At 60.1% G+C, this 44,041-nt stretch carries 42 protein-coding genes and 1 pseudogene; 37 read left to right on the top strand and 6 right to left on the bottom strand.

Features of this window, described 5'->3' with window-relative positions; genetic code table 11:
- The 34 genes and pseudogenes from SO156_RS37295 to SO156_RS37460 all read left to right on the top strand — a co-directional run.
- Positions 1 to 274 (top strand): S26 family signal peptidase (locus tag SO156_RS37295; protein WP_498538275.1); only part of this gene is annotated, 274 nt, incomplete at its 5' end.
- Between the two features lie 361 nt (positions 275 to 635).
- Complete coding sequence (locus SO156_RS37300) at positions 636 to 1,175, top strand: lytic transglycosylase domain-containing protein (RefSeq protein ID WP_498538311.1); 540 nt, start codon at positions 636 to 638, stop codon at positions 1,173 to 1,175.
- 246 nt (positions 1,176 to 1,421) lie between these two features.
- Positions 1,422 to 3,173: a relaxase/mobilization nuclease domain-containing protein gene (locus tag SO156_RS37305; RefSeq protein WP_498538276.1), complete on the top strand. Its 1,752-nt coding sequence runs from the start codon at positions 1,422 to 1,424 to the stop codon at positions 3,171 to 3,173.
- A 111-nt stretch (positions 3,174 to 3,284) separates the two neighbouring features.
- Positions 3,285 to 5,285 carry a conjugal transfer protein TraG gene (locus tag SO156_RS37310; RefSeq protein WP_498538277.1) on the top strand — a complete coding sequence of 667 codons (2,001 nt, stop codon included), beginning with the start codon at positions 3,285 to 3,287 and terminating at the stop codon, positions 5,283 to 5,285.
- A 9-nt stretch (positions 5,286 to 5,294) separates the two neighbouring features.
- Positions 5,295 to 5,732: a CopG family transcriptional regulator gene (locus tag SO156_RS37315; RefSeq protein WP_498538278.1), complete on the top strand. Its 438-nt coding sequence runs from the start codon at positions 5,295 to 5,297 to the stop codon at positions 5,730 to 5,732.
- Between the two features lie 191 nt (positions 5,733 to 5,923).
- Positions 5,924 to 6,577, top strand: a complete 654-nt coding sequence (locus SO156_RS37320) for a ribbon-helix-helix domain-containing protein (protein WP_498538279.1) — start codon at positions 5,924 to 5,926, stop codon at positions 6,575 to 6,577.
- 97 nt (positions 6,578 to 6,674) lie between these two features.
- The gene (locus SO156_RS37325) at positions 6,675 to 7,982 is read left to right on the top strand and encodes an MFS transporter (protein WP_498538280.1); all 1,308 of its coding nucleotides are present in this window, start codon (positions 6,675 to 6,677) and stop codon (positions 7,980 to 7,982) included.
- 652 nt (positions 7,983 to 8,634) lie between these two features.
- Complete coding sequence (locus SO156_RS37330) at positions 8,635 to 9,687, top strand: NAD(P)-dependent alcohol dehydrogenase (protein WP_498538281.1); 1,053 nt, start codon at positions 8,635 to 8,637, stop codon at positions 9,685 to 9,687.
- A gap of 1,855 nt (positions 9,688 to 11,542) precedes the next feature.
- Entirely contained in the window at positions 11,543 to 13,213 is a 1,671-nt protein-coding gene (locus SO156_RS37335; protein WP_254107656.1) for an aromatic/alkene/methane monooxygenase hydroxylase/oxygenase subunit alpha, read from the top strand.
- Between the two features lie 83 nt (positions 13,214 to 13,296).
- Positions 13,297 to 14,337 (top strand): 2Fe-2S iron-sulfur cluster-binding protein, encoded by a 1,041-nt coding sequence (locus SO156_RS37340; RefSeq protein WP_498538282.1) that lies wholly within the window; start codon positions 13,297 to 13,299, stop codon positions 14,335 to 14,337.
- 68 nt (positions 14,338 to 14,405) lie between these two features.
- Positions 14,406 to 15,476 (top strand): aromatic/alkene monooxygenase hydroxylase subunit beta, encoded by a 1,071-nt coding sequence (locus SO156_RS37345; protein ID WP_498538283.1) that lies wholly within the window; start codon positions 14,406 to 14,408, stop codon positions 15,474 to 15,476.
- 6 nt (positions 15,477 to 15,482) lie between these two features.
- A complete protein-coding gene (locus tag SO156_RS37350; RefSeq protein ID WP_027550986.1) occupies positions 15,483 to 15,854 on the top strand; it encodes an MmoB/DmpM family protein in 372 nt (123 codons plus the stop codon).
- Positions 15,855 to 15,973: 119 nt separating this feature from the next.
- On the top strand, positions 15,974 to 16,996 hold the full coding sequence (locus SO156_RS37355; protein WP_498538284.1) for an amidohydrolase family protein: 1,023 nt from the start codon (positions 15,974 to 15,976) through the stop codon (positions 16,994 to 16,996).
- A gap of 5 nt (positions 16,997 to 17,001) precedes the next feature.
- Positions 17,002 to 17,838: a metal-sulfur cluster assembly factor gene (locus tag SO156_RS37360; protein WP_498538285.1), complete on the top strand. Its 837-nt coding sequence runs from the start codon at positions 17,002 to 17,004 to the stop codon at positions 17,836 to 17,838.
- Between the two features lie 85 nt (positions 17,839 to 17,923).
- Positions 17,924 to 19,555, top strand: coding sequence for a molecular chaperone GroEL (locus tag SO156_RS37365; protein WP_498538286.1), 1,632 nt, complete (start codon positions 17,924 to 17,926; stop codon positions 19,553 to 19,555).
- Positions 19,556 to 19,703: 148 nt separating this feature from the next.
- Complete coding sequence (locus SO156_RS37370) at positions 19,704 to 20,384, top strand: MIP family channel protein (protein ID WP_498538287.1); 681 nt, start codon at positions 19,704 to 19,706, stop codon at positions 20,382 to 20,384.
- 133 nt (positions 20,385 to 20,517) lie between these two features.
- Complete coding sequence (locus SO156_RS37375; RefSeq protein WP_498538288.1) at positions 20,518 to 21,012, top strand: hypothetical protein; 495 nt, start codon at positions 20,518 to 20,520, stop codon at positions 21,010 to 21,012.
- A gap of 118 nt (positions 21,013 to 21,130) precedes the next feature.
- Complete coding sequence (locus SO156_RS37380) at positions 21,131 to 23,179, top strand: sigma-54-dependent Fis family transcriptional regulator (protein WP_498538289.1); 2,049 nt, start codon at positions 21,131 to 21,133, stop codon at positions 23,177 to 23,179.
- 14 nt (positions 23,180 to 23,193) lie between these two features.
- The gene (locus SO156_RS37385) at positions 23,194 to 23,640 is read left to right on the top strand and encodes a hypothetical protein (protein ID WP_498538290.1); all 447 of its coding nucleotides are present in this window, start codon (positions 23,194 to 23,196) and stop codon (positions 23,638 to 23,640) included.
- Positions 23,637 to 23,945: a hypothetical protein gene (locus SO156_RS37390; RefSeq protein ID WP_498538291.1), complete on the top strand. Its 309-nt coding sequence runs from the start codon at positions 23,637 to 23,639 to the stop codon at positions 23,943 to 23,945. Before SO156_RS37385 ends, SO156_RS37390 begins: the two co-directional genes overlap by 4 nt.
- A 23-nt stretch (positions 23,946 to 23,968) precedes the next feature.
- Positions 23,969 to 25,084, top strand: coding sequence for a WD40 repeat domain-containing protein (locus SO156_RS37395; protein WP_498538292.1), 1,116 nt, complete (start codon positions 23,969 to 23,971; stop codon positions 25,082 to 25,084).
- 53 nt (positions 25,085 to 25,137) lie between these two features.
- Positions 25,138 to 25,320: a hypothetical protein gene (locus SO156_RS37400; protein ID WP_458195036.1), complete on the top strand. Its 183-nt coding sequence runs from the start codon at positions 25,138 to 25,140 to the stop codon at positions 25,318 to 25,320.
- 37 nt (positions 25,321 to 25,357) lie between these two features.
- Positions 25,358 to 25,540, top strand: a pseudogene (locus SO156_RS37405) (LrgB family protein); the annotation flags it as partial.
- A 513-nt stretch (positions 25,541 to 26,053) separates the two neighbouring features.
- Positions 26,054 to 26,974, top strand: a complete 921-nt coding sequence (trbB, locus tag SO156_RS37410; protein ID WP_498538293.1) for a P-type conjugative transfer ATPase TrbB — start codon at positions 26,054 to 26,056, stop codon at positions 26,972 to 26,974.
- The gene (locus SO156_RS37415) at positions 26,971 to 27,297 is read left to right on the top strand and encodes a TrbC/VirB2 family type IV secretion system protein (protein WP_498538294.1); all 327 of its coding nucleotides are present in this window, start codon (positions 26,971 to 26,973) and stop codon (positions 27,295 to 27,297) included. The genes trbB and SO156_RS37415 overlap by 4 nt, the downstream gene beginning before the upstream one ends.
- Complete coding sequence (locus SO156_RS37420) at positions 27,297 to 27,560, top strand: VirB3 family type IV secretion system protein (RefSeq protein ID WP_498538295.1); 264 nt, start codon at positions 27,297 to 27,299, stop codon at positions 27,558 to 27,560. The genes SO156_RS37415 and SO156_RS37420 overlap by 1 nt, the downstream gene beginning before the upstream one ends.
- A gap of 8 nt (positions 27,561 to 27,568) precedes the next feature.
- Entirely contained in the window at positions 27,569 to 30,010 is a 2,442-nt protein-coding gene (trbE, locus tag SO156_RS37425; protein WP_498538296.1) for a conjugal transfer protein TrbE, read from the top strand.
- Positions 30,007 to 30,741: a P-type conjugative transfer protein TrbJ gene (trbJ, locus tag SO156_RS37430; RefSeq protein ID WP_498538297.1), complete on the top strand. Its 735-nt coding sequence runs from the start codon at positions 30,007 to 30,009 to the stop codon at positions 30,739 to 30,741. Before trbE ends, trbJ begins: the two co-directional genes overlap by 4 nt.
- The gene (trbK-alt, locus tag SO156_RS37435) at positions 30,741 to 31,124 is read left to right on the top strand and encodes a putative entry exclusion protein TrbK-alt (RefSeq protein ID WP_498538298.1); all 384 of its coding nucleotides are present in this window, start codon (positions 30,741 to 30,743) and stop codon (positions 31,122 to 31,124) included. Before trbJ ends, trbK-alt begins: the two co-directional genes overlap by 1 nt.
- Positions 31,121 to 32,338, top strand: coding sequence for a P-type conjugative transfer protein TrbL (gene trbL, locus SO156_RS37440; RefSeq protein WP_498538299.1), 1,218 nt, complete (start codon positions 31,121 to 31,123; stop codon positions 32,336 to 32,338). The genes trbK-alt and trbL overlap by 4 nt, the downstream gene beginning before the upstream one ends.
- Before the next feature lie 50 nt (positions 32,339 to 32,388).
- Entirely contained in the window at positions 32,389 to 33,069 is a 681-nt protein-coding gene (gene trbF / locus SO156_RS37445; protein WP_498538300.1) for a conjugal transfer protein TrbF, read from the top strand.
- Between the two features lie 29 nt (positions 33,070 to 33,098).
- A complete protein-coding gene (gene trbG, locus SO156_RS37450; protein ID WP_498538312.1) occupies positions 33,099 to 34,040 on the top strand; it encodes a P-type conjugative transfer protein TrbG in 942 nt (313 codons plus the stop codon).
- On the top strand, positions 34,037 to 35,233 hold the full coding sequence (locus SO156_RS37455; RefSeq protein ID WP_498538301.1) for a TraB/TrbI/VirB10 family type IV secretion system protein: 1,197 nt from the start codon (positions 34,037 to 34,039) through the stop codon (positions 35,231 to 35,233). Before trbG ends, SO156_RS37455 begins: the two co-directional genes overlap by 4 nt.
- 4 nt (positions 35,234 to 35,237) lie before the next feature.
- Positions 35,238 to 35,459 (top strand): DUF2274 domain-containing protein, encoded by a 222-nt coding sequence (locus SO156_RS37460; RefSeq protein WP_498538302.1) that lies wholly within the window; start codon positions 35,238 to 35,240, stop codon positions 35,457 to 35,459.
- Between the two features lie 153 nt (positions 35,460 to 35,612).
- On the opposite strand, the gene SO156_RS37465 is transcribed toward SO156_RS37460, so the two are convergent.
- On the bottom strand, positions 35,613 to 36,386 hold the full coding sequence (locus tag SO156_RS37465; protein ID WP_498538303.1) for a Crp/Fnr family transcriptional regulator: 774 nt from the start codon (positions 36,384 to 36,386) through the stop codon (positions 35,613 to 35,615).
- Between the two features lie 198 nt (positions 36,387 to 36,584).
- Here SO156_RS37465 and SO156_RS37470 point away from each other — a divergent pair, with 198 nt between their 5' ends.
- Both SO156_RS37470 and SO156_RS37475 read left to right on the top strand, forming a co-directional pair.
- Positions 36,585 to 37,130: a LabA-like NYN domain-containing protein gene (locus SO156_RS37470; RefSeq protein WP_498538313.1), complete on the top strand. Its 546-nt coding sequence runs from the start codon at positions 36,585 to 36,587 to the stop codon at positions 37,128 to 37,130.
- 254 nt (positions 37,131 to 37,384) lie between these two features.
- A complete protein-coding gene (locus SO156_RS37475) occupies positions 37,385 to 37,537 on the top strand; it encodes a hypothetical protein (RefSeq protein ID WP_498538304.1) in 153 nt (50 codons plus the stop codon).
- Positions 37,538 to 37,732: 195 nt separating this feature from the next.
- Here the strand turns inward: SO156_RS37475 and SO156_RS37480 are convergent, their stop codons facing one another.
- On the bottom strand, positions 37,733 to 37,945 hold the full coding sequence (locus SO156_RS37480; protein ID WP_498538305.1) for a DUF6894 family protein: 213 nt from the start codon (positions 37,943 to 37,945) through the stop codon (positions 37,733 to 37,735).
- Between the two features lie 122 nt (positions 37,946 to 38,067).
- Here SO156_RS37480 and SO156_RS37485 point away from each other — a divergent pair, with 122 nt between their 5' ends.
- On the top strand, positions 38,068 to 39,021 hold the full coding sequence (locus tag SO156_RS37485) for an AraC-like ligand-binding domain-containing protein (RefSeq protein ID WP_498538306.1): 954 nt from the start codon (positions 38,068 to 38,070) through the stop codon (positions 39,019 to 39,021).
- Between the two features lie 737 nt (positions 39,022 to 39,758).
- On the opposite strand, the gene SO156_RS37490 is transcribed toward SO156_RS37485, so the two are convergent.
- The 4 genes from SO156_RS37490 to SO156_RS37505 all read right to left on the bottom strand — a co-directional run.
- A complete protein-coding gene (locus tag SO156_RS37490) occupies positions 39,759 to 40,292 on the bottom strand; it encodes a cytochrome b (protein ID WP_498538307.1) in 534 nt (177 codons plus the stop codon).
- 201 nt (positions 40,293 to 40,493) lie between these two features.
- The gene (locus SO156_RS37495) at positions 40,494 to 41,471 is read right to left on the bottom strand and encodes a LysR family transcriptional regulator (RefSeq protein ID WP_498538308.1); all 978 of its coding nucleotides are present in this window, start codon (positions 41,469 to 41,471) and stop codon (positions 40,494 to 40,496) included.
- A gap of 1,298 nt (positions 41,472 to 42,769) precedes the next feature.
- Entirely contained in the window at positions 42,770 to 42,925 is a 156-nt protein-coding gene (locus SO156_RS37500) for a transposase (protein ID WP_498538309.1), read from the bottom strand.
- A 153-nt stretch (positions 42,926 to 43,078) separates the two neighbouring features.
- A partial coding sequence (locus tag SO156_RS37505) for a sensor histidine kinase (protein WP_498538310.1) occupies positions 43,079 to 44,041 on the bottom strand: 963 nt, incomplete at its 5' end.

The raw sequence follows: 44,041 nt of genomic DNA on the forward strand, positions 1-44,041 counted from the left end.
CATGCTCAAGCGAATCCTCGCATTGCCCGGGCAGACCGTCTGTAGGAGCGGGCTCACTATCACGGTCGATAGCATAGACATGGGGCAGGCCCGCGAGCGCGATGGCCGCCATCGGCCACTACCAAGCTGGCAGGGATGCCGCGTGATCGACGCCGGTGAAATTTTCGTTATGAACTGGCAGTCGCCGGATTCTCTAGACGGTCGGTATTTCGGGTCCATTCCAGCATCTGCGGTCATTGGCCAGGCGCTTCCGATCTGGACCAAGGAGGAGTGAGCATGCCGATCTCGCTTCGTCCAGCTGCACCTCATCTGTTTAGCCGCTCCCGGCACCCTTCTTCCATCCCGGCCAATTCCTTGAACCCAGCGCACTTGGCTGGGCTTCAGAGCGGCGGCGAGGCCGACGTTTCTGTACGATGTGCCGGATAGCCGCGACAGCAGCAAAACGACTTCGGTCGCTCACGGTTGTCGTCGGCCTTACGGCCGCGTTGCCGACAGTCGAATTGCTCTCACCGGCAACAGCCGAAAGCCCACCGGCTGCGCCTTCACCGGCGATCCTGCGGATCGTCCCTTACGCGCCATTTGTGACCGAGGCGTCCCGCCGGTTTACGATCCCGGAACGCTGGATCCTTACCGTGATGAGGGTCGAAAGTGGCGGCAACGCGCGAGCAGTATCGTCTCGAGGTGCGCTTGGCTTGATGCAAATCATGCCTGCGACCTGGGTCGAACTGAGCGTCCGCTACGAGCTCGGAATCGATCCCTTCGATCTCCGCGACAATATTCTGGCAGGGACCGCGTACCTGCGTGAGATGCTCGACCGGTTCGGATCGGAAGGGTTTCTTGCTGCCTATAATGCAGGTCCCGGCCGATACGAACAGCTCCTGGCAACGGGCCATCGCCTGCCCGAGGAGACGTTGACCTACGTCCGAACAATTGAATCTGAGATCGGCATCACACGCCGAAGACCCCTGACTTCGTCAGGCGCACGCTCTCCTTCTCGGTTGCAAGATGTCGTCGCCGTACGGCCGCCGACGAGCTCTTCCGTCGGCGGTGCTTCGGCGGCGATCGCTCACCAAATTGGTCGGTCTAGCGATCTACCCGACATGGATACGTCCGCGTTGATACCTCGTGCAACGGGTCTGTTTGTGCAGTCCTCACGTTCGGGATCGTCACGATGATTGCAATCGTACTCCGTCGGATGCTGTCGAGTGTTTTCGTACGTTCGGAAGTCATAGGGAGGGAGCAGGGGATAGCCGACCGGGGATGGCAAGGGAAAAGGCCGGCCTGCGGTCCTGCCTATGTGGTTGGTTGGGCGGGGGATTTTGTAAGGCGGGTAATGTCTCCTGCCGGCGCTTTCCGCAATTCCTCGAACACAATCAATGCCTCGTGCGCCATACACCTGCGCAGGAGCAAGGTTCTCAGCCGTGACGTCACGTGACGACGACCTACGGATCCACCCCGGTCGCATCCACCACGGCAACCGTGGGGCCAAGCGCCCGAAGAGCTTTGTCGGGGAGGTGATGCGGTCCGCAAAGAGGGCGGGTCACGTCGGCAACAGTTTCCGGTCAAGCCAGGCTCACAGCCGTTCCCAATTTGGGCGCGGCCGCCGCGCGGCAGTCTCGATCCGCCTGCGCTCGAATGCCCGGCGGGTCGTGACAAAAGCACGCGTCGTACGTCACAAGGGCTCGCGCTTTCGATCGGCACCCCTGCCCAAGCACCTGGCCTATCTCAAGCGCGATGGCGTGACGCGTGACGGCGAAGACGCGCGCATGTTTGACACGAACTCTGATGCGGCAGACGAGCGCGCCTTCGCCGTACGTTGCGAAGAGGATCGTCATCACTTCCGCTTCATCGTCTCGCCCGAGGATGGCGCCGCGCTGGGGGACCTCAAGACGTTCACGCGCGAGCTGATGCGTGACGTCGAGAAGGATCTCGGAACCAGGCTCGATTGGGTCGCGGTAGATCATTGGAATACGGACAATCCGCATGTCCACATCCTCATCCGTGGGCGTGCTGATGACGGTCAGGACCTCGTGATCAGCCGCGAGTATATCAGCCGCGGCCTCCGGGATCGGGCGGCGGACCGCGTCACTCTCGAGCTTGGGCCCCGCAGCGAGCACGAGATTCGCGTAAGTCTGGGGCGGGAGGTTGATGCGGAGCGCTGGACCAGCCTCGACCGTGCGCTGCGGGACATCTCCGACGCGAATGGGGGCGTGGCAGATCTCAGGCGGAGCCTGGATGTGGAGGATCCCGAACTGCGCAGCCTGCTGCTCGGCAGGGCCGCCAAGCTCGAACGCCTTGGCTTGGCAGAGCCGGCAGGTCCCGCCTGTTGGACCCTGAAGCCCGGCCTTGACCAGGCGCTTCGCCAGATCGGAATGCGCGGCGACATCATCAAGACGATGCACCAAGCCCTCAGTGGGACCGGTCGCGAGCCGGACGTCAGCACCTTTGCCTTGCATGGCGAAGAACCAGCCGATCCGATTCTGGGGCGCCTCGTTCAACGTGGTCTCGACGATGAGCTCACAGGGTCCGCTTACGCGATCATTGCCGGTATCGATGGTCGCACGCACCACCTGCGCTTTGCAGACATTGAGATGACCGGCGATGGGTCGGCCGGCGCCATCGTCGAGGCGCGCGCTTACGATGACACGAACGGGCGCCGGCGCGTGTCGCTCGCCATCCGGTCGGACCTGACTATCCACGAACAGGTCACCGCGAAGGGCAGCACATGGCTCGACCGCCAGCTCCTCGCCAAAGATCCGCCGCTCAGCCGTAGCGGTTTTGGTGCCGAGGTGCGGGATGCAATGGAGGCCCGTGCCGATCACCTCATCGAGCAGGGCCTAGCCCGCCGGCAGGGGCAGCGCGTGCTATTCGCGCGCGACTTGCTTGCGACGTTGCGGCGGCGCGAGCTGCAGGACGCGACGACCAAGCTTGCGGCTGGAACGGGGCTTGACCACAGCTTGGCTGCTGAGGGCGATGCTATCTCCGGCATCTACAGGCAACGAGTGACGCTCGCCTCGGGTCGCTTTGCCATGATCGATGACGGGCTCGGTTTCCAACTTGTGCCATGGCGACCAGCCTTGGAGCAGCATCTTGGAAGGCAGGTGACAGGCCTCATGATGCCAGGCGGCAGGATCGATTGGGATTTTGGTCGCAAGCGCGGACTGGGCCTCTAGCGACATCGACAAGATCCTGATCCGTCCGATTTCTGCGCGGGGACCGCACAACGTACCCTTATGGGCGTCTTGTCCTTGATGTCGCGCGGGTAGCCCTGCTGCATCTTGGCCATGTCGACAACCAAAGTGCTTTGGGGCCAGATCACGCTCGTCCTTGCTATCGTGCTCATCACCACCTGGGCAGCGACGCAATGGGTTGCCTGGAGGCTGGGATTTCAGCCGCGACTCGGACCGCCCTGGTTTGAACTCGGCATGCCCATCTACCTTCCGCCCGCCTTCTTCTGGTGGTGGTACGCATACGATGCCTACGCCCCCAAAATCTTTGTCGAGGGGGCCTGCGTCGCGGCGTCGGGCGGGGTGATCTCGATCATCGTCGCCTTCGGAATGTCGATCTGGCGGGCGCAGGAAGCGCAGACCGCGGCCACCTATGGCTCCGCCCGGTGGGCACTGAAGAACGAAATCCGTAGCGCGCAGCTCTTGGGCCCAGACGGTGTCGTGCTCGGTCGCTTTGAGCGCAACTACCTTCGACACGACGGCCCCGAGCACGTGCTCTGCTTCGCGCCGACGCGGTCGGGTAAGGGCGTCGGTCTCGTGGTGCCGACGCTCCTGACATGGCCGGGCAGTTGCATCGTCCACGACATCAAGGGGGAGAACTGGCATTTGACATCCGGCTTCCGCGCCCGCCATGGAAAGGTCGTGCTGTTCGACCCCACCAACCGCAACTCGGCGACCTACAATCCCCTCCTGGAGGTACGCCGCGGGGAGTGGGAAGTTCGGGACGTCCAGAACATCGCCGACGTGCTGGTTGATCCGGAAGGTGCCTTGGAACGGCGTAGTCACTGGGAGAAGACCAGTCATTCCCTGCTGGTCGGCGCGATCCTGCACATCCTATACGCCGAGCAGGACAAGACCTTGGCTGGCGTCGCAAAATTCCTGTCGGATCCCAAGCGCCCGATCGAGGCGACCTTGCGCGCGATGATGTCGACGGCTCATCTCGGCGATGGCGGCGTTCACCCGGTTATCGCCTCTGCGGCGCGCGAGCTTCTGAACAAGAGCGAGAACGAACGCTCTGGCGTGCTCTCAACTGCGATGTCGTTCCTTGGGCTCTACCGTGATCCAGTCGTGGCGCAAGTCACGCGCCACAGCGACTGGCGGATCCGCGATCTGGTGGAGGCAAACCAGGCGACAACCCTTTACCTCGTCGTCCCACCATCCGACATCAGCCGGACCAAGCCGCTGGTGCGGCTGATCCTCAACCAGATCGGTCGACGCTTGACGGAGGATTTGAACGCCAAGGGGCGTCGGCATCGTGTGCTGCTTATGCTCGACGAGTTTCCCGCCCTGGGCAGGCTGGACTTCTTCGAGTCGGCGCTCGCGTTCATGGCGGGCTACGGGCTCAAGAGTTTCTTGATCGCCCAGTCACTCAATCAAATCGAGAAGGCCTATGGCCCGAACAATTCGATTCTCGACAACTGCCATGTCCGCGTGTCCTTCGCCAGCAACGACGAACGGACCGCGCGCCGCGTGTCGGAGGCGCTGGGAACAGCGACCGAATTGCGCGCCATGAAGAACTATGCTGGCCATAGGTTAAGCCCGTGGCTTGGTCACCTCATGGTGTCGCGGCAGGAGACAGCCCGTCCGCTTTTGACGCCCGGCGAGGTGATGCAGCTACCACCGGACGATGAGTTGATCCTGGTCTCGGGATGTCCGCCGATTCGTGCGAAGAAGGCGCGCTACTACGAAGACCCACAATTCCGCGAGCGAGTACTTCCGCCGGCTCCGTCCGGAACAGTTGATAAGCCCGTCCGATCACCCGACGACGACTGGAGCAAGCTGCCCCTGCCGGGTACCTCGCGCGACGGTCAGAAGCCACTTATTCACGGAAAGGATGGCAAATCCGCGGACGATCCGGCCAATGGCGGCATTAGGCTAGAGCCCGAGCTTCCTGAGCATGAAGACGTGGCGCCAGATCGGACGCCCGCGACGACCGAGTTCGAATTCACCGATGAGGATTCCGATGATGACATCCAGCGTGCAGGCGAACTGCGCCACGCGGCAACGAGCATAGCCCGTCAGGCGGCGATGGATCCTGATGATAGCCTTGATCTCTAGGGTGAGGCGATGCGGAGCAAGCATACATTTCGCCTACGTCCCGAACTCGCCAGCCAGCTCGCGGACTATGCCAACCGGAAGCGAGTGCCACAGGCGCTCGTCGTCGAATCGGCGCTGTCATCATTCCTGTCCCCGGACGGCTCCGAGCGCATGGAAGCGGCCCTCGGCCGGCGGTTGGACCGGCTCACCCGCCAGGTCGAGCGCCTCGAGCGCCATGTGACGATTTCGAACGAAGCGCTGGCGTTGTTCGTTCGCTTCTGGCTGACGGCGACGCCGCCCCTGCCGGATACCGCACAACCTGCTGCACAGGCCAAGGGGCGTGAACGCTACGAGGGGTTCATCGAAGCCTTGGGCCGGCGGCTCGCCCGAGGCCAGAGCCTCGCGCAGGAGATCACCTTGGACGTCGAGCCGCGTGTTCCGTCTACTGAAAAACCTGATCCCGGCTGAGCGGCCCGCCATTTCTTTCTTATCCTACGCCAGACTGCGGCATCGACGCCTGTGCGGTTGAAGCAATCGCAGGACTGTTCCTTCTGTGCCCGGCCGCCGTTGAGGCGGCTCATTCGTTCGATCGGATCTCGCCTCGCTGATTGCGAGCGCGAGCTGCACCGATCGATCTAGTTGCACGAGGAGGGGAGATTATGACGGTCGAAGTCGAACGCGACGGACAGGTCAGCCTGAGCTTGGATCAAACTGAGGCGAATATCTCCCCGATCCCGCCTCGAACCAGAAAGGTCAGCGTTCAGCTCTCCGAGACGATTTTCGAGCGCTTGGAAGCTGCAACCGGCCAGGCGGGGGCCGGGAAGAGCATGGTCGTGCAGGCCGCTCTCGAACGTTTCCTGAATCCAGCTCCGCCGACGGAAGAAATGGTGCACGAAGCCTTCCATAGGATCGGCGATCAGATTGAACGCCTGGAGAGCGAACTTGCGATCATCGCCGAGACGGTCGCGTTGCACGCCCGCTATCACGTCACGGTGACGCCGCCGATGCCGCCCTCGCAACAGCGCGACGCGTGTGTGCTGGGCTATCAGCGGTTCAAGGCCCTGGCCGAGCAGGTTGATCGGCGTGTGCGCTCGGGCCGGCCGCTGATGCGGGAGACGATCGCCAGTCTCAGTATGACCGAGCGCGACGTCCCTCCGCCTGAGCGCGATGGGGAAACCGTGTCCGGTCGTTCAGAAGATCAGGCCGACATCCTCCAGGACGCCGCTCCAGACGTGGAATCCAAGCAGACGGCTGCCGTCCAGGAGGACGGCAGCAACCGCAACTTTCGAAATTTACCAAACGCGTTCTGCTGAGCCGACCGGAAGGAGGGCAGGCCAGGTCCCGCTCGTCCCATCTGCCGCACCCACAATCCCCGAGGCAAGTGCCGCGGGGCGACTTCCAGTATCGCGGTTGATACTCGGCGTTTTTTTGCCGTTTGCGGCAGGCTACTATCTCTCCTATCTGTTCCGAACGATCAATACGCTGATTTCTGAACCTCTATCGGTGGACCTTGGTCTGAATGCCGGCAGTCTCGGGCTGCTGACATCAGTGTATTTTCTGATTTTCGGGGCCGCCCAAATTCCTATCGGAATCTTGTTGGATCGTTTTGGTCCACGCCGGGTTCAGAGCGCCTTGTTGCTGGCGGCGGCCCTAGGGGCCGCTCTGTTCGGCGCTTCGAGCGGATTCTTGTCGCTCTTGCTCGCCCGCGCAATGATTGGGCTCGGCGTCGCGGCCGCATTGATGGCTGGGCTGAAAGCGATCGTTCTCTGGTTTCCCAGAGAACGGGTCGCGCTGATGAACGGCTATATGATTATGCTGGGTGCTTTAGGTGCGGTGACGGCAACCCGACCTGCCGAATGGTTGCTGAACTCGATGGGGTGGCGCGGAATATTTGAGGTTTTGGCGACTACAACGCTCGCAGCCGCCCTCCTGATCTTTCTAGCGGTCCCGGAGAGCACGATTGCACAGCAAGCGCGGCCGGCGGGACTTCGGCTCGAAGCGATCTTTACGAATCGCCGTTTCTGGCGAATTGCACCTCTTTCGGCGAGCTGCGTTGGGGCTGCCTGGTCGTTGCAGGCGTTGTGGGCCGCGCCCTGGCTCAGGGATGTCGAGGGACTGAACCGCGAAACCTTGGTGACCCAATTGCTCGTCATGGCGATTGGCGTATGTGCCGGCGCCTTGCTGCTGGGCACGATTGCCGACCGGTTGCGAAGACATGGTATCGGTTCGGAAACGCTGCTCGCAGTGATGGCGCTACTGTTCGTCTTGGCTGAGCTCACGCTGATCCTGCGTCTACCGCTCCCGTCGATGCTGCCATGGTCAGTGGTTGCCGTCTGCGGCGCCGCCACTGTCCTCAGCTACGCGACGATCGCAGAATACTTTCCAACCGAACTCGCGGCTCGCGCCAACGGAAGCCTAAACGTCTTGCATTTCGGGTGGGCCTTCGCGGTTCAGTGTGGAACTGGACTCATACTCGAGCAATGGCCCGTTCAAGATCGGCACTATCCACTGATAGCCTACCAAGTTGCCTTCGGGTTGAGCGTTGCCGTACAGGTCGCGTCGCTGGCTTGGTTTGGCGTTTCCTGGGTTCGAGAATTAAGTGGCAGGACCGTCAGATCCCTCTTGCATCACCGCTCGCGACAAGGTGCTTCGTTTGAAGTAACCGCTCCGCCTAGCGATATCCCGATCATGGAGGCGCACGAAGACACGGAATGGTAACGTCTGTCGCTTCTATGAGGGCACAGGTCTTGAAATCGGAGGCCTTGTAGGTGCAGCGATAGGCGCCACCATCGGCTTATCGCTCGGATTCGGCACAACACAAGGCGTTGTTTTTGCGATCAGTAGAGCGGTCGCAGATAAGGCCGACGACAATGACGGCGGAGACACGATTTGCAACCTGATCTTGCACAAGCACGGTATCGCTCGGCCACGGCACGAGGAAAGATGGCGCTTGCGCCGTCGATGAAAACGGCGGAACGGGGCTCCTCCAAACCGCGAAATCTAAGTGATTGTCTTGAATCAACTTCTTAAGGGGGTGGGGAGGGAGTTCGTTTGTAGCTACGGTGACAAGCTGCGGATGACACTCCAACTACGGCAGCTCCTGGCGCGCAAGCAGACCAGAGAGCACTCCTGGGTTGTTTGGGGGTAGGACAGGGAAGGGACGACCCGGCAAGATGCCCGGGCAGAGCTTGTTCCGAAATCTTCGGCCGTTCGGAGATCTGGACCATGCGCCAAGCTGCTACATCGACGCGCGGCTTGCCGATTGTTGGAACGGTCGTTTGCGCTGCAATAACAAATTCACTGGCACGAAAAATGCTGAGCCGCCTCGGCGATGGCGAGCGCGAAGTTCGCCGGGCAGACGGAGGAGAACATGAGAGCCCAAGTATTGAGAGCGTATGACGAAAAGCTGTCCAACGATCGGTGGGTCAGCGAGGAAAAAGTGCCGGATCCCAAGTTAACCAAATCGACGGACGTCATCGTCCGTATCGGCGGCGCTGGCGTATGTAGGACTGACCTTCATATTATTGAAGGCGTCTGGAAGCCGCATATGGATCCAACCGGCGATAAACTGCTACCCATCATCATGGGACACGAAAATGCGGGCTGGATCGAAGAGGTTGGCAAGGAAGTTGAGGGCCTGAAGAAAGGTGACCCGGTTATCGTTCATCCGAAGATCACCGGCGGCACGTGTCTCGCCTGTCGCCGTGGCTTCGACATGCATGGTCCCGGCACGTTTCCGGGTCTCGATTGCAACGGCGGCTACGCAGAATTCTTATGCACCTCGGAACGAAATATCGTGCCGCTGCCGCGGACACTTGCTCCGAAGGATGTAGCGCCCTACGCGGATGCGGGCCTTACGGCCTATCGCGCAATCAAGAAGGCCACGCGTCACCTTTTGCCAGGCGAATTCTGCGTCGTTATCGGAGCGGGTGGGTTAGGCCACATCGGAATCCAATGCCTCAAGGCAATGTGTGCTGCCGACGTTATCGTGGTCGACAAGTCCGAAGCGTCGCTGAAATTGGCCGAAAAGTCCGGCGCCGATCATCTGGTGAAAGCTGACGGCAATGAAGTGGCAGCAGTGCTGGCTCTGACTGCCGGAAACGGCGCGGAAGCGGTGATCGATTTCGTCGGCGAGAAGGGCACGACATCCAAAGGCCTGGCGATGACCCGTCCGATGGGCAGCTATTACGTCGTTGGCTATGGTGAGGACATCCGTGTTCCGACCGTCGACATGGTGATTGCCGAGAAAAACATCATCGGAAATCTGGTCGGCACATGGGCCGAGCTAACGGAGTTGATGGCCCTCGCGGATCGAGGTTTGGTTGAACTCGCCACGGCCGAGTATCGCCTGGCGGATGCGAACAAGGCGTTGCACGATCTCAACGCCGGCAAGATTCATGGACGCGCTGTTTTAATTCCTTGATTCAGAAACCACGTCATCCATCGCGAGAATGCACTTCTCGCGGTGGATTTGACGGCCCTCCGTCTGTCCAGGTGACCGCACACAGACTGCTCATGTTGCGGCGCAAACGCTACGAGTGCTGGACGGGTACCCCGCGCGGTTCGCACAAAGTCTCATTTTGCGTCGTCGTCGCAATTTGCAACGCGACCGGTCTCAGGGCGACACCCGCAATCATCCAATGTCGCCCAGCTCTGTCTTCTGCTGCTCAGAAGACGATCCGAAAGAAGCCCTCGAACGATCTGGCACGGCCGTTGCACACCTCCTTGCAGGTACTCGCCGGCGAAGCGCACCGATACGGCCAAGAACGAGCCGCTTCGCCTTGAGGCGCACTTCAGAGGCAAACTCTTGCGCCTGGCGTCCGTATCCGCCGCGAGACATTGCAAGCCAACGCCATCGCTGACGCCGCACTTCGCGTGTGGTCGCGGTGCTATGTGGAAGCTCGGAGAATTATTCGCGCGATATCGACAGGAGGCCAGAATGGGCAAGAGCTCCAAGAATCCTCACCACGGTTCAGCGGGTTGCTGCGCCGTCTGCGGCGGAAAGTTTGGGCTTATTCGTTACTACTGCTGGCGCACGGCGCTCTGCTCCAGGAAGTGCGTCGCCCGGTTCAGAGTGCGCAGGGAGGCCGACCATAGATGGCTCCGCTGGTTGCGAGCCGCTTAGGTGTTCAACGATGACATAGTGGCATTGTAATGCTTCGCATTGGGAGGCGCCACATAAGGTTCATTCTGGTGAACGGCAAAACGCCATGTCCAAAAACGTTCTGCATGCTTTGCTGTGAGCCAATACATGCAAGCTATCTGAAAGAATTCAGTACCGGATTGCCCTTTTGCGATTATGATTGTTACGCCCTCTATTCCGGCCGCTGGATGTCGAGGGTTGGGCAATCAACGCACTCAGCCGGCGTGGAAGACTATCGCTAGTTCGAGCGGGCGACCAAGGAACCAGCTCGCAACGCGCGGCCGCCGGCATGAGCGAAAGAATGCCGATTGCAAAGTGCGGCCAAGTGATCAATCTAGAGGAGCGCCGAACCATTGGCCCCCGTAGGAGAAGCGCTGCCACGCCGTCGTTTCAATCTCAATGAGATGCACCAGGTCAAGAGCGCGTCATCCAACATTTAGTCTGCTGGTGATCCAGGGAAGTGCTGTCGAACCGGTTTCGATCTGCACCTATCGCCGACAAGTGCTTGCTGGCCGGATGAGAGAGGACCTTTAGAAAGTCTGTCTCTGGTCCTCTCAATGCGCCATCGATCAACAGCGAACAAAGTAATTTCGGCATCCAGGCGACCGATCGATATTGCGGCGCAAACATTGCGGTGCAAAATAGGCGCCCATACGCGTCACTGAGATTCTCATTTTGCAATTCGTGTCGCAAATTGCATCTCAGTTAGTCGCGACCCAGGCATTGTGGCCCCTCGGCGTTCGCTCATTTCCCCACTTACCCAATCAGAAATTACTCGGCGGGCCCCCAAAGACGCGCTGGCACGCCCATTGCAAAGCTCTTGGCACAACAACGCCGACTGCTCCGTCTGGGGCGAGCCGCGAAAAGAACGAGGGAAGGGGATGCTCAGCTGAAGGCGCGCTTTCATGCGGGATGGGACAATTGCGATCGGGGGCCGCTGGGTCCGAAGATCGTCCCTGATCATCGCTGGAGGGCTCCACAGTCATCCTAAGACCCTTGCCGATATCAAACGTCCGGTCGTGCGAACGGCCGCGAGGTGGCCCGTAACGCACGGGTAAGCACTGCCCGGCCCGTCGAGGTCCTGGGCAGGCGGAATATCGAAGTGGTCTCTGACCCGATCAGGAGGATAGACTAGATGTCTGGAACTTTAACACTCAACAAGATCACCGCTCAGCGCGGCATTTCCGTCGGCGAAGCTGCAAAGAAGATTGCGGATCTCGGGTGGAATCCGTCCTACGTGCAGGAAGCGATGACCTTCCCCACGGACTACAAAATCACGAAGGCGCCGAAGGATCCGATGAAGCAAGTCCTTCGCTCCTACTTCCCGATGCAGGAAGAAAAGGACAACCGCGTGTACGGCGCGCTCGATGCTGCTTTGCGCGGCGACATGTTCCGCAACGTCGAGCCGCGCTGGGTCGAGTGGATGAAGCTCTTCCTGGCGATCATCCCGTTCCCTGAGATCTCCGCTGCGCGGTCCATGGCCATGGTCGGGCGCCTTGCCCCGGGTGAAGATCTGCGCACCGGCTTCACAATGCAGATGGTTGACGAGTTCCGCCACTCGACAATCCAGATGAACCTGAAGAAATGGTACATGGAGAACTACATCGACCCGGCCGGGTTCGACATCACGGAGGAGGCGTTCGGGAAATGCTACGCCACCACCATCGGCCGCCAGTTCGGTGAAGGATTCATCACCGGCGACGCGATCACGTCGGCGAACGTTTACCTGACCGTGGTCGCCGAGACCGCGTTCACGAACACGCTGTTCGTAGCCATGCCATCGGAAGCGGCCCGCAACGGCGACTATGCGCTGCCGACGGTTTTCCTCTCGGTTCAGTCGGACGAGAGCCGCCACATCGGCAACGGCCACTCGATGCTGATGTCGATGCTGAAGGAGCCCGAGAACCATCTTCTGCTCGAGCGCGACATGCGCTACGCGTTCTGGCAGAACCACGCCATCGTGGATGCCGCGATTGGCACCTTCATCGAGTACGGCACCACCAACCGCGACAAGACCAAGGAGTCCTACGCGGAGATGTGGCACCGCTGGATCTTCGAGGACTATTATCGGACCTACATGCTGCCGCTCGAGAAGTACGGCATCAAGATCCATCATGACGACGTTCAGACCGCGTGGAAACGGCTGACCGAGAAGCACTACGTCCACAAGGTCGCGCAGTTCTTTGCGGTCGGCTGGTCAGCGAACTTCTGGCGCATCGAGGCCCAGACCGACAAGGACTTCGAGTGGTTCGAGCACAAGTACCCGGGTTGGTATGCTCAGTTCGGCGAGTTCTGGAAGTGGTACGAGAAGCTATCGCATCGCGGCCAGACCAACATACTCTTCAACAGCGATGTCGGCTATGTCTATCCGCATCGTTGCTGGTCGTGCCTGGTGCCTTGCCTGATCCGCGAGGATATCGTCACGGATGAGATCGACGGCAAGCTCTACACGTTTGCCCATGAGATCGATCGCTGGACGGCGGTTGAAGCTTTCGCCGGCGAATATGAGGGGCGTCCGACCCCGGCGATGGGACGGTTCAGCGGCCGTCGCGAGTGGGAAAGCGTCTATCACAACGTGGATATCGCCGACGCCATCAAGGATCTGGGCTTCGTGCGTACCGACGGCAAGACCCTGGTCGCCCAGCCGCACCTGCGCTTCGACGAGAAGGAAATGTGGACGCTCGACGATGTCCGCGGCCACATTCTCAAGAGCCCGCTGCTCACCCTGCGGGAGATGAGCCCGGCCGACCGAGAGACGCATCTCGCCGACTATCGCAAGGGATTCACCATCAATCCCTGCAACTAAGCGTGGGGGAAGGAGCCGGCTCCGCTGGCTCCTTCCCTGCCAATCACCGGAAGACTCGCAAGCCTTGGTTTGAGGAGGCCCCTATGGGCGCGCCCGCTAATGTCGTTCGCCTGCACCCCGTAGGCATAGAATTCGAGGTCGAAGAGAACGAAACCGTTCTCGACGCCGCTTTTCGCCAGGGCATCGCACTGCCGCATGGTTGCAAGGAAGGCCAATGCTCAGCATGCAAGTGCGTGCTTACCGGCGGCGATGTGGAGCTGAAGAAATACTCGACGTTCGCCCTCAACGAGATAGAGCGCAGCCAGGACTACATCCTGCTGTGCAGGACGCTGGCCTATTCGGATCTTGAAGTGGAGCTCCTCAACTACGATGAGGAGGTGCTGTCGAAGTCGATCCCCGTCAAGGACTTCACGGGCACAGTCACGAGCATCTCCGCGCTGACCCACGACATTCGGCGGCTCGAAATCTCGCTGGAGCAACCTCTGAAGTTCTGGGCGGGTCAATATGTCGACATCACGCTCCCGGGGGCAGAGACGATTACGCGCTCGTTTTCCATGGCAAATTCGCCGGGCGAAAGCCAAAAACTCGCATTCATCATCAAAAAGTACCCGAACGGACGCTTCTCCTCCCGACTTGACGGAGACCTCGCCGTCGGAACCGAGGTCGGGATCAAGGGACCCTACGGGACCTGCTTCCGGCGAGAAAACAAAACCGGAGCCATGATCCTGGTCGGCGGAGGATCGGGAATGTCGCCGCTGTGGTCGATCCTGCATGATCACATTCGCTCAGGCGAAGTGCGTCCCGTGTATTTCTTCTACGGGGCCCGTACGCAAAACGATCTTTTCTATCTCGATCAATTCAAGGAACTGTCCTCGAAGTATCCGGAGTTTACGTTCGTCCCGGTGCTCTCCCACGCTGTCGACGACGCAACCTGGCATGGAGAAAAGGGTTTCGTGCACGAGGCGGTCGGAGCTCACCTGCGCACTTCCGGATATGGCGAAGACGTCGACGTCTATGCCTGCGGTCCATCGCCCATGATCGAGGCGCTCACGCCGGTGCTGCAGATGAACGATGTCGAGTCTGATCGCGTCTTCTTCGACAAGTTCACACCAGCCAATAACTGAAACTTTAATCGAGATTTTCCGCGTGTCGATCCAGCAAGTGTAAAGCCACCAATGGGAGGAGAAAGACTATGACTGCCGTTCCAAGCGTTTCAGTGGGCTCCGGTGCAGCAGGCGCTGCGGTGTTTCCGGACTCGGACAGCCGCAAATATCGGTACTTCGAGCCGCGCAGCAAGCGAGCGACGCATTACGAGGACGTGACTGTCGACGTTCAGCCCGATCCGGAGCGCTACCTGTTGCAGGACTGGATCATCTCGTTCTCGAACGGGAAGGGTGCCTACACCAAGGACAACACGGCGGCGCTGAGCTCGAATTGGCATGCCTTCCGTGCTCCGGACCAGGAGTGGGAACGGACCCATTACCAGCGGCAGTCCAAGATCGAGGCGATGGTTCAAGCGGTGATCGCCAACGGCCGCAAGTCCGGCGCGCCGAAGTCCTTCGATAAGGCGTGGATCAAGATCCTGCAGAATCATCTCGGTGCGTGGAAGCATGTCGAGTTCGGGCTCGGCACTTCGCTGATGCAAGCTCAGCGCTACGGCTACACCCAGATGATCAACAACGCGACGCTGACCAACTCGTCCTACAAGCTCCGCCTCGCCCAGGATATCACGCTCTATCTGGCCGAAATCGGAATGGATATTCCGAGCTTCGACGACGCAGCCGGCAAGCACACCTGGCTCGAGGACAAGGGTTGGCAAGGCACTCGGGAAGCGATCGAGTCGATCATGGGCTCGGCCGATTACCTTGAGCAGTATTTTGCCACCAATATCGTGTTCGAGCCGCTCGTCGGCGAACTGTTCCGTAGTGGCTTCTTGATGCAGGTGGCCTCATCGAATGGGGACTTCATCACGCCGCCCGTCATCTCGGCGGCTGAAGCCGACTACGAGCGCAACCTCGCGAACACGATCGACCTGATGCATCTGCTCGTCACCGACAATCAGCATGCCGCCCACAACAAGAAGCTGTTCCAGGGCTGGGTGACCAAGCATGTGGCGCTTGCCAACAAGGCGGCCGCGGGCCTGCAGCCGATCTGGTCGCAGCCGCATTCGAAGCCGGTGCAGTACGCCGACGCCCGCGCGCAGTCCGTCGAACGCATCAAGAAGATTCTCGGCGAACTCGGCCTCACCCTTCCCAAGGAGTAAATTGCAATGTCCGTTGCTTCCAGATCTGCGACCAACCAGAACATCTTCCAGAAGATGGGAGACCTTCGTTTCGAACAAACGATTTCCCATCAGTGCGGCGTCACGATGAACGACAGCGTGGAGGCGCGTGCCATCGCCGAGTTCATGGGCAAAAAGCCGAACGTGACCGTGACCTATCAGCCAGCCCTGATCCGCATCGACGGAGAGGGCAAGCTGATCTTCAAGATGGACGAAATCAGCGAGATTCTCGGGAAGGAAATGACAGCCGAGATCTTCGAAGTGAACACCTCAACGCATTACGGCCGAATGGTTCGCATCGACGACAATACGGTGACGCTGTTCGGCAACATGGACGAGGTGTTCGAATACATCGAGTAACCGTTTCTCCCGAGACTGGGTGGGGCTGCATCCACCCAGATTGCAGCTCCACCACTTTCTCGCGCGGTCGGTCGTTTCCGACATCGATGAAAAAGCACCTATAAACTTTGGAGACTATCATGTTCATAACTCCTTCTGGCGAGGAAGTGTTCGTCATCGACGGTCACACCCATTTCTGGGACGGCAGCCCGGCGAACCAGCTCAACATCCACGGCAAGCAATTTATTGATTGCTTCTACGCCTATCACACCTCGCTCAGTCCGAAGGACAAGCTCTGGCCGAAGGAGCAGTTCGAGAAATACAGCGCCGAGCAGATGTATCGCGACCTGTTCGTCGATGGCCCGGACGATATGGCCATCGTACAGTCGACCTACCTGACGGAATTCTACAAGAACGGGTTCAACACCATCGACCGCAACGCCGAGGTGGCGAAGAAGTACAAGGATCGCTTCATCGTCAATGGCGCGTTTGATCCGCGGGACGGAGAGCGTGCGCTCGAGTACATCCATTACATGAAGGAGACGTTCGGCATCAAGGGCGTCAAGCTCTATACGGCGGAGTGGAAGGGCGATTCGCGGGGCTGGAAGCTCACCGATCCCAACGCCTATCGCTGCTTCGAGCTCTGCGAAAAGCTCGGTATCAAGAACATTCATGTCCACAAAGGGCCGACGATCATCCCGCTGGACAAGGATGCGTTCGATGTCCACGACGTCGATCACGCAGCCACCGACTTCCAGGGGCTGAATTTCATCATCGAGCATTGCGGCTTGCCGCGGCTTGACGATTTCTGTTGGATCGCGGTGCAGGAGACCAACGTCTATGGTGGCCTGGCGGTGGCGCTGCCGTTCATTCACGGCCGCCCGCGGTATTTCGCCGAAGTGATCTCCGAACTCTTGTTCTGGGTCGGCGAAGACAAGCTTCTTTTCGGCAGTGACTACGCCATCTGGACGCCCCGTTGGCTGGTCGAAAAGTTCTGGAACTTCGAGCTGCCCGAGGATCTGAAGCAGGAGCACGGCGTCGATCTCACCCCGCAGGCCAAGAAGAAGATTCTGGGTCTTAACGCCGCGCGCCTTTATGGCGTCGACGTCGAAGCACAGAAGGCGAAGCTTGCGAAAAAAGCTCACGCGGTCGCAGCGGAGTGATGAGGATGGGCGAGGTCCTCCAACATCGTGACCGAAAGACCAGCGAGGTGTGGGCACGCCTCGCAACGGTCACGGATCCCGAGCTAGACGAGTCCGTGACCGAGCTTGGGTTCGTCGAACTCGTCACCGTGCATGACGATGGCGGAGTCGACATCGTTTTTCGCTTGCCGACCTACTGGTGTTCGGCGAACTTCGCATTCCTCATGGCCGACGACATGCGTCAGGCGGTGTCAGCGCTGCCGTGGGTACGTCATGCGCGACCGCAGCTCCGGGATCACATGGTCGCTCAGGAGATCAACCAGGGCGTCAGCGAGGGGAAGTCATTCGCCGACGCGCTCAAGGAGTTTGCACCTGGAGGCTCTCTTGACGAATTGCGCGAGAAGTTTCGCCGGAAGGCGTTCGAGCGGCGACAGGAGTTCATGATCCTGGCGTTGCGCGGCCTGGGTTACGAGGATCCGGCGATCTGCCGGATGACCATGGGCACCTACGATGGGGTCGACTTCGGGCCGGGAGACGTTTCGCGTCAGAAACTGCGTTATCGTGAGCTTCTGGTTCAACGGCACCTCGCTCATCTCCCCGACGATCGCGCTTTCGTCACTTACGAGGGCGACACCATCAGACGTTACGAGCTGCCCCCGTATCTGCAGCGGCTGCGGGGGGTGCGGATCAATATGGAGTTCAACAGCTCACTATGCAGGGGTCTCCTTGCTGCCCGTTATCGCGAGCTCGGCGGGAGCAGTACGGAACGGACATCTGCATGCGGGGCTTGTGGCAGTGGTTGTTCCGCGCGGACCATCGGGCTGCATGGGGCTACCGAACAACGTACCGTCGCGCCCGCGTGAGGCGCGTCTGCGAGTGCCGAAAAAGGAGCGGTCAGCAAGTCCGCCCGACCTGACAAACAACAGACCACGTGGGGAGTAAAACGCGATGCCAAAAGTTCTGCTGCATGACGTAGAAGCCCGTCGCGCTCTTGCGCGCGGAGTCCAGAAGCTTGCCGCTGCAATCGAATCGACGCTCGGTCCGAAGGGCATGAACGCGATGGTCGACAGACCGATCGGTACGCCTATCGTGTCACGAGATGGCGTTACAATCGCCTCGGAAATCGAATTGCCGGATCGTTTCGAGAACATGGGCGCGCAGGTGGTGCGCGAGGTCTCGAAGCAGACCAACGAGGTCGCGGGCGATGGAACGACGACCGCGATGGTGCTCGCGAACGGTCTCATTCAAGGAGGCGTTGCGGCCCTGGAACGCGGCGCCAAGCCCGTGGATCTCTGTAAAGGTATTGAGCGGGCCGTCGAGGTCGTTGTCGAGACCCTGAAGAGTTCGGCAATCACCGTATCGGATCGCAAAACGCTGCAAGCGGTGGCGACGATTGCGTCGACCGACGCCCATCTTGGTGGATTAATCGCCGAGGCAGTGGAGCGCGTCGGCAAGGACGGCATCATCAGTTCCGAGTACGGGTTGACGACCAGCACGACGCTCGAGGTCGTTGAAGGCATGTCGTTCGACCGCGGCTACATTTCCCATCACATGGTGACGGACGTCGAGAAGATGGAAGTGGTGCTGGATCAGCCCTACATCCTTCTGACCGACCTGAAGATCAAATCGCCGAGCGAGCTGTCCGCGGTGCGTACGTCGGTTGCCACGACCGGGCGGCCGCTGGTGATAGTCGCTGAGGAGATTGCGCCCGAAGTCGTCGTCACACTGCTTGGCGATAGCAACCGCGGCAAGGTACTGGTGGTCAATCCGCCCGACTATGGCCACTGGCGCAAGGCGATGATGGACGATCTTGCCATCATGACCGGCGGACGCGTGATCGCCCGCGAGCTTGGAGGCAGGCTGGAAGAGGCGAACCTTGCCGATCTCGGTACTGCGCGGCAGGTTCGGGCCAGCGCGCGCGAAACGGTGATCATTCGTGGCGGTGGCGACGGTGCGGCGATCGCGGCGCGGCGCCAGCAGGTGGCCAAACAATACGACCAGGCACCACCTAATATCGAGCAAGACAAGCTCAAGGAGCGGCTCGCAAAGCTCTCAGGTGGGACAGCCGTGATTTTCGCCGGGGGTGTCACGCCAGTGGAACAGAAGCGGACGATCCAGTTGATCGACGATGCACTCAGCGCGGCGCGTGCGGCAGCCGAAGAGGGCATCGTGCCGGGAGGCGGCACGGCGTTGGCGCAGTGCGCGCCGGTGGTTGCTCGCACGCTCGGCAACGTCAATGGCGACCTGGGCGAAGGAATCAAGCTGGTGCGCGAGACGCTATCCCGTCCCGCCGCGTTCATTGCCCGAAACGCGGGGCATGATTCGGAAAAGGTCGTGGCCGACTTGCAGCGCGCACCGGCGGGTGTCGGCTTCGACGCTGCCAACGGCAAGTTCCTCGACATGGTCTCGGCTGGCATCGTCGACCCGGTCCGAGTGACATACACCGCCCTTCGAAACGCGGCTTCCGTGGCCACGCTGGTGCTGACCACCAACACGTTGGTTGCAGACGTGCCGGAGTACATCGATCCGACACAGGGGCCGGCCCTAGGCGGCGGGGCAGAGAAGCTTGGCCGTGCATGAGGCACGTGTGCGCGGTCCGTATTCCGCCGCGCCGGATCCGGCGCGCGGGACACCGTGGCCAGATACTCGGATCAATCGCAAACCTGAGCGAGCGGAGAGGGGCGGATCGGGCGCCTCGGCATCGAAATATCACCATGGAGGGGAAGTCATGCGTAAGTATGTTGCAGAATTCATCGGCACGTTCGCACTCGTGTTCTTCGGCTGCGCGACCGTGATCTTCATGCGATCCGAAGTCGGTTTACTGGGCGTGGCGTTTGCATTCGGCCTGTCGGTGGTCGCGATGGCCTATTCGATCGGGCATATCTCGGGCGCGCACCTCAACCCGGCCGTCAGCCTCGGCGTGCTCGTCGCCGGTCGAATGTCGCCGCGGGATTTCTCGGGCTACATCGTCGCACAATTCATCGGCGGGATCGCAGCTGCAGCGGTGCTGTATCTGATCGCGGAAGGCAAGGTCGGAGGTTACGACGTCGCAGCGAACGGTTTCGCCCAGAATGGCTGGGGTCAGTATGGCGTACTCTCCGCGTTCGTGTTCGAGGCGGCGGCAACCTTTCTGTTCCTGACCGTGATCCTTGGTGCAACCCAAAAGGGTGCGGCGTCGGTCTACGCGGGTTTGGTGATCGGCCTCACCTTGGTTGCGATCCATCTCGCAGGCATCACCGTATCGGGCGCATCGGTCAATCCGGCGCGCTCGTTTGGCCCTGCATTGTTCGCTGGCTCCGATGCGCTGTCGCAGGTGTGGCTCTATTTCGTGGCACCGAGCGTCGGAGCCGCACTGTCCGGTTACGTGTTCAAGGCCGGCGTGACGCGCGAGATGGTGGCGACAGCTTGAGCTCCGCGATCGCGTGATTGGGCGGTGACAATGATCTAGAACGAGCTACAATCTTGGAAGCTCCGGCATGCGCCGAAGGAGGCGGCACAACAAGCCTCCACGGCCATCCGACTGACCGGGGAAGGAGGAGACCATGGTCCACATCATTTCAAAGCGCGACGGTCCGTGCCGCGAGGGGGCCGCGGCGAAGGACTTCATTCAGAAGAACCGCACGAGGATCGACGCGCTCGCCAACCATCTGACCGGTGGGCGCTGGCAGGAGTTGCGCAATCCCACGCCTCCTCCGCAGCCCCAGCCATCAGGCAAGCTGTGGTACACGCCGCCGGGCCGTCCAAGAGAGGCGGAACCCTACGTGCGGATCAGCCTCAACGGCCGTGTCGTGATCGCGGATCTCGGGTCAGGGCGGCAACTCCATTTTGTCGGCGAACTGCGTGGAAAGGGCCAATCGCGATACTTCGCCCTGGCGACGCGGGAGAACGGGATCTTCGATCCGCTGGATGATGGAATCCGGAAAGTCCTCGCCGATCTTGAGGGCGTGAGCGTGCCCGATGAGACGTCCGAGCAGAGCTTGGAACAAGTCATCGCAGGCCGTCTCGGCCTGGATGCCGTCGCCAAAATCGCCGAATGATCTCCGTGAGCCGGGCCTATGGGAATGACGATCCCGGTCAGGTTCGGTTCAGGCCGTTTCTGCCGATCCGGTTGTTTGCCAACTTAGGTATGGTGCTCTAATGCTGACGGAAACGCTCATGGCTAAGCCGCCGTTCTCCCTGGAAGGCTACAAAATTCCGGACGCCACGGATGCGGAGCAGGGACAGCCATATGATGAACGAGAGACCAATAGGGCCTGGGAAGACTTTCTGACGTTTGGCGACCTCAAGCGCGAGAACGCGCTTGTGCGAGGTGTCATCGAGAAATCATGGCAGCGCGCCGTCAACTCCGGGGTCAATGCGCATTGCAAGGGCAGCAATCTCGTCGCCTCGCCGGACGATCTCTACGAGCTGCGTCTGAAGAATGATGACTTGCTGGGTTCGAGCGCTCAGACGTTCCGCCGCGTCGCGGAAGTGCTCGGCGACGCCGCGACCATGCTGGTTATCACCGACAGGAACGGCGTCGTGCTGGATGTGGGAGGCGATCAGCGGACGATTGACGCAGGGCACGATATTCGCCTCGAGGTCGGCGCCGCCTGGGGTGAGACGGTGACCGGCACCAACGGCATCGGCACTGCGCTGGTCACGGGAAAACCGGTCCATGTCCATGCAGCCGAGCATTTTTCGGAAGGCATCAAAGCCTGGACTTGCGTCGGTAGCCCCATTCGCAGCCCCATCGACGGCAGCATCATTGGCATCATTGATTTTTCCGGACCTCAGGCGATCTTTCACCGGCACAACGTCGCACTGGCGGTGATTGCGGCCAACCACATCGAGCTCGCGCTCTCGGAAAAGATCCGCCTTGAAAGAATACGGCTGCTCGAGGCCAGCATTTCTCGAATGCCGGGGATGGGCAGCGCGGACGGTGTGGTGATCCTGGATCGCTTCGGTCGGGTCGTTCATCACAACGACATGGCGTCGGTTCGCTGGCAGCGGATCGCGCAGTCTCGCGACTTGACCATCGGAACTCAGCTTCTTCCGAGCAACGAAGGCCTTCTTGGCAAAGAGCTGGCTAGCGGGTTGCCCGACGAATTGCGCGACCAGCGGATCGAGCCGCTGTTAGTCGACGGGGTTGTGAAGGGAGCGATGCTCGTGCTTGCATCGAGGCCACGAATGAATTCCGCTGCGCCTCAGGTGTCGCCGGCAACTCGTGCAGCCATCATGTCGGCCAAGGAAGCGATCGTCGGATGTAGCGACGCATTGCAGGATGTGGTCGAGAAGGTTGAGCGGGCGGCACTCGGCCGGACGGCTATTCTGCTCGAAGGCGAGACTGGAGTTGGCAAAGAACTGTTTGCTCGTCTCGTTCACGCCGCCAGCCAGAAGACCGGCAAGGAGCCTTTCGTCGCCTTCAATTGCGGTGCGGTCTCGAAAGAGCTTCTTGGCGGTGAATTGTTCGGACATGCCCCAGGCGCCTATACCGGCGCGACGCGAGAGGGAAAGCCGGGCCGCTTTGAATTTGCCAATGGCGGCGTGCTCAGCCTCGACGAGATCGGCGAGATGCCGCTGGATCTGCAGCCGTACTTGCTCCGCGTTCTGGAAGAGCGTGCGGTGTACCGCCTCGGCGACAACAAGCCGCGTCCGGTGGACGTCCGGCTCGTGGCGTCGACCAATCGGAATTTGAAGCAGGAAGTGGCGGAAGGACGTTTCCGTAAGGACTTGTATTTCCGGATCGGCGTTGTCAAGATCACTATCCCGCCGCTCCGCGAGCGCTTGGGTGATGTCGAGATTCTGATCGATCATTTCAACCGACAATTCGCGGAGATCTATAGCACCGAACCGCTACGTTTCGAGGCAACCGCAATGGAAATGTTGCGGCGTTATAGCTGGCCGGGGAACGTTCGCGAACTGCGCAATCTGATCGAGAACCTAGTGCTGATGACGCTCACCGGCGTGGTTACGGCCAGGGAGTTGCCTGAGGATTTCCTGGAAGCAGCACCGGCCCAGCCGAGTCCGGGCGCCTTGCAGACAGGGCATGGCACCACGAGACCCGAGGGCGAAGAGATCGCTCGCTTCGATGATATGGAGCGTCGTGCCATCGAGAGGGCCGTCGCAAATGCAGGCGGCAACATTGCAGCCGCGGCCGAAAAGCTAGGGCTCTCGCGTGCCACTCTGTATCGCAAATTGCATCAATATCGTTCACGGACCTGAGGATAGGATTGGGCATGGCGACGGTCTGGGACGGACAAAAGGGGGCAGAGGAGCCAGCCGCTGCGGCGCTCGCGTCGGAGATCGTTTCGCGTGCGGACCGCGACGTAACTTTCATGGTGCACCTGGTTGGCGAAAGCCAAAATCTGCTGGTTAGGCATTTCGTGGTGTTCATCGAGACCGAACTCGCGAAGCGCGGCATCAGCTATGGCGCGCATCCGCTATTGCGTCCTTTCATCGAAACGCATGCGCGCGAACTGACGGATTTTGTTTTGCAGGGCATTGGTTTGCGGCATCAGTTCGGTCTGCAGGCGCTTGAGACCATGGCTGGCGATCCATCGCGGTTGCTGAGGGTTGATCTATGGGACTCGCTGGAATCTCACATCAATGATGCGCAACGCCACTTTGCATCGGGCGTGGGTGGCCTGCAGCGGATCCTGGTCCAGATCGAGACTGATGTATGAGCACCGGTCCCCTGACCGTTGTCGAGATGCTGATCCAGCGGCTGCGGGTCGTTCAGGAGATATCGGCCGCCCAATCGCGCAATCTGCTCAACCGTCAGCTTAGCGGCGGCGCCGAATTCGACATTCAGGGCATCGAGCAAGAGATTGCGGCCTCCGGCAGTCCACATGAGCTCGCCAGGACCATCGCGGATGCGCGCGAGCGCTTGCGAAAGGCGAATGCGGCAATGACAGAATGCGACGCTCATTGCGCCGCGCTGGAGCAGCGTCTTGAAGAGCTAGACAGGTGGATTGCTGCTGGTAGGTGAGACGATCCGAACGAGAGGCGACGATGGATACGATGGAAGCAGAGATCGCGACGCTCTATGAATTGCTCGGGCGGCATTGGACTGTGGGTACGGCCGTTACAAATACGGCCTTCGATCCTGCGGGACAGGGAGTTGCGTTCGCGCTCGCCGATGGAGCGTTGGCGATAGCTCCGCTAACTGACGTTGAGCCGGCGCAAGATCGCTGTCGCGCGGCGCTCGACGACGGCCGGACGGCGATTTCACCGCGACGGAAACCAGTGCCGCCATTGATGAAAGTGATAATCAGCGATGCTCCGCTTCACCTCGCTCCGCTCGGGGCCTCGGATTTCGTCGCCAGTGATCACGGCCGGCTGCTTCGGGTGTCGGCGTCCGGCGTCACACGGGTGGTCTCGAGCAACGGGGCGCCTATCGATCTGATTGCCCCGGTATCGGCGCGGGGCATCCTAACAGCTTCCGGTGGGTCAATCATATTTTACAATTCCAATGGTGAGGTCGCCTGGCTGCAAGAGCGGGTCGGAGGGCATGCGTCGGCAATGGCTGTATCGCCGGATGGCCGGCGCTTTGCGATTGGAGCCGACGGCCGTCTGCTCGTCCGTAGCTTTGGGCCACGACCCGAGCCCTCCGCCTCATTTGAGTTGGGCACAGTCTCAGCCTTGTCGTGGAGCCCGGATGGGAACTGGTTGGCTGTGTCAGTCGGCAAAACTGGGATTATTTTGGTGCGTCTTGCCGATGCGCGGATCGTCCGGATTCCGACCTATCCCGCAACCGTTGCCTCTCTTTCGTGGAGCGCGGACTCCCGCGTCCTCGTTACGAGCGGAGCCTATCGGATGATCGCATGGGACGTTTCCAGCCTTGATGACGAAAGCGATCAGCCGGCGAACCTCGCTACGGGGCGCGCCCGGTTCGTCCTCGTCGAGACGGTGGATATTCATCCAGAGCGTGGTCTGGTTGCGGCAGGTTACGCCGACGGCATGGTCGCGGTCGCGAGGATCGGACAATCCGACGAATTGGTCGTCAGGTCGCCTGGTCTAGGCGCCGTCCACACCCTGCGTTGGTCTAGCGACGGCCAGCATCTTGCATTCGGAACAAGCGATGGGGAGGCGGCGATCGTGACGTTTCCTCCGTACATTTTCAAATAGTTGCCCCGGTGCCGCGCCAGAGAGCGTTGCCAGCATCATCAGGAGACAAAGTTATGACAGCTACTCGATCGCACAACGAAGCCGAAAGCAAGGATCAATTCTTTCAGGAGTTGGCGGAACTCTCGGAGCGCATGATCGCTGCGCATGGAAAGGAATTTTCGATGGGCGCTTTGGTGCTGGCCGCGAGGTTCATCGCTGAAAATAAGCCCTTTGAGCGAAGTGCAGCAACGCAGTGACGCGGGCTTCTGCTGAAGGCGAAAGTTATAGTTGGCCTTTGCGATGGCCGTTTCCGAGGATATTGGCGGTGCGCCTGATGTCACGGCGGTCTTCGTTATTCTCGCCTGTGTTCTGGGGGACGTTGTGCTCACGACGCTGCCAATCCGTTCGAGCCTCGCACGGGGCGCTCTGCTCGGCGTGAGCGCCCACGGCGCCGGCGCCGCAAAGGCTCGCGATGTTATCTGTTTGGCCACACTCGACGGGCTGCCGAAAGCGCGCTGAGCAGGCTCTTGCGGAAAGGGCGAACGTTGACCTTGCGTGCGATGTCACCCGACGTTGCTGCGATGAGATCGTTCTGCAGGACCATGATCGACGTGGGTGTATGCTCACGAGCATAGTTCTCGACCGCGCTATCAATAACCGCGGACGGGTCTGAAAGCTATGAGTTGCTTGCGGCAGCCCACTCCGCACCGTGACGTTCGAATGACCGCGGTTGGCCCATCGCGCCGTTCTCTGTCGCTAAAATCATGTCGTTCTCGGACTAAAACGAGCCTAGGTGAAATTTCTGAGTACCTCCGGCCCAATCTTTCTTTTCCTACGCCAGGCCACGAGCGTAGTCAGCCTCTCGTTGTGCTGATTGGTTTTCTGCTTTTTCTAATCCCCCTCTGAGGCGCTTGGTTTGCTTTCAGTTGTTGGGGGACAGCGGTGCCAATCCATTCTCTTCAGTCGGAGGCAATCTCGCGTGGGGCGCGAATGCTGCGTACGGCACTTGGCCCCGCCATCGCGCGCTTTCTGGAAGACCCGTCGATCGTTGAAGTGATGCTCAACCCCGACGGCAGGCTGTGGATCGACCGTCTGTCGCAGGGTCTGACGGAGAGCGGCGAAACCCTGTCGGCTTCCGATGGAGAACGCATCGTCCGGTTGGTTGCTCATCACGTGGGGCAGGAGGTTCACGCCGGAGCTCCGCGCGTCTCCGCCGAATTGCCTGAAACCGGTGAACGGTTCGAGGGTCTGTTGCCGCCGGTCGTCACCGCCCCCGCATTCGCGATCCGCAAGCCAGCGGTGGCCGTCTTCTCGCTCGATGACTACGTTGCCGCTGGGATCATGCTATCGGATCAGGCCGACGCGCTGCGCGTGGCCGTCACCACTCGTAAGAACATATTGGTCGCAGGCGGCACCTCGACTGGCAAGACGACACTGACAAACGCCCTGCTTGCGGAAGTTGCGAAGACTGCAGATCGCGTCGTTCTCATCGAAGATACGCGAGAGCTTCAATGCAAGGCACCGAATCTTGTGGCTTTGCGTACGCGGGACAGCGTGATCTCGCTCTCCGATCTCGTACGCTCGTCGCTGCGCTTGCGGCCTGACCGTATTCCGATCGGCGAAGTCCGCGGGGCGGAGGCCCTCGACCTGCTAAAGGCCTGGGGCACAGGCCACCCCGGCGGTATCGGCACCATCCATGCCGGCACCGCACTCGGCGCATTGCGCCGGCTCGAACAGCTCATTCAGGAAGCCGTCATCACGGTCCCGCGCGCCCTCATTGCGGAGACCATCAACGTTATCGCAGTGCTCGTCGGTCGTGGTGCCGATCGCCGGCTTGCGGAACTGGCCCGTGTGACCGGGCTCGGACCCTCCGGCGACTACAGCCTTTCACCAATGGGAGATCAGCCATGAGTTATCGTTCGCTTCGCGGAAGGACTATTCTTTCGATTGGAGCATTCACCGGCTACTGCCTGATTGCCCTCCCCGCGTGGGCCGCGGGCTCCAACATGCCGTGGGAGCAACCTCTCAACCAGATCCTGCAATCGGTCGAAGGTCCCGTCGCCAAGATCATCGCAGTCATCATCATCATCGTGACGGGCCTGTCACTGGCATTCGGCGACACGTCAGGCGGCTTTCGACGGCTGGTCCAGATCGTATTCGGCTTGTCGATCGCCTTTGCCGCCTCAAGCTTCTTCCTTTCGTTCTTCTCATTCGGCGGCGGCATGGTGATCTGATGGAGGGGCAGGTGACAGGATTTCTCGTACCCGTGCACCGGGCCCTGACCGAGCCGATTCTGATGGGCGGCGCACCGCGATCGGTTGCCATCCTCAACAGCACCTTGGCCGCGGCGCTTGGGCTTGGCCTGCGCCTTTGGCTGGCGGGTCTTCTCCTCCTGTTCGTCGGCCACATGGTCGCTGTCTGGGCCACCAGGCGCGATCCCGCGTTTGTCGAGGTCGTGCGCCGGCACGTCCGCATTCCCGGTCATCTCAGCCAGTGAGTCCTCCTATGATGAATCTTGCCGAATACCGACGTTCAACGACGCGCTTGGCAGACTTTCTTCCCTGGGCGGCGCTCGTCGATGAGGGAATTGTTCTGAACAAGGACGGTTCGTTCCAGCGGACCGCAAAATTTCGGGGACCGGATCTCGACAGTGCTGTGCCGGCCGAACTCGTCGCGGTCGCGGGCCGTCTGAACAACGCGCTTCGCCGCCTTGGATCTGGATGGGCGGTTTTCGTCGAGGCACAGCGGCATTCCGCAGGCTCTTATCCGCAGAGCTCGTTTCCCGATGTCGCATCTGCCCTGGTCGACGCGGAGCGGAGAGCGCAGTTCGAGGAAGCGGGCGCCCATTATGACTCGAGCTACTACCTGACGTTCCTCTACCTCCCGCCCGAGGAAGGCGCCGCGATGGCAGAGCGGCTCCTCTATGAAAATAGCAGCCGCACCGTAGGTGCGGATGCGCGCGAGGTCCTGAGCGGGTTTGTCGACCGGACCAACCGCGTCCTCCAGCTCATTGAAGGATTTATGCCGGAATGCGCTTGGCTCGATGATGAGGCAACGCTGACCTACCTACACTCCACCGTTTCGACCAAGCGGCATCGCGTGCGCGTGCCAGAGATCCCCATGTATCTTGATGCGTTGCTGGCCGATCAACCCCTGACCGGCGGCCTTGAGCCGACGCTGGGCGAAGCCCACGTGCGCGTTCTGACCGTCGTGGGATTCCCGACGGCGACCACACCGGGGATCCTCGACGACCTCAATCGTCTTGCATTCTCGTATCGTTGGTCGACCCGGGCGATCATGCTCGACAAGACAGATGCGACAAAACTTCTCACCAAGATTCGTCGTCAATGGTTTGCCAAGCGGAAGTCGATCGGCGCGATCCTGAAGGAGGTGATGACCAACGAGACTTCCGCGCTTCTCGACACTGACGCCCACAACAAGGCCATCGATGCCGACGCTGCGCTCCAGGAACTGGGAACGGACCAGATCGGTGAGGCCTTCGTCACAGCGACGGTCACCGTCTGGGACAGGGATGCCCGCGCCGCCGACGAAAAGTTGCGCCTCGTCGAGAAGGTGATTCAGGGGCGTGATTTCACCTGCATGATTGAGACGGTAAATGCGGTCGAGGCATGGCTCGGCAGCCTGCCGGGACACGTCTACGCCAACGTCCGCCAGCCCCCGGTCTCGACCCTGAACCTGGCGCATATGATTCCGCTCTCGGCGGTATGGGCGGGGGAGGCGAGGGACCATCACTTCAAGGCGCCGCCTCTATTCTTCGGTAGGACGGAGGGATCGACCCCGTTTCGGTTCTCCCTCCACGTCGGCGATGTCGGGCACACCCTGGTCGTCGGCCCGACGGGCGCCGGCAAGTCGGTGCTGCTGGCGCTAATGGCCCTGCAGTTCCAGCGCTATCCGGGTTCGCAGATCTTCGCTTTCGATTTCGGCGGATCGATCCGGGCGGCCGCGATTGCCATGGGTGGTGACTGGCACGATCTTGGCGGCGCCGTTGCCGGAGAGGTCTCCGAGTTCGTTTCCCTTCAGCCGCTCGCGAGAATTGACGATCCCGCTGAGCGCGGCTGGGCGGCCGAATGGATCTTTTCGATCCTGACCCGCGAACGGATCGAAGTCACACCTGAGGTCAAGGATCACGTCTGGTCGGCCCTGACGTCGCTGGCCTCAGCCCCGCTTCCGGAACGAACCCTCACAGGTCTTTCCGTGCTGTTGCAGTCGAATCCCTTGAAGCGGGCGCTCCAGCCCTATTGCCTGGGCGGTCCCTATGACCGATTGCTCGATGCCGAAAGTGAGCGATTGGGCGAGTCCTCGGTTCAGGTCTTCGAAACCGACGGATTGATCGGTACGGCGGTCGCGCCAGCCGTCCTGTCGTACCTATTTCACCGGATCGAGGATCGTTTCGATGGCCGGCCGACCTTGCTCATCATCGATGAAGGGTGGCTCGCGCTCGATGACGCCGAGTTTGCCGGCAAACTTCGCGAGTGGTTGAAGACACTGCGCAAGAAGAATGCGTCCGTCATTTTCGCAACTCAGTCGCTGGCCGACATCGACGGCTCGGGAATCGCACCCGTCATCATCGAGAGCTGTCCGACCCGGATCCTGCTCCCCAATGACCGCGCCATCGAGCCACAGATCACGGCGATCTATCGCCGCTTTGGGCTGAACGACCGCCAGATTGAGATCCTCGCCCGTGCGACACCGAAGCGGGACTACTACTGCCAGTCGCGTCGCGGCAACCGCCTTTTTGAACTCGGCCTTGGTGAGGTCGCCTTGGCGTTCGCGGCGGCCTCCTCGAAAGCCGATCAGGCGCTGATCGAGAAGGTGCTGGTCGAAGAGGGCGGCGAGAACTTTGTGTCTGGCTGGCTGAGAGCCCGAGACATCAGATGGGCCTGCGATCTCATCCCACATCTCACCAACCTGGAGGCGTCCTCATGAGTCTCCTCCGTCGTTTCGTAGCGGCTGGCGCCATCGCTATCGTTCTCGCCAGCAGCCCCAAGCCGACGTCGGCGCAATGGATCGTGTTCGATCCCAACAATTATGCGCAGAACGTACTGACTGCCGCACGCGCCTTGCAGCAGATCAACAACCAGATCACGTCATTGCAAAATCAGGCGCAGATGCTGATCAACCAGGGAAAGAACCTGGCGACCCTGCCGCTCTCGTCCCTGTTACAGCTCGAGCAATCGATCCTGCGGACTCAGCATTTGCTCGGGCAGGCTCAGCGCATTGCCTACGATATTCAGCAGATCGATCGGGCATTCTCGACGACCTACGCGCCGGCGTCGCCAAGCTCGTCGGACCAGGCCTTGGTCGCCAATGCACAAACGCGCTGGCAGAACGCGGTCGCGGGCCTGCAGGACGCGATGCGGGTGCAGGCCACCGTCGTCGGCAATCTCGACACTAGCCGAATCCAAATGTCGGCGCTCGTGACCGCAAGCCAAGGTGCGACCGGTGCACTCCAGGCAAGTCAAGCAGGTAACCAACTCCTTGGATTGCAGGCCCAGCAGCTCACCGATCTCACCGCCGTCGTTGCCGCACAGGGACGAGCTCAGAGCCTGGAGTCGGCGCAGCGCGCCGTGGCGCAGGACCAGGGCAGGGAGCAACTCCGCCGCTTCCTGACGTCGGGCCAAGGTTATCAACCCGCAACCGTGCAGATGTTTCACTGATGATCACAGATAGATTCAACCGCATTCCGATCGGGATAGCCGCGTTGCTCTTCACCGTGGCCGTCGGCGCCTGCGCAATCCAGTTGCGCGGCGGCGCGGATCAGACCACCGCTGCTGAATCGGCTACCCAGGAAAACGATCCTCTCGCATCCAAGCTCGCCCAGTGCCGTACCGTCAACTACGAGCAGAAAGATACATTGCTCGAATGTCGGAAGGTCTGGGCCGAGAAACAGCGCCAATTCCTGAGCCAGAGAGAGGGCGGTGCACGGCAAGTGATTGATGGAGCCTCGGCTAACAGCCCGAGTCCGCAATCACCGAAGGATGAAGGCCGCTTACCGTCTGGCTACCCCTCCGTGCCGACGCTAGGGGGCAACGAGCGATGAACAGCACCGGTGTCATCGACCAGTTCCTGGAAACCTTCACCCGCTACATCGACTCGGGATTTGGGCTGCTCGGCGGTGAGGTCGGCTATCTCGCGACCACGCTCGCGGCGATCGATATCGCGCTGGCTGGGCTGTTCTGGTCCTGGGGCGGCGATGAGGACATTGTCGCTCGCCTCGTCAAGAAGACCCTGTTCGTTGGCGTCTTCGCCTATCTCATCGGCAATTGGAATAGCCTCGCGCGGATCGTGTTCGAAAGCTTTGCGGGCCTAGGTCTAAAAGCCTCCGGCACAAGCCTTTCGTCCTCGGATTTCTTGCGTCCCGGCCGGATTGCGCAGGTGGGTCTCGACGCGGGGAGGCCGATCCTAGAATCCATCTCCGGCCTGATGGGCTATGTCAGCTTCTTCGAGAACTTCGTCCAGATCGTCGTTCTGTTGTTCGCCTGGATCGTGGTCCTGCTCGCCTTTTTCATCCTGGCGATCCAGCTCTTCGTCACCCTGATCGAGTTCAAGCTGACGACGCTTGCAGGCTTCGTGCTGATTCCCTTTGGCCTTTTCGGGAAAACGGCCTTTGCCGCGGAGCGGGTCCTCGGCAACGTGATCTCTTCCGGCGTCAAGGTTCTGGTGCTGGCGGTGATCGTCGGCATCGGCTCGACGCTTTTTGCGCAGTTCACGGCGGGATTCGGCGGCAACCAGCCGACCATTGAAAATGCGATGGCACTGGTGTTGGGGGCGCTCTCATTGCTTGGTCTCGGCATCTTCGGACCCGGCATCGCCAACGGGATCGTTTCTGGCGGACCACAACTCGGCGCAGGTAGCGCTGTCGGCACCGGCTTGGCTGCCGGTGGCGTGGTTGCGGCCGGAGCCGCGCTCGCGGCCGGTGGAGCCGCCCTGGCCGGAAGTGCCGTTGGGGGAGGCCGCGCCATCGCGGGTGCTACCTTGAGCGCCTTCCGTGCAGGAGGTCTATCCGGCGCCACGGGCGCAACTACGTCCGCTTCAGCCAGCCCCCTACGCTCTGCTGTCGTCCACTCCGGTGGACCGGGCGGCAGCGCGGGTGGTGGCGATTCAGCGTCCTCCGAAAGAGCGCCCGCGTGGGTTCGCCGCATGAAACGGACCCAGACCATCAGTCACGGAGCCTCAAGCGCCACGCAGGCGGTACGCGCTGGCGACCACGGCGGAGGCGGCGCGTCCGTCGATCTCTCACAGGGCGAGAGCTAATTCCTGCGATCACCCATCTGCCGCTCCCATTCATCTCCAGAGGTCAAAGCATGTTCAAACGATCGGCCGTCCACTATGGCCGCACGCCTGCACCGGTCACGCCCTATCAACGAGCAGCTCAGGTCTGGGACGACCGCATCGGCTCGGCGCGAATCCAGGCCAGAAACTGGCGTCTGATGGCATTCGGCTCTCTGTTTCTCTCCGCCGGCTTCGCCGCTGCGCTTGCTTGGGAGTCAGCACGGGGCACCATCACTCCTTGGGTAGTCGAGGTGGATCATCTAGGCGAAGTGCGAGCCGTCGCACCCGCTGATGCTTCCTACCAACCCAGCGATCCTCAGATCGCTTTTCATCTGTCTCGCTTCATCGAAAATGTTCGCGGTCTCCCCATGGACGCGATCGTGCTGCGCGAGGATTGGCTCCGCGCCTACGACTTCACGACGGACCGCGGAGCTGCAGCTCTCAATGACTACGCGCGCAACAACGATCCCTTCGTCAAGGTTGGGAAGACGCAGGTGGCCGTCGAGGTCTCCAGCGTCATCAGGGCCTCACCCGACAGCTTCCGCCTGGCCTGGATCGAACGACGCTATGAAAATGGCCAGCTAGCTGCCTCGGAGCGGTGGAGCGCAATTCTCACGATCGTCTTGGAGCCTCCTCGCGACGTCGATCGCCTGCGTAAGAATCCCCTTGGCATCTACGTCAACGCAATCAACTGGTCGAAGGAGCTGGGATGAGCATGCCCACCAATTGTCAAACATCAGGGATGTTGCGGCGCAGCTTGGCGCCAACTCTTTTGGTCTCGGTCTTGGCGCTCGGCGGGTGTACCACCTTCAAGCCTCCGCAGATCAGCTACGACAGCGATCTCCCGCCGCTTCCCGATCCGCCGGCGGTGAGCGACGATCGGCCGCGACCGCTCCACGTGCCACCCTCCTGGACTCCGGCGCGCGGCGGCAAGCAGAAAGAAGCCAAGGAGCCGATCGAAAGGATCGAAAGCGCCAACGACGCGGCTCGGGTCCAGCCGCGCAAGGCGGCGTATTTCAACGCGGTGCAGGTGTTTCCGTATAGCCCGGGCGCGCTGTATCAAATCTATGCAGCACCAGGGCAGATCACCGACATAGCGCTCGAGCCGGGTGAGCAATTGATCGGCTCTGGGCCGGTCGCCGCCGGCGACACCGTTCGTTGGGTCGTTGGCGACACCGAGAGCGGCAATGGGGATACGCGCCGCGTCCACATCATGGTCAAGCCGACCCGACCGGAAATTTCAACCAATCTCGTCGTCAACACAGATCGGCGAACCTACCTGCTCGAACTACGTTCTCGCGACAAGCCGTATATGCCCTCGGTGACCTGGTTCTATCCCGAAGATCGCGCGCGTGGCCGGGGCGTGCCGCCGACGCCGTTCATCCCCGATCCGACCCAGCGCCGCTATCGCTACACCATCGAGGGTGACAACCCACCTTGGCGTCCGATCAACGCCTCCGACGACGGACGCAAGGTTTACATCGAGTTCTCACCAGGCATCGGACAGGGTGAGATGCCACCTCTCTTCGTGATCGGGCAGGACGGGAAGACCGAGCTCGTCAACTATCGCGCTTTCGGAAGCATACTGATCGTCGATCGGCTGTTTGCCGCAGCCGAACTTAGATTAGGGGGTGAAAACCAGCAGAAGGTGCGGATCGTTAGAAGCGATGGGAGGGCATCGTGACCGATACAAGCGGTGGTCCACCGGATCGGAATGCTGTGCCGCCGCGGGCGCAGGACGATGCTTCAAAAGCCTTCCAGTTGCGTCCTGAACGCCCCGGCGTGACGAGGATCTCGCGTAGGGTCCTGATCGGAGGCACCGCCCTGGTTCTTGCCCTTATCTCCGGAGCCGTGTTCTTGGCACTGCAATCCAGCAAGAAGCGTGCTCCTGCTTCGGAAGAGCTCTACTCGACCGATCACCACAATGTCGCCGACCAGCTTGCCGGCCTGCCGAAGGACTACACCGGCGTCCCGAAAGTCGTGCCACCGCTTGGACCTCCTTTGCCCGGCGATCTGGGGCGACCGATCGTTGCCGCGCAGACGCAGACTGGCCTATTGGCGGTTGATACCGAGCAACAGCGCGTGAATCAGGAGAGCGAAGCGGCTCGCACGAGCAAGCTGTTCGCCTCCACGAATGTCCGGCCGCTTTCCGCAACAACGGCTTCGAATGATGCTCCTGCGAGCGGGACGACATCGTCCGACGAAGCGTTCGCCCAGAACGGCCAGGACCGAAAGCTCGCCTTCGTGAATGCGGCGATCGATCGACGCACCACGAGCCCCGATCGTCTGGTCAAACCAGCATCGCCGTTCGTGGTGCAAGCAGGGACAGTAATCCCCGGTGCGCTGCTCACAGGGGTTCGCTCAGATCTCCCTGGCCTGATCACGGCGCAGGTAACCGAGGCAGTGTACGATTCTCCTACGGGCCGGGTCCTGTTAGTTCCGCAGGGAGCAAGGCTCATAGGCACTTACGATAGCCAGATCGCATTTGGGCAGTCGCGTGTGCTTCTGGTCTGGACCAGGTTGATCATGCCGAACGGTCGGTCGATCGCACTGGAGCGGCAGCCGGGAGCCGATGCTGCTGGCTACTCGGGCCTTGCGGACGAGGTCGACAACCACTGGAAGGAGTTGTTGGGCGCGGCTGCCCTCTCAACTCTTCTCGCGGTTGGGAGCGAAGTGAATTCTGGAAGCGACGTCAACAACACCAACGCTGGGATTATTCAGGCGTTGCGGCGGGGGGCAGGGGATTCCCTCAATCAAACTGGTCAGCAAATCGTTCGGCGTAGCCTCAACATCCAGCCGACACTGACCATACGTCCAGGGTTTCCGGTGCGGGTCATGGTCAATCGCGATCTCGCGCTTGAACCATACAGGAGCTAAGAGTATGGCCAAACTCAAACTCGGTGCACTCACCGACGACAAGCCGGTGAAGGTCACGCACGAGCTGCCCGCAAGCGTACACCGAGATTTGGTCGCCTATGCCGAGTTACTTGCGCGCGAGAGTAATCAGCCCATTGGCGATCCGGTCAAGCTGATCGCCCCGATGTTGACGCGCTTCATGGCAACGGATCGGGCCTTTGCAAAGCTTCGCGCACACATCAAGTGACCCTGGACTGGCATTGTCAGACGGAGAAGAGAAGCCAGAGCAACAGGCCAGTGACGACCAGCGTCCATGTGATCGCCGCAGCAAGCAGCCAGCCGTCCAGCCCCCAACCACGCCGATCGTTCTTCCAGCATAAGGCCTACACGGTTTTTTGTCTTACGAGAAAGTGATCGGAGGTCGCTTCGCCCTCGTGATCTGCGTGGGCAACGCTCGGACGTCGGCACCTTCGGTGCTTACAAGCTGGCGCTCGTACTCGCGTTTGATCAACCGCCAGCAAGGGCAGGAGCTTTGCGCCAGTCGAAAAGCGTCACGTATGACAAGCCGACCGCGCATCATTTCGATGAGCCCCTCCTTTCTGAGCAGAATAAGGCTCTCCGTCACCCCCGCGCGGCGCACGCCGAGAAGTTGAGCGAGCACTTGGTGGGTAAGTGGAATGTCGTCAGATTGCAAGGCATCGCGCGCGAGCAGCAACCATCGCCCAAGACGCTGCTGTAACGGATGGACCGTATTGCATGCGCCTGATTGAGCGGTTTGAACCAAGACCGACGCAACATAGGCGTGGACCACGGTGCGAAAGGCGGGCAGCACAGCGAGTGCCTGCTGAAACCGATCCACTCTGAGGCGATAGGCGATACCCCCGACCTGCACAGTTCGGCGATGCATCGGCTGTGTGTTTATCGTCAGCACGAGAGGAACTCCAACGAGTCCTTCCGAGCCAATGAGCCAGACCTCAACAAACTTTTGAGGATCCACCTTGGCCCCGACCGATACGAGTCCGGTTTCCACAAAATAGACGTACGGCATGCGAACGCCGTAGCGGTGGAGAACTTGGCGTTTAGCCATCGACACCTCTTCCGAGAGCGATAGAACTTTCTCAAGTTCATCGCTCGGAAGCAGACGCAGCAATTTGTTGCGGACTTCGGTAGACATCAAAGGACGTCTTAATACGCTCTTATCTGCCGAGATGGCACACTGTACGATTTCGTACAAACAGATTGAAAAATCGTTGCCGCATTCGTACCGAGTCGCCCACGAATGATGTTAGCTCAAGCAGCTAAATTCATGATTCCGGCGATTCCACACCGTGAAGAGTCATGTTGTTGTGAGCAGAAAGCAATTCACAGGCTAATGTCCCTAGGCTCGAGCAAGGTCGCGGTATTCATTGACGGTCTCAATCTTTACTTGACCGCCAAGATGCTCGGCTTTGTCATCGACTATCAGCGCCTGCTTAACGAATTCCAGAGTCGTGGAACCCTGATCCGAGCGTTCTATTACACCGTGCTCTTGCAAGGCCAGGAATATTCGTCTGCGCGCCCGCTAATCGATTGGCTCGACTATAACGGCTTTACCGTGGTGACGAAGGTCGTGAAGGAGATCGTCGATACGAAGGGGCATCGTAGAATTGGGGGCAACGTGAACGTCGAACTGGCAGTCGATGCAATGGATCTCGCAGGTCACATGGATGAAATGGTTCTGGTTTCGGGCGATGGTGATTTTCGGCGGCTTGTCCAAGCGGTGCAGGGTCACGGCGTCCGCGTCGCCGTCATGTCCAGCATCGCCACTCAACCGGCAATGATCGCCCACGAACTGCGACGGCAGGCGGACCTCTTCGTCGACCTCTCGCAGTTGAAGAATAAAATCTGTCGCCATGGGAGGGGGGTCGAAAGCACGTAAATCACCCTCAACGTCGAGGATATTAAAAATCCACAACAGGCTTTCGACATGCAAAAGGTCTGCTGAAAGAACGTTCAACCGCTGAAGCGCCTAAGAGTAGCTGACTGAGTCGAATCCTGTCGGATCGCGCAACCTCTAACGATGTGCGTGGTGGCCAGTTGCGATATGAGCGGTCGCCTGCAAGGCGACCGACGGTCGAGCAGCAATCACAGGCAGACTGCAACACACGACGATCGCGGTTGGAGGCAGAATCGATGATCACTTATGCGAAGGATGCGGCCGGCATCAATTTCAATGGCAAACCCACCAGCTGGCGACGCCATCGTTATTCGACCAACCATAAGCACATCGGAACAATGCACCTCGTTTTGGATCGCCGCGGATTCATGACCACCTCGACAAGCTGATTGACCATGTCCGAAGCACCCACCGGCTGTTCGGCAAATAGACCGCCCGCCAAACGGTCACGTCGGGTCGAAGCACGGCAAGTAGCTTTCGATAGTCAATGTCGCAAACGAGCGCTCTTGTGGTCAAATGATGACTTCACCATCCATGAACGGTGCAGCGGTAGCATTGGATCCTTCATTTGTTTGGGTCGCTGTTCATGATGGAACGACCACCGGCATTCGGGCAATCTCATTGCCATCGTCATCGACAGCGCGGACCTCACAGTCCCGATATTTGTCTCCCCTGTACGCAAGCTCGGCGGCGAGAACTGATGCATAAAGTCGGGCAGCCTCAGTGTCTGATAACACTGTGCCTGTTTTGTCTTCTACCGTTCCCGCGGTGCATAAGATGTGAAAGTAGTAACGCATCGAACTCGAAGCTATGAGGAGTAGCCTGACGTCAGTAAAATACTACTTTTAATACCCCTGGTATCGGCTAATTAGGAACTATCGTTCAGCCGAACTATCGTTCGGCTCTAAGGAGATGTTACGTGGAAACCGTCTTCTCAACCGAACAGGTCCATCCTCGCGATAGATTCGATTGTTGGCATAGCGTTGCCTGTAAACAAATCGTTGATCATGACGCTCAACCCTTGGCGCGATCGAGCTTTGAGGCCAAGATCGAGACTGGAAAATTCGATGGTTTAGGCCTGATTGTCATCAATACTTCGCCCATGCAGATTTCACACGCCGCAGAGCACATTTCTCGCACGAAGTCGGACTACTTGTTTGTGTGCCGCCAAATTTCAGGCAAAGTGAAATTTGAGCAGTGTTCTCGAGAGGTCATATTGGAGCAAGGCTGTGTGACGCTCTTGGATCCTTTGCTGCCTTACACGGGAAAGTTCGCACAGGATTGCAAAATGCTTGTCGTCAAGGCTCCGCGGCGCGAGTTGGAAGCGCGCCTTGGGAAGGTCAGGGATGTAGTGGCTTGCTCAGTAATGCCTCGTCGGGCGCAGGATCGGTTAACATCATCAGTGATGGCCATGTTACCTTCGCTTTCGAAAGAAAAGTATTGCGTGAGCGATAAGATCGTAACGAGTGACCTCCTCGATTTGATCGCCGTGTCGGTTGCTAAAACTCTAGGCGATGACTGTCCCCGCGTCTCCTCAGCTAGAGCCCTTGTGCTGCTGAACATTCGCTCGGTTGTGGAGGAGCGGTTGGCCGATCCAGCCCTCGACGCTCAGGCCGTGGCTGATGCCGTTGGAATAAGCTTGCGATACGCGAATAGAGTTCTCGCCGAGCTCAATACATCGCTCACCCGCTTTATTTTAGCGAGACGGCTCGCACGATGCCGCTATGCTCTTGAAGATCCGATCCAGGCGCATCGTACCGTTGGTGAGATTGCGCATGCATGGGGATTTTCCGACCTGACCAATTTTGGCCGTCGTTTCAAGCAAGCCTACCGCATTCTACCCCGCGACGCGCGGGAAGCTGCCAAACGATGATGACGCGGCTGACACCTTGAACATCAACCGAGACTGTCACGGTTTGCAGCGCTTTGGCGTCAGAGCCAAATGAGTTTCGCGAAGTAAGAGCGTTGTCGTGGCCACGGCCCTGTTTGTTGTGGTTGCCGCTGATCGCGGCAACCGATCCAGTTAGCGCCATTTGGCGTAGGACGGTTTGTCTCCGAGAGCTGAGACCGGCAGTAGTTCATTGTAATCGCGCGAGCAGCGGCTTTTGCCCGTCTCTAATGCGGGCCTCAAGATTTGCACCTCGGCCATCTTGCGGATGGCGCCGAACCCAGCCGATGCCGCGGTTCGTCGACAGCCGGATCTCCGCTGCAAAAGAAAGCAAATCTTCAATGGGCTAGCATCAAACCGGCGTGAGCGGTCTAAAATAGACTCATAGTTGAATCGCAGGTATTTTGGTGAAGGGGCGGACGCGCTTGGGGCGAACTGCTGTTGTAGCTACTCTTTCCTCAAAGCCCCGAGGGCGCAGGGCCGCGCTGGAGGCGGCGATTCAATCAAGGCTCCGGGTGTCCCGGCCGGCCACGTCGCCGAGCGCATGACCGCGCGAGAACCTTCGTCGCTTCTTCGGTTGTAAGCACAACGGGACGGCTTGTGCGGGTGAGCCGTCCCAAGAAACTACCGTGCCTGGAGGGCAGCGCGACGTGAGACCGAGTGATTCTGCCGGGACCACTTCGCCGGAGGAACGTCTCGCCGCGGTAGCTCGGACTAATCGTTCATGCGCCCGGAGCCATCGACTGAAAGACTTCGTCGCGCAGATAGAAGTGGTGGAAGAGAGCGGCGGCCGCATGCACGCCGGCAACCCAGAGGATGGCGTTGCCCAGGGTGGTATGTATTTCCATGATCAGCTGCCCCAATCCATGCGCCTTCGCGATCTGGGGGGCGATGTCGAATCCGGGGAGGGTGACGGGTATCCCCTCGAGCCAGGTACCAAGCACCGCCGTTGCTGGAATGGCGATGAGCAGCGTATAAAGTGCGAAGTGGACGAGCCTAGCGGCCACAGCCATCCATCGCGGCATCGGCCGCTTCGCGGGCGTGCTGTCGATCAGCCGCCATAGAAGCCGCAGCACGACGACAATGAAGACGAGCATTCCGAGCGTCTCGTGAATCCTGCGGAGCTGGTCCGCGGCGGCGGAATAGAGCGAATAACCGTCGCCCCTGGTCAGCACATAGGCGGCGAGAACCAGCATAACGGTCAGCCAATGGAGGGACTGGGTGCCGGCGCCGTAACGAGAGGGGGTGCTGCGCAATCCGATAGTCTAACTCCGATCTTGAGCCCGCCGCAGCGGTTGATGGACGGTGGCGGCGCGTCGCCAGAAATTTGAGCGCACCGCATTCGAACTCCTACAAATCAGTCCGGCTTCACGATATGGTTCCATCTTTGCTATGACGCCTATCGTCTCGCTCGAAGATATTTGCCGTGAACTTCCGATGCACGTCGGGAGGATAGTTCATGGCGTATCAGTTAATCCCGCTTCATGGTTGGGAACATTGTCTTTGTTCGAGGCAGGGGCAGATGCGTGGCGGAGTTTGTCCAGCGCGCTTGTCCAGTCGCGAACACGAGCAACCTTGATAAAGGCGTCAAGTGCCGGCGAATACTGTCTCCCCGCCACGGTCAAAAGTTGCACCTCGCGCCGGACGGGGTCGCCCTCAATTGGAATAGCCGCCAGCGACGCCAGCCTTGGAGCATGTTCTGGCGCCAGGATGGCCCCAAAACCGGCGGATGCCATTTGCTGAAGATGGCTTTCTTTAGCGCTCCTGTGCACAACTTTAGGACCTGGATGGTCGGCAAAGCAAGCCTGCTTGAATCGGTCTGCGACATCGCATCCGACCCTTTCGAGAAATACCGCCTCATGCAAGTCTTGGGGCGGGATAACAGTTTGCCTCGCCATCGGATGTTTCCTAGACAGGACGAGTACGTACCGCTCCGCGAACAGCAGCCAGCGGTCGATACGCTCAGGTAGCTCCATGGCGTCACCGACGAGCGCGGCGTTGATCTCGCCATCCAAAAGCATTGCAACGAGCCTGTCGGCATCTGCCTCGCGCAGATCGGCTCGAAAGTCAGGGATGATCCTGGCGAGCTCCAAGAACAATTCGGTGATGAGCGCGGCGGAGACTGACGGCACCAGCCCGATCTTGAGCGGGGCGATTGTCTTTCTTTGATAGCCTTGAGCCTGAAACCGTACCGCCTCCGCGGCCGCAAGTATTTTCTCCATCGTGGGCAAAATCATCTTGCCCAGCTCGGTGAGCTGGGTGAGGTGACGTTCACGGTGAATCAACGCGCCACCGAGTTGTTGCTCCAGCTTGTGTACCGCCTTTGTCAGCGCCGGCTGGGTCACATTGCATTGCTCCGCAGCCCGCGTAAAATTGAGTGTCCTTGCTAGGGCTAGGAAATATCGCACCTGATGAAGCTGCAGCGGCATACTCATACTCGAAAGATTTCCCGTGGTTGGACCGTTCCAGTTCGTTGCCAAGAGTAGGCAGGGCGATGATCAAGTGGTTTGCGCCGAGCCAACAGATATTGTGCGCCGGCTCCGAATTGTCGCCCCTTTCTTGCGGAAAGTGTTCTTAGCGAGGTCGTTTCCTATAAACGTTGCGGATCAGGACATCTGCTCAATCCCAGAGTCGGAAGCACACGCGTGTCGCTTTGGCGGTTTGACGTTTGGCTCATGATGATTGAAATTGTAGTAGCTCTACCCATGGTCCTGACGGTGGCATCAGGCGACGCAGTTAACCCTGCGAACACGGCGCCCAACCTTTTTCTCCGTGACGCTGCAGTGCCTGATGTTCTTGCGGAATAAAGATAGAGCGGTTTGATCGCGGCGTTAAGTGCACTTCTTGTTACGGGGTTCTCATTCTTGCGGGTTTGTTGAGTGAGTATCTCATGGCGCTCGCGTCTGTAGCTTGTCCAATACATCCGTGGTCGGACCGGCGGCTCAACCCAAGTGGCGAAGAAGTCGCCGCGGTTCAAAGGTCAGGATAGGTTACGCTAAATCAGACTGCGGCCTTTTGCGGCGGGCTTCGCCGGCACGCCAGTCATATCCGTACTAAGTGCATAGTTTGCATTCGTTCGCCAACCTGACCGTCTGCCCATGCGTTGACCCGCCGTAACAGGCACAATCAGCGCACGATGAGCCGGGAATGGTGACGCTAGTCAGTCTCAGGCTGCACACGCGTCGCCCTTGAACATCGTTCGAATGCTTTCCGATCACCGCTCCCGCACGACGGACATTATCAGCAATTCTCTCGAGCGCCTGCCATTTTGGCATGTTCGATAACGCCGCAGCAATTTCTGACACGCGCTCATCGGCCAACGAGCTAGCTTCAAAGCCACGACCAACCCAAAGTCGCCCGATCTGATCGCTGGAACTCTACTCTCCCGTCAGCTGCGCCGAAGAAGGAGATGGTCATAGATCTGCAGATCTGCGCGCGATAAAGGGGGACGATGGCTGGGCCGGAGCGGTCTTTCTCTAGCGTTTCCGCCGTGCGAGGCAACCCGCAACGATCTCGCCATTCCAGCAGGTGAACTCGAGCGCGTCCGGTGCCAGCGATGCGACAGCAAGGTTTTACCCGCGCAAGGTCAAGAGCCTCCTTGAGGATCTCGACCTCCAGGGTGTTGTGGCCGAGCAGCGTTCGAGGTCTCGAACCCGTTCCTCCAGCCGCCGGACCTCGGATGCGGCGACCACATCCTCATCCGCCCGCACCGCTTCCTTGTGCCCTTCGCTCATCAGCCTCTCCATCGGAAGACCAGGCTTGGGGCGAGCCCATCGTGACGGGCAACATAGCTGATCGACATGCCCGGTTGCAGCGTCTCGTTGACGACCAAGACCTTGTGCTCTGTCGTAAACCGTCGCCGGCGGGCAACGCCGGTGATGACTTCCACTTCGAAAACGTCTCGGACACAGGCGTATGGACTATGCTTAGTTCCTTCGGCTAACGCCGGTGTCCGGTCAAAACAGGGAGCAATTCAGGCTCCCGTCGCTGAAGGGCCCGCGGCCGGCGCCGACCAAACCCTTTGGTTGGCCCGCTGCAGGAGTCACCCTGCCTGATTTGATTTTGCAGGCAGCGTGAATTGGAAAGTCGCGCCCTGAGGTTGGGCGGCGATGGCCCACACTCGTCCCCCATGCGCTTCAATGATGGTGCGGCAGATCGATAGACCCATCCCCAAGCCGCCGGGCTTTGTCGTGTTGAAGGCGTCAAAGATGCGCTCGAGATCCGATGAATTCAGACCTGGACCCGAATCCCGCACTACGACGAGCACGCCGTCCGGCTCGCCCTTACCAGTGGTGATCACCAATTCTCGCGCCCCTTCGCTGACCGAGCTTAACGCTTCGACGGCGTTGATGATCAGGTTCATGATCACTTGTTGCAGCTGGACCCGATCCCCTTGGATGAGCGGCAAACCCTCTACGAGGTGTGACTGGACCGAAATGCCGTTCTTCACGACTTCGCCATGGGTCAGGGCGATGACCTCGAGGATTGCTCCATTTATGTCCACGTCTTCTTTCCGGAGAGGTGCTTTTTTGAAAAGCGCGCGCATCCGGCCGACGACCTCGCTGACGCGATTGCCGTTTGCAAAGATCCGATTGAGAGCCTGCCGAGCTTTCTCCAGATCCGCCGGTTCTTTGCTTAACCAATGCAACGCCGCTGAGGTATTGTTGAGCGTCGCGCCGATCGGCTGGTTGACTTCGTGGGTAATTGAAGCCGAGAGCTGCCCCATTGTTGAGACTCGATTCGCGTGCACGAGCTCCATCTGCACCTCCCTGTAACGCCGTTCGCTTTCGCGAATTTCCTCCTCCGCCCGCTTGCGCTCGGTTAAATCGACCACGAAGGCCACGCCTTGGTCGTGTCGCCCGCCGAACGTCGCTGCCCCGACCAGCACCGGTATGCGACCGCCGTTTTTCAGGAAGTACTCCTTCTCGTAGGGTTGCGCGGTTCCGGTCGCCTCCAGCTCCGCAACGCGTCGGTCGTCGGCATCGCGCCATTCGGTGGGCGTCAG

The organism is Bradyrhizobium sp. UFLA05-125 (assembly GCF_059803515.1).

Excerpts from the sequence above, each read along its gene's own strand:
- SO156_RS37480 (WP_498538305.1), bottom strand. The coding sequence starts at position 37,945 with ATGCGTTACTACTTTCACATCTTATGCACCGCGGGAACGGTAGAAGAC.
- SO156_RS37335 (WP_254107656.1), top strand. The coding sequence starts at position 11,543 with ATGTCTGGAACTTTAACACTCAACAAGATCACCGCTCAGCGCGGCATT.
- SO156_RS37360 (WP_498538285.1), top strand. The coding sequence starts at position 17,002 with ATGGGCGAGGTCCTCCAACATCGTGACCGAAAGACCAGCGAGGTGTGG.
- SO156_RS37350 (WP_027550986.1), top strand. The coding sequence starts at position 15,483 with ATGTCCGTTGCTTCCAGATCTGCGACCAACCAGAACATCTTCCAGAAG.
- SO156_RS37355 (WP_498538284.1), top strand. The coding sequence starts at position 15,974 with ATGTTCATAACTCCTTCTGGCGAGGAAGTGTTCGTCATCGACGGTCAC.
- SO156_RS37375 (WP_498538288.1), top strand. The coding sequence starts at position 20,518 with ATGGTCCACATCATTTCAAAGCGCGACGGTCCGTGCCGCGAGGGGGCC.
- SO156_RS37330 (WP_498538281.1), top strand. The coding sequence starts at position 8,635 with ATGAGAGCCCAAGTATTGAGAGCGTATGACGAAAAGCTGTCCAACGAT.
- trbF (WP_498538300.1), top strand. The coding sequence starts at position 32,389 with ATGTTCAAACGATCGGCCGTCCACTATGGCCGCACGCCTGCACCGGTC.
- SO156_RS37370 (WP_498538287.1), top strand. The coding sequence starts at position 19,704 with ATGCGTAAGTATGTTGCAGAATTCATCGGCACGTTCGCACTCGTGTTC.
- SO156_RS37475 (WP_498538304.1), top strand. The coding sequence starts at position 37,385 with ATGATCACTTATGCGAAGGATGCGGCCGGCATCAATTTCAATGGCAAA.
- trbB (WP_498538293.1), top strand. The coding sequence starts at position 26,054 with ATGCTGCGTACGGCACTTGGCCCCGCCATCGCGCGCTTTCTGGAAGAC.
- SO156_RS37460 (WP_498538302.1), top strand. The coding sequence starts at position 35,238 with ATGGCCAAACTCAAACTCGGTGCACTCACCGACGACAAGCCGGTGAAG.
- SO156_RS37310 (WP_498538277.1), top strand. The coding sequence starts at position 3,285 with ATGTCGACAACCAAAGTGCTTTGGGGCCAGATCACGCTCGTCCTTGCT.
- trbJ (WP_498538297.1), top strand. The coding sequence starts at position 30,007 with ATGAGTCTCCTCCGTCGTTTCGTAGCGGCTGGCGCCATCGCTATCGTT.
- SO156_RS37400 (WP_458195036.1), top strand. The coding sequence starts at position 25,138 with ATGACAGCTACTCGATCGCACAACGAAGCCGAAAGCAAGGATCAATTC.
- trbL (WP_498538299.1), top strand. The coding sequence starts at position 31,121 with ATGAACAGCACCGGTGTCATCGACCAGTTCCTGGAAACCTTCACCCGC.
- SO156_RS37300 (WP_498538311.1), top strand. The coding sequence starts at position 636 with ATGAGGGTCGAAAGTGGCGGCAACGCGCGAGCAGTATCGTCTCGAGGT.
- trbK-alt (WP_498538298.1), top strand. The coding sequence starts at position 30,741 with ATGATCACAGATAGATTCAACCGCATTCCGATCGGGATAGCCGCGTTG.
- trbG (WP_498538312.1), top strand. The coding sequence starts at position 33,099 with ATGTTGCGGCGCAGCTTGGCGCCAACTCTTTTGGTCTCGGTCTTGGCG.
- SO156_RS37385 (WP_498538290.1), top strand. The coding sequence starts at position 23,194 with ATGGCGACGGTCTGGGACGGACAAAAGGGGGCAGAGGAGCCAGCCGCT.
- SO156_RS37465 (WP_498538303.1), bottom strand. The coding sequence starts at position 36,386 with ATGTCTACCGAAGTCCGCAACAAATTGCTGCGTCTGCTTCCGAGCGAT.
- trbE (WP_498538296.1), top strand. The coding sequence starts at position 27,569 with ATGATGAATCTTGCCGAATACCGACGTTCAACGACGCGCTTGGCAGAC.
- SO156_RS37395 (WP_498538292.1), top strand. The coding sequence starts at position 23,969 with ATGGATACGATGGAAGCAGAGATCGCGACGCTCTATGAATTGCTCGGG.
- SO156_RS37345 (WP_498538283.1), top strand. The coding sequence starts at position 14,406 with ATGACTGCCGTTCCAAGCGTTTCAGTGGGCTCCGGTGCAGCAGGCGCT.
- SO156_RS37495 (WP_498538308.1), bottom strand. The coding sequence starts at position 41,471 with ATGAGTATGCCGCTGCAGCTTCATCAGGTGCGATATTTCCTAGCCCTA.
- SO156_RS37380 (WP_498538289.1), top strand. The coding sequence starts at position 21,131 with ATGGCTAAGCCGCCGTTCTCCCTGGAAGGCTACAAAATTCCGGACGCC.
- SO156_RS37340 (WP_498538282.1), top strand. The coding sequence starts at position 13,297 with ATGGGCGCGCCCGCTAATGTCGTTCGCCTGCACCCCGTAGGCATAGAA.
- SO156_RS37315 (WP_498538278.1), top strand. The coding sequence starts at position 5,295 with ATGCGGAGCAAGCATACATTTCGCCTACGTCCCGAACTCGCCAGCCAG.
- SO156_RS37320 (WP_498538279.1), top strand. The coding sequence starts at position 5,924 with ATGACGGTCGAAGTCGAACGCGACGGACAGGTCAGCCTGAGCTTGGAT.
- SO156_RS37390 (WP_498538291.1), top strand. The coding sequence starts at position 23,637 with ATGAGCACCGGTCCCCTGACCGTTGTCGAGATGCTGATCCAGCGGCTG.
- SO156_RS37470 (WP_498538313.1), top strand. The coding sequence starts at position 36,585 with ATGTCCCTAGGCTCGAGCAAGGTCGCGGTATTCATTGACGGTCTCAAT.
- SO156_RS37365 (WP_498538286.1), top strand. The coding sequence starts at position 17,924 with ATGCCAAAAGTTCTGCTGCATGACGTAGAAGCCCGTCGCGCTCTTGCG.
- SO156_RS37415 (WP_498538294.1), top strand. The coding sequence starts at position 26,971 with ATGAGTTATCGTTCGCTTCGCGGAAGGACTATTCTTTCGATTGGAGCA.
- SO156_RS37420 (WP_498538295.1), top strand. The coding sequence starts at position 27,297 with ATGGAGGGGCAGGTGACAGGATTTCTCGTACCCGTGCACCGGGCCCTG.